The 57,671-nt window shown below is 53.3% G+C and carries 54 protein-coding genes and 2 tRNA genes (2 of these 56 only partly in view); 26 read left to right on the forward strand and 30 right to left on the reverse strand.

The genetic code is table 11. The annotated features are described in order from the left end of the window. From MUG09_RS11760 to MUG09_RS11770, 3 genes are all read right to left on the reverse strand, one after another. Positions 1 to 305, reverse strand: partial view of an oxygen-binding di-iron domain-containing protein gene (locus MUG09_RS11760; RefSeq protein WP_244771621.1) — the start only. The gene continues 883 nt to the left of window position 1, outside the view; only the first 305 of its 1,188 coding nucleotides appear in the window; the start codon lies at positions 303 to 305; its stop codon lies beyond the left edge, outside the window. Positions 306 to 383: 78 nt separating this feature from the next. Then, the gene (locus MUG09_RS11765; RefSeq protein ID WP_244771622.1) at positions 384 to 1,076 is read right to left on the reverse strand and encodes a Crp/Fnr family transcriptional regulator; all 693 of its coding nucleotides are present in this window, start codon (positions 1,074 to 1,076) and stop codon (positions 384 to 386) included. Next, complete coding sequence (locus tag MUG09_RS11770) at positions 1,076 to 1,426, reverse strand: hypothetical protein (RefSeq protein WP_244771623.1); 351 nt, start codon at positions 1,424 to 1,426, stop codon at positions 1,076 to 1,078. Before MUG09_RS11770 ends, MUG09_RS11765 begins: the two co-directional genes overlap by 1 nt. A gap of 254 nt (positions 1,427 to 1,680) precedes the next feature. Between MUG09_RS11770 and MUG09_RS11775 the strand changes: the two genes are divergently transcribed. The 10 genes from MUG09_RS11775 to MUG09_RS11820 all read left to right on the forward strand — a co-directional run bounded on the left by MUG09_RS11775 (position 1,681) and on the right by MUG09_RS11820 (position 12,210). Beyond that, complete coding sequence (locus MUG09_RS11775) at positions 1,681 to 2,550, forward strand: MurR/RpiR family transcriptional regulator (RefSeq protein WP_244771624.1); 870 nt, start codon at positions 1,681 to 1,683, stop codon at positions 2,548 to 2,550. Then, entirely contained in the window at positions 2,547 to 3,368 is an 822-nt protein-coding gene (locus MUG09_RS11780; RefSeq protein ID WP_244771625.1) for a M55 family metallopeptidase, read from the forward strand. The genes MUG09_RS11775 and MUG09_RS11780 overlap by 4 nt, the downstream gene beginning before the upstream one ends. A 30-nt stretch (positions 3,369 to 3,398) precedes the next feature. Next, positions 3,399 to 4,376 (forward strand): ABC transporter permease, encoded by a 978-nt coding sequence (locus tag MUG09_RS11785; RefSeq protein ID WP_244771626.1) that lies wholly within the window; start codon positions 3,399 to 3,401, stop codon positions 4,374 to 4,376. Next, complete coding sequence (locus tag MUG09_RS11790) at positions 4,373 to 5,263, forward strand: ABC transporter permease (protein WP_244771627.1); 891 nt, start codon at positions 4,373 to 4,375, stop codon at positions 5,261 to 5,263. The genes MUG09_RS11785 and MUG09_RS11790 overlap by 4 nt, the downstream gene beginning before the upstream one ends. An 8-nt stretch (positions 5,264 to 5,271) precedes the next feature. Further along, on the forward strand, positions 5,272 to 6,264 hold the full coding sequence (locus MUG09_RS11795) for an ABC transporter ATP-binding protein (protein ID WP_244771628.1): 993 nt from the start codon (positions 5,272 to 5,274) through the stop codon (positions 6,262 to 6,264). Beyond that, the gene (locus MUG09_RS11800; protein ID WP_244771629.1) at positions 6,257 to 7,210 is read left to right on the forward strand and encodes an ABC transporter ATP-binding protein; all 954 of its coding nucleotides are present in this window, start codon (positions 6,257 to 6,259) and stop codon (positions 7,208 to 7,210) included. Before MUG09_RS11795 ends, MUG09_RS11800 begins: the two co-directional genes overlap by 8 nt. A 48-nt stretch (positions 7,211 to 7,258) precedes the next feature. Continuing rightward, complete coding sequence (locus tag MUG09_RS11805) at positions 7,259 to 8,788, forward strand: ABC transporter substrate-binding protein (RefSeq protein ID WP_244771630.1); 1,530 nt, start codon at positions 7,259 to 7,261, stop codon at positions 8,786 to 8,788. Positions 8,789 to 8,906: 118 nt separating this feature from the next. Continuing rightward, positions 8,907 to 9,983 (forward strand): M42 family metallopeptidase, encoded by a 1,077-nt coding sequence (locus MUG09_RS11810; protein WP_244771631.1) that lies wholly within the window; start codon positions 8,907 to 8,909, stop codon positions 9,981 to 9,983. 1 nt (position 9,984) lies between these two features. Beyond that, a complete protein-coding gene (locus MUG09_RS11815) occupies positions 9,985 to 11,043 on the forward strand; it encodes a PLP-dependent aminotransferase family protein (protein ID WP_244771632.1) in 1,059 nt (352 codons plus the stop codon). 48 nt (positions 11,044 to 11,091) lie between these two features. Next, positions 11,092 to 12,210 (forward strand): hypothetical protein, encoded by a 1,119-nt coding sequence (locus MUG09_RS11820; protein ID WP_244771633.1) that lies wholly within the window; start codon positions 11,092 to 11,094, stop codon positions 12,208 to 12,210. A 58-nt stretch (positions 12,211 to 12,268) separates the two neighbouring features. Here MUG09_RS11820 and MUG09_RS11825 read toward each other — a convergent pair. Then, positions 12,269 to 12,341: transfer RNA gene (locus MUG09_RS11825), tRNA-Phe, on the reverse strand. Positions 12,342 to 12,463: 122 nt separating this feature from the next. Here MUG09_RS11825 and MUG09_RS11830 point away from each other — a divergent pair. After that, positions 12,464 to 13,066 carry an HAD-IA family hydrolase gene (locus MUG09_RS11830; RefSeq protein WP_244771634.1) on the forward strand — a complete coding sequence of 201 codons (603 nt, stop codon included), beginning with the start codon at positions 12,464 to 12,466 and terminating at the stop codon, positions 13,064 to 13,066. Here the strand turns inward: MUG09_RS11830 and MUG09_RS11835 are convergent. Further along, complete coding sequence (locus MUG09_RS11835; RefSeq protein WP_244771635.1) at positions 13,063 to 13,617, reverse strand: CatA-like O-acetyltransferase; 555 nt, start codon at positions 13,615 to 13,617, stop codon at positions 13,063 to 13,065. The two genes, MUG09_RS11830 and MUG09_RS11835, sit on opposite strands and share 4 nt — an antisense overlap. A 110-nt stretch (positions 13,618 to 13,727) precedes the next feature. Between MUG09_RS11835 and MUG09_RS11840 the strand changes: the two genes are divergently transcribed. Genes MUG09_RS11840 through MUG09_RS11850 form a run of 3 tightly spaced genes read left to right on the forward strand, consistent with a single transcriptional unit; the run spans position 13,728 to position 15,737 of the window. Further along, entirely contained in the window at positions 13,728 to 14,489 is a 762-nt protein-coding gene (locus MUG09_RS11840; protein WP_244771636.1) for an energy-coupling factor ABC transporter ATP-binding protein, read from the forward strand. Further along, positions 14,474 to 15,181, forward strand: a complete 708-nt coding sequence (locus MUG09_RS11845) for an energy-coupling factor transporter transmembrane component T family protein (RefSeq protein WP_244771637.1) — start codon at positions 14,474 to 14,476, stop codon at positions 15,179 to 15,181. The genes MUG09_RS11840 and MUG09_RS11845 overlap by 16 nt, the downstream gene beginning before the upstream one ends. A 7-nt stretch (positions 15,182 to 15,188) precedes the next feature. Further along, a complete protein-coding gene (locus MUG09_RS11850) occupies positions 15,189 to 15,737 on the forward strand; it encodes a 5-formyltetrahydrofolate cyclo-ligase (protein ID WP_244771638.1) in 549 nt (182 codons plus the stop codon). Here the strand turns inward: MUG09_RS11850 and MUG09_RS11855 are convergent. The 3 genes from MUG09_RS11855 to MUG09_RS11865 all read right to left on the reverse strand — a co-directional run bounded on the left by MUG09_RS11855 (position 15,731) and on the right by MUG09_RS11865 (position 18,639). Next, positions 15,731 to 16,222: a PTS sugar transporter subunit IIA gene (locus MUG09_RS11855; protein WP_244771639.1), complete on the reverse strand. Its 492-nt coding sequence runs from the start codon at positions 16,220 to 16,222 to the stop codon at positions 15,731 to 15,733. The two genes, MUG09_RS11850 and MUG09_RS11855, sit on opposite strands and share 7 nt — an antisense overlap. Positions 16,223 to 16,297: 75 nt before the next feature. Continuing rightward, positions 16,298 to 17,785, reverse strand: a complete 1,488-nt coding sequence (gene gltA / locus MUG09_RS11860) for an NADPH-dependent glutamate synthase (protein ID WP_244771640.1) — start codon at positions 17,783 to 17,785, stop codon at positions 16,298 to 16,300. Between the two features lie 5 nt (positions 17,786 to 17,790). Continuing rightward, a complete protein-coding gene (locus MUG09_RS11865; RefSeq protein WP_244771641.1) occupies positions 17,791 to 18,639 on the reverse strand; it encodes a sulfide/dihydroorotate dehydrogenase-like FAD/NAD-binding protein in 849 nt (282 codons plus the stop codon). A gap of 184 nt (positions 18,640 to 18,823) precedes the next feature. On the opposite strand from MUG09_RS11865, the gene MUG09_RS11870 reads away from it, so the two are divergent. Then, positions 18,824 to 19,168 carry a cupin domain-containing protein gene (locus MUG09_RS11870; protein WP_244771642.1) on the forward strand — a complete coding sequence of 115 codons (345 nt, stop codon included), beginning with the start codon at positions 18,824 to 18,826 and terminating at the stop codon, positions 19,166 to 19,168. Positions 19,169 to 19,230: 62 nt separating this feature from the next. On the opposite strand, the gene MUG09_RS11875 is transcribed toward MUG09_RS11870, so the two are convergent. The 22 genes from MUG09_RS11875 to MUG09_RS11980 form a co-directional block, all read right to left on the reverse strand. Further along, complete coding sequence (locus tag MUG09_RS11875) at positions 19,231 to 19,653, reverse strand: Hsp20/alpha crystallin family protein (RefSeq protein WP_244771643.1); 423 nt, start codon at positions 19,651 to 19,653, stop codon at positions 19,231 to 19,233. Between the two features lie 260 nt (positions 19,654 to 19,913). Further along, on the reverse strand, positions 19,914 to 23,570 hold the full coding sequence (locus tag MUG09_RS11880; protein WP_244771644.1) for a phosphoribosylformylglycinamidine synthase: 3,657 nt from the start codon (positions 23,568 to 23,570) through the stop codon (positions 19,914 to 19,916). Beyond that, a complete protein-coding gene (gene purD, locus MUG09_RS11885) occupies positions 23,521 to 24,843 on the reverse strand; it encodes a phosphoribosylamine--glycine ligase (RefSeq protein ID WP_244771645.1) in 1,323 nt (440 codons plus the stop codon). The genes MUG09_RS11880 and purD overlap by 50 nt, the downstream gene beginning before the upstream one ends. 1 nt (position 24,844) lies before the next feature. Then, a complete protein-coding gene (locus MUG09_RS11890) occupies positions 24,845 to 26,002 on the reverse strand; it encodes a phosphoribosylaminoimidazolecarboxamide formyltransferase (protein ID WP_244771646.1) in 1,158 nt (385 codons plus the stop codon). Then, positions 25,989 to 27,284, reverse strand: a complete 1,296-nt coding sequence (gene purN / locus MUG09_RS11895; RefSeq protein ID WP_244771647.1) for a phosphoribosylglycinamide formyltransferase — start codon at positions 27,282 to 27,284, stop codon at positions 25,989 to 25,991. The genes MUG09_RS11890 and purN overlap by 14 nt, the downstream gene beginning before the upstream one ends. Beyond that, complete coding sequence (gene purM / locus MUG09_RS11900; protein WP_244771648.1) at positions 27,281 to 28,315, reverse strand: phosphoribosylformylglycinamidine cyclo-ligase; 1,035 nt, start codon at positions 28,313 to 28,315, stop codon at positions 27,281 to 27,283. The genes purN and purM overlap by 4 nt, the downstream gene beginning before the upstream one ends. Next, a complete protein-coding gene (purF, locus tag MUG09_RS11905; protein WP_244771649.1) occupies positions 28,305 to 29,708 on the reverse strand; it encodes an amidophosphoribosyltransferase in 1,404 nt (467 codons plus the stop codon). The genes purM and purF overlap by 11 nt, the downstream gene beginning before the upstream one ends. A 2-nt stretch (positions 29,709 to 29,710) precedes the next feature. Beyond that, positions 29,711 to 30,424: a phosphoribosylaminoimidazolesuccinocarboxamide synthase gene (gene purC / locus MUG09_RS11910; RefSeq protein WP_244771650.1), complete on the reverse strand. Its 714-nt coding sequence runs from the start codon at positions 30,422 to 30,424 to the stop codon at positions 29,711 to 29,713. A gap of 35 nt (positions 30,425 to 30,459) precedes the next feature. Further along, on the reverse strand, positions 30,460 to 30,960 hold the full coding sequence (purE, locus tag MUG09_RS11915; RefSeq protein WP_244771651.1) for a 5-(carboxyamino)imidazole ribonucleotide mutase: 501 nt from the start codon (positions 30,958 to 30,960) through the stop codon (positions 30,460 to 30,462). Positions 30,961 to 31,049: 89 nt separating this feature from the next. Continuing rightward, the gene (locus tag MUG09_RS11920; protein ID WP_244771652.1) at positions 31,050 to 31,475 is read right to left on the reverse strand and encodes a C-GCAxxG-C-C family protein; all 426 of its coding nucleotides are present in this window, start codon (positions 31,473 to 31,475) and stop codon (positions 31,050 to 31,052) included. Between the two features lie 12 nt (positions 31,476 to 31,487). Next, the gene (locus tag MUG09_RS11925; protein WP_244771653.1) at positions 31,488 to 33,104 is read right to left on the reverse strand and encodes an ABC-F family ATP-binding cassette domain-containing protein; all 1,617 of its coding nucleotides are present in this window, start codon (positions 33,102 to 33,104) and stop codon (positions 31,488 to 31,490) included. 47 nt (positions 33,105 to 33,151) lie between these two features. Next, positions 33,152 to 34,114, reverse strand: coding sequence for an AmmeMemoRadiSam system radical SAM enzyme (amrS, locus tag MUG09_RS11930; RefSeq protein ID WP_244771654.1), 963 nt, complete (start codon positions 34,112 to 34,114; stop codon positions 33,152 to 33,154). Further along, on the reverse strand, positions 34,098 to 34,658 hold the full coding sequence (gene amrA / locus MUG09_RS11935) for an AmmeMemoRadiSam system protein A (protein ID WP_244771655.1): 561 nt from the start codon (positions 34,656 to 34,658) through the stop codon (positions 34,098 to 34,100). The genes amrS and amrA overlap by 17 nt, the downstream gene beginning before the upstream one ends. A gap of 3 nt (positions 34,659 to 34,661) precedes the next feature. Continuing rightward, on the reverse strand, positions 34,662 to 35,510 hold the full coding sequence (gene amrB, locus MUG09_RS11940; RefSeq protein ID WP_244771656.1) for an AmmeMemoRadiSam system protein B: 849 nt from the start codon (positions 35,508 to 35,510) through the stop codon (positions 34,662 to 34,664). Between the two features lie 156 nt (positions 35,511 to 35,666). Further along, positions 35,667 to 38,024 carry a glycoside hydrolase family 3 N-terminal domain-containing protein gene (locus tag MUG09_RS11945; protein ID WP_244771657.1) on the reverse strand — a complete coding sequence of 786 codons (2,358 nt, stop codon included), beginning with the start codon at positions 38,022 to 38,024 and terminating at the stop codon, positions 35,667 to 35,669. 33 nt (positions 38,025 to 38,057) lie between these two features. Further along, complete coding sequence (locus tag MUG09_RS11950; RefSeq protein WP_244771658.1) at positions 38,058 to 38,903, reverse strand: carbohydrate ABC transporter permease; 846 nt, start codon at positions 38,901 to 38,903, stop codon at positions 38,058 to 38,060. Then, on the reverse strand, positions 38,900 to 39,862 hold the full coding sequence (locus MUG09_RS11955; protein ID WP_244771659.1) for a carbohydrate ABC transporter permease: 963 nt from the start codon (positions 39,860 to 39,862) through the stop codon (positions 38,900 to 38,902). Before MUG09_RS11955 ends, MUG09_RS11950 begins: the two co-directional genes overlap by 4 nt. Positions 39,863 to 39,993: 131 nt before the next feature. Then, a complete protein-coding gene (locus tag MUG09_RS11960; RefSeq protein WP_244771660.1) occupies positions 39,994 to 41,346 on the reverse strand; it encodes an ABC transporter substrate-binding protein in 1,353 nt (450 codons plus the stop codon). 184 nt (positions 41,347 to 41,530) lie between these two features. Further along, on the reverse strand, positions 41,531 to 42,187 hold the full coding sequence (locus MUG09_RS11965) for a response regulator transcription factor (RefSeq protein ID WP_244771661.1): 657 nt from the start codon (positions 42,185 to 42,187) through the stop codon (positions 41,531 to 41,533). Next, the gene (locus tag MUG09_RS11970; RefSeq protein ID WP_244771662.1) at positions 42,184 to 44,502 is read right to left on the reverse strand and encodes a substrate-binding domain-containing protein; all 2,319 of its coding nucleotides are present in this window, start codon (positions 44,500 to 44,502) and stop codon (positions 42,184 to 42,186) included. Before MUG09_RS11970 ends, MUG09_RS11965 begins: the two co-directional genes overlap by 4 nt. 88 nt (positions 44,503 to 44,590) lie before the next feature. Further along, positions 44,591 to 44,947 carry a hypothetical protein gene (locus MUG09_RS11975; RefSeq protein WP_244771663.1) on the reverse strand — a complete coding sequence of 119 codons (357 nt, stop codon included), beginning with the start codon at positions 44,945 to 44,947 and terminating at the stop codon, positions 44,591 to 44,593. Positions 44,948 to 45,134: 187 nt separating this feature from the next. Further along, positions 45,135 to 45,207, reverse strand: a tRNA-Met gene (locus tag MUG09_RS11980). A gap of 381 nt (positions 45,208 to 45,588) precedes the next feature. Here MUG09_RS11980 and MUG09_RS11985 point away from each other — a divergent pair. The 11 genes from MUG09_RS11985 to MUG09_RS12035 form a co-directional block, all read left to right on the forward strand. Continuing rightward, entirely contained in the window at positions 45,589 to 46,782 is a 1,194-nt protein-coding gene (locus tag MUG09_RS11985) for a pyridoxal phosphate-dependent aminotransferase (protein ID WP_244771664.1), read from the forward strand. A gap of 85 nt (positions 46,783 to 46,867) precedes the next feature. Beyond that, positions 46,868 to 48,571, forward strand: a complete 1,704-nt coding sequence (locus MUG09_RS11990; RefSeq protein WP_244771665.1) for an ABC transporter substrate-binding protein — start codon at positions 46,868 to 46,870, stop codon at positions 48,569 to 48,571. A gap of 54 nt (positions 48,572 to 48,625) precedes the next feature. Beyond that, complete coding sequence (locus tag MUG09_RS11995) at positions 48,626 to 49,912, forward strand: M20 family metallopeptidase (RefSeq protein ID WP_244771666.1); 1,287 nt, start codon at positions 48,626 to 48,628, stop codon at positions 49,910 to 49,912. Beyond that, positions 49,905 to 51,074, forward strand: coding sequence for a M24 family metallopeptidase (locus MUG09_RS12000; RefSeq protein WP_244771667.1), 1,170 nt, complete (start codon positions 49,905 to 49,907; stop codon positions 51,072 to 51,074). The genes MUG09_RS11995 and MUG09_RS12000 overlap by 8 nt, the downstream gene beginning before the upstream one ends. A gap of 3 nt (positions 51,075 to 51,077) precedes the next feature. Next, positions 51,078 to 52,313, forward strand: a complete 1,236-nt coding sequence (locus MUG09_RS12005; protein ID WP_244771668.1) for a M20 family metallopeptidase — start codon at positions 51,078 to 51,080, stop codon at positions 52,311 to 52,313. Between the two features lie 2 nt (positions 52,314 to 52,315). Further along, positions 52,316 to 53,494: a M24 family metallopeptidase gene (locus MUG09_RS12010; RefSeq protein ID WP_244771669.1), complete on the forward strand. Its 1,179-nt coding sequence runs from the start codon at positions 52,316 to 52,318 to the stop codon at positions 53,492 to 53,494. Positions 53,495 to 53,508: 14 nt separating this feature from the next. Further along, the gene (locus tag MUG09_RS12015) at positions 53,509 to 54,468 is read left to right on the forward strand and encodes an ABC transporter permease (protein WP_244771670.1); all 960 of its coding nucleotides are present in this window, start codon (positions 53,509 to 53,511) and stop codon (positions 54,466 to 54,468) included. A gap of 11 nt (positions 54,469 to 54,479) precedes the next feature. Next, positions 54,480 to 55,352: an oligopeptide ABC transporter permease gene (gene opp4C, locus MUG09_RS12020; RefSeq protein ID WP_244771671.1), complete on the forward strand. Its 873-nt coding sequence runs from the start codon at positions 54,480 to 54,482 to the stop codon at positions 55,350 to 55,352. A 17-nt stretch (positions 55,353 to 55,369) separates the two neighbouring features. Then, the gene (locus MUG09_RS12025) at positions 55,370 to 56,356 is read left to right on the forward strand and encodes an ABC transporter ATP-binding protein (RefSeq protein ID WP_244771672.1); all 987 of its coding nucleotides are present in this window, start codon (positions 55,370 to 55,372) and stop codon (positions 56,354 to 56,356) included. Then, positions 56,349 to 57,362, forward strand: coding sequence for an ABC transporter ATP-binding protein (locus MUG09_RS12030; protein ID WP_244771673.1), 1,014 nt, complete (start codon positions 56,349 to 56,351; stop codon positions 57,360 to 57,362). Before MUG09_RS12025 ends, MUG09_RS12030 begins: the two co-directional genes overlap by 8 nt. Further along, a protein-coding gene (locus tag MUG09_RS12035) for a Rid family detoxifying hydrolase (protein ID WP_244771674.1) crosses the window boundary here: on the forward strand, positions 57,359 to 57,671 show its 5' portion. The gene runs 68 nt beyond the window's last position; 313 of the gene's 381 nt are visible here — the first part of the coding sequence; its start codon is at positions 57,359 to 57,361; its stop codon lies beyond the right edge, outside the window. The genes MUG09_RS12030 and MUG09_RS12035 overlap by 4 nt, the downstream gene beginning before the upstream one ends.

Consider the following 57,671-nt stretch of genomic DNA (forward strand, 5'->3'; position numbering starts at 1 on the left):
CAATAGATCGGAGTCTCGGGGATTCTTTCCATCAGATACGGCAGAGCCCCGCTATGGTCGACCTCCCCGTGATTGACTACGATGAAGTCGATTTTCTCAAGCTGTATTTCCTTTTCAAGATTGTCCCGGAACTCCTTCTCATACGGTTTCCAGATGGTGTCGATGAGGACAGTCTTCTCCTCCTCGATCAAATAGGCGTTCTGACTTGAGCCGTGATTGATCGAATAGTCATCGCCATGGAAGGTCTTGAGTTCCCAATCAATCCTTCCAACCCAAGATACATTGTTCTTGATCGTCCTTTTCATGCATTCTCTCCTTGTCTTTATCAGAATACACCACCTTCAACTGAACCGCTATGCTGCAGCTCGATGCAGGATCCATATTTAAAAAGCCAGTTCTTTCAGCTTCGCCAAGTCGGCAATGGTGATTTTCTTCTTCCCGGTTATGCGAATAATCTGCTGTTCCTGCAGGACTGCCAGCTTGCGGTTCACCGTCTCCTTCGTCAGGTGGGTGGCATTCCCTATGTCCTCCTGCGACAGGAACAACTCAAGATTTGCGCTGCGAACAGCGCGTTGATGCAGGTACATGCAGATGCGCTTGGTCACATCCTTGGTACAGAGCATCTCAAGCTGCTGGCGGTACTGCTCCAGTTTGGTATTCAAATATGTCATGACTTTCAGCGAGATGGAAGGATCGGCGAGCATCAACTGCTTGAGCTTTTCCCCCTGTATCATGCAAATTCCGCTTCCTTGCTCGGCTATTGCACTCTCCTGCACCGTCCCGGGGGCGAACAAGCCGTCAGATCCGTAGAAGTCCCCGGGAAAGAGGGTGTCCAACAGCAGCTCCTTGCCGTCGACGGAGTAGCGCACCAGCTTCAGTGAGCCCGAGCGGACGATGTACAGGTTTTCCGATGCATCACCCTCGCGGAACAGCACTTCATCGGCCTCCAGCTCCCGCTGGAGAATGAGTCTCTGCACCCGCCCTATCTCGGAGGGGTCCAGATGTTGGAAAATGGGGACATTATGCAGACAAGGAGAGGTACCGTCGGAACAGGCGCTGCAATGCATCATAGCCATCAATCGTCCTCGTAGAGTTCGTTGACCAGAGCCCATGCATCCCCGTCGCTCTTTCTCAGACCGCAGAGCAGCGTGTACTGATTGAGCAAGGTCAAAAGATGTTTTTCCCTCACTTCCTGAGGACTGGAGAGAGCAATAACCGACTTCAGCTCCTCGCTATTGTCGTCCAGGTTTTGCACACGGTCGAACTCTCTGAGCATATCCTCCCTGGTGAACAGGAAGAAGTCCTTCACACCAAGTATCATGACCGGCATGTACTGCCTGCGCTGCAAGGCCTCGGCGGTAAGCTTGATCTGCTCTTGCGACGCATCCGGCTGCAATGCCTCATAGGCTGCTTGTAAATCATCCATACAGAGTGCCTCCTCTCTCTATGATACTCAAGGTCTAGAGAAAAAGCAAAATGAATAGGAGTTGTCATGATTATGCAGAAAATCCAAGAAACTAATGCATATTCCGATAAATATACATTTATCCGGCAATGGATTAGTTCAGACTTGATAAAAAGTACAAATATTTGATGCAAAATTCTGTAATATTTGTTAATATCTATGTAGCAGTTCGGAATTTTTATTACAGGATTGTACCACCGGTGGGGAGAAACAACATGATCAGGGAGAGGATTCGAGAAAATCTTGGCAGCATGTCCCCGTCCTTTCAGGAGATCGGGCGATGGCTGTTGGACAACTACGATGCAATAGGATTCTCCTCGGTTCATGACCTGAGCAAGACCATCGGGGTCAGCAATGCATCCTTGGTCCGATACACGCAGGCCCTCGGCTTCAAAGGCTACAAGCAGTTCAGGGAGGCAGTCCAGGAAGAGGTGAAAACAAAGCTGCATCCCGACTCAGAGGTCACCCTCAACGAACTGGACCTGTTGCCGGTCAAGAAACAGCTGCAGCGTCTCTCGGAGAACGAAATCAACAATCTCAGCAAAACCTTGAAAGACATCAGTGTACAGTCGTTGCTTGAGATGGTTGAAGGAGTGTTTGCCAGCAACCGTATATTCATCAGTGGATTCGGTGTCAGCAAGAACATCATGCAGATTTTTGAATACGCACTGACGTGTTTACAAATCAAGGATGTGCATGGCATCACCGGATCGATCAGTGACTACAGCCCGAAACTGCACACCATCGCAGAAGGAGACAGCCTCTTCATCCTGACCATGCCCCCCTACTCTCCCGAGGCCATCCATGTGGCAAGCCAAGCGAAGATGCAAGGGGCAAAGGTGTTTCTTTTCACCGATTCGGCAAACTGCCCCATCTATCCAGATGCAAAAGCGGTGGTGCGTTGTGCGAATAATTCACTGCTGCTCACCAACTCCTATGTGGGAATGATTGCAGTGATCCAAGTATTCATCAACATGCTTTTGCTCTCCAGCAAAGGCAGCCTCATATCCCATATGAAGGAAATCTACCATACAGAACAAGAGGGCTACGCATTCCTGAAAGCCCAGAAGGAAGGTTTACTGTGAAGATATTCATTTCAACCGACATGGAAGGCATTGAAGGCATCAGTTCGTGGAACGAGATGACCACCAAGGAAGCTTGGTGTGCCGGGCTTCTGAAACAGGAACTCACCTATGTAATCTCGACGCTGCTCGCACATGCCGACATCGAGGAAGTCTGCATCTGTGATTCGCACAGCAGAGGGGAGAACCTGCTCTACGGCTCGTTCTCAGATGAGCGGATCACCCATGTGAAAGGCTACCCACGCCGCAACTATATGATGGAAGGCCTGGATGAAAGCTTCGATGCGGTCTTCCTGCTCGGCTACCATGCAAGCATCGGGTCGCTGAACGGCGGCATGGACCACTCCTACAGCTCGTCGTGCATCTATCGGGTGCGCCTGAACGGCAGGGAGGTGGGGGAAGTCGAGATCAACGCCTACTATGCCGGTATGTTCGGCGTCCCTATCGCCCTCATCAGCGGCGATGACATTCTAGAGGCCCAGATGAAGGACTTTCTGAAGGTTCCTTATGTTCGAACCAAGGAAGGAATGGGCCGCTATGCTGCAAAAATGTACAGCCCCGAACGGGTGAAGCAGACGTTTGAAACGCAGGTGCAGGCCTTCCTTACACAAAAAGAGTTCGAAGTGAAACGATTGGACGGTGAGGTTACGTTGGAAGTAGACCTGGCCACCACGGTCATAGCAGACGCGGTTTCCATCGTCCCGGGCATCAAACGTCTCGATGGAAGAACGGTGCAGTATACCAGCAGCAGGTATGAAGACATCTTTCATATGATCCTGACCATTGCCATGCTTGGTGGCAAATTCGCCCAGTATACATAAGATGAACCCGCGTTTGAGAGAGGAAGAGGTATGGGAAAGTATATAGTACGACGCTTGCTCATGATGATACCGGTGCTCCTTGGAGTCACCTTCATAGTATTTTTCATCATGTCCCTGACGCCCGGCGATCCGGCCGCCATCATTCTGGGAGACCAGGCGAGCGCCGAATCGCTTGCACAAAAACGAATCGAGCTGGGATTGGATAAACCCTTGCTCGTACGGTATGCAAGCTACATGGGAAGCCTCTTTCGCGGAGATCTTGGGGTTAGTTACCGCAACCAGCTCTCGGTGGCCGAGCAGGTGTGGGATAAGTTCCCGAACACCGCGTTATTGGCCATCGCCGGTATTCTGGTTGCGCTGCTCATCGGTATTCCGGTGGGAATCCTCTCTGCAAAGAAACAGTACACATTCATGGACAACTCCTCGATGGTGCTGTCCTTGGTTGGGGTTTCCATGCCCAATTTCTGGTTGGGCCTTTTACTCTCCCTTCTGTTCGCGCTCAAGCTCGGCTGGCTTCCTTCACAAGGAATGGGCAGCGGGTTTTTCGGGTTGCTGCGCTCCTTGGTCCTGCCCGCCATCACCCTGGGAACAGGTGTTGCAGCGACTGTGGTGCGCATGACCCGCTCCTCCATGCTTGAGGTAATCCGCCAGGACTATATCTCCACTGCACGGGCGAAGGGAATTACAGAAAAGCAGATCACCAACAAGCACATGCTCAAGAACGCCCTCATTCCCATCGTCACTGCAGTGGGTCTGCAGTTCGGCCACCTCCTCGGAGGAGCCATGCTTACCGAAACCATCTTCTCCTGGCCGGGGCTGGGACGCCTGATGGTCGATTCGATTACCAGCAAGGATATTCCCATGGTACTGGGAGCTGTAATTTTCATGGCGGTCATGTTCAGCTTCGTCAATCTTCTGGTCGACATCCTCTATGCCTTCCTCGACCCGCGCATAAAGAGCCAATACAAGGGGAGAAAGGCAACCATCAGAAAGGAGGTCACCGCATGAAGACATCGGATGCCAGGAAACAACGCACCCTTGCAGCAGAGACCTGGAGACGTTTCAGGAAAAACAAGCTGGCACTTGCCGGCATGATCGTCCTGATCACCCTGGTGCTTATCGCCCTGAGCACCATAGTAATCGACTTGGTCACCGACAATGCCATTTACAACAACTATGTAATCAAGCAAAACCTTCGACTCAGGCTGCAGGGCCCGAGCAAGGCCCATTTATTCGGCCTCGATGAGTTCGGCCGTGACGTACTCATGCGAATGCTCTGGGCGGTGCGATACTCCCTGTTCATGGGAACCATCGCCATCGCACTGTCGACAGTCGTCGGGGTCGTTCTCGGTTCGATCGCCGGCTACTACGGCAAGGTTACCGACAACATCATCATGCGCTTCATGGATGTGCTGCTCGCCATTCCTTCCATGTTGCTGGCAACCGCCATCGTCGCCGCCTTGGGCACCAGCCTGACCAATGTCCTGATAGCAATCGCCATCAGCTATGTACCCACCTTCGCCCGCACGGTCCGCGCCTCGGTGCTGACCATCAAGGACCAGGAGTTCATCGAGGCAGCACGTGCAATGGGTGCCAGTGATTTCCGCATCATTTTCAAATACATTCTCCCCAACTCGATGGCCCCGCTCATCGTACAGTCAACATTGGGAGTCGCCGGTGCGATTTTATCCATTGCAGGGCTTTCCTTCCTTGGCTTGGGCATACAGCCGCCGACCCCCGAATGGGGTTCGATGCTCTCCTCGGCAAGGTCCTACATCCGGGAAGGCTGGCATATAACCGTAATTCCAGGGTTGGGAATCATGATCACCATCCTCGCACTCAACGTCATGGGTGATGGATTGCGCGACGCCCTCGATCCACGATTGAAGAATTAGGAGAGACCATGAAGACTACTACCGAAGAGCTGATACGCATTGAAAATCTCACCGTTCAGTATGAAACCGATGACGCGGTGGTCCATGCGCTCAACGCCGTCTCGCTTTTCATGAGAAAAGGAGAGACGCTGGGCCTGGTTGGAGAGACCGGAGCCGGCAAGACCACCCTCGCACGAAGCATCCTGCGTCTGATTCCCTCCCCTCCGGGCGTCATTAAATCCGGCAAAATTTTCTTTGACGGCATGGACCTGCTCAGTTTGAGCGAGAACCAGATGCGCGCCATTCGAGGCAACAGCATCTCCATGATTTTCCAAGATCCCATGACCAGTTTGAATCCTGTGATGAGCGTCGGGGACCAGATCATGGAGGTTGTGGAGGCCCACAACAAGGAATTGAGTAAAGCTGAGATGGAAAAGCAGGCACTTTCCATGCTGGAGATGGTCGGTATTCCTTCATCAAGAAGCCATGAATATCCTCATCAGTTCTCAGGGGGAATGAAGCAGCGGGTCATCATCGCCATCGCCCTCGCATGCAATCCCACCCTGCTGATCGCCGACGAGCCGACCACCGCCTTGGATGTAACCATCCAGGCCCAGGTTCTCGATATGATCACAGCCCTCAAGACCCGGCTGAATACTGCAATGCTGCTCATCACCCACGACCTCGGGGTGGTGGCGCAGAATTGCGACCGCGTTGCAATCCTGTATGCCGGGCAGATCATCGAACTGGGTACGCTCAGCGATATTTTCAAACGCCCCACCCACCCCTACACCAAGGGGTTGCTCGGTTCCATTCCCTCTCTGACCAAGGAAGTAAGGCGGCTCAGTCCGATCAAGGGCATGATGCCAGACCCGACCGACCTGCCGCCGGGATGCAAGTTTGCACCCCGCTGCCAATTTGCAACGGACATCTGCAGACAGGCTGTCCCGCCATCCTATCAGATCAGCGACACTCATCAAGTGCGCTGCGTCCTTGCCAATGCGGAGGTGCACAATGGCTGAACCCTTGCTCAAGGTTGAACACCTGAAGAAATACTTTCATACCAATCAAGGCACCCTGCATGCGGTTGACGATGTCTCCTTCACCCTCAACAAGGGCGAGACGCTGGGGGTTGTCGGTGAGTCAGGCTGTGGAAAGTCCACCTTGGGAAGAACCATCCTGCGCCTCCACGAGCCGACGGACGGAAAAGTCTTCTTTGAAGGGAAGGAGATTACCACTCTGGGCAAGCTGGAGATGAAGAACATCAGGCGCGATATGCAAATCATCTTCCAAGATCCATTCGCCTCACTCAATCCGCGCATGACCATCAGCGAGACAATCGGAGAGAGCCTGCTCATCCAAAAGATCTACACCCGCAAGCAAGCCGATCAGTTGAGAAAGCGTGTGCTGGAGCTGATGGATTTCGTCGGACTGTCGCCAAGGCTGGTCAACAGCTATCCGCATGAGCTGGACGGAGGCAGAAGGCAGCGCATCGGAATCGCCCGAACCCTCGCCCTCGATCCGAAGTTCATTGTCTGCGATGAGCCGGTATCTGCGTTGGACGTCTCCATTCAGGCTCAGATTCTCAACCTCATGCAGGATCTGCAGGATGAGTTCGGCCTGACCTACCTCTTCATCACTCATGACCTTTCGGTGGTGAAGCATCTCTCCAATACCATTGCGGTCATGTACTTGGGACAGGTGGTCGAGCATGCACCTTCCTTGCAGCTCTTTGAAAAACCGCTGCACCCCTATACCCAGGCCCTGCTTTCCGCCATTCCCGTTCCCGACCCCGATTACGAGGTCAATCGGGTGCTTCTACAGGGAGAACTGACCAGTCCCGTCGATCCAATCCCCGGTTGTCGATTCGCCAAGCGGTGTCCGTATGCCTGTGATGCATGCAGGAAGGCTGATATTCCTCTCAAGGAAGTGGCCCCCGGTCACTTTGTTGCTTGTACGTTGGTGTAAAACATTGTTCCTGCCAAAGGGCCAATGAAAGAAATAGGAGAAAAGACCATGAAAAAGATGCTGACCGTGCTACTCGTTTTACTCTGCAGCGCAGCCCTCTTCGCTGGCGGGTCCGCAGAATCGTCCACCACAGCCGCAACAGGCTACAAGGATACGATTACTGTCGGACAAGGTGCGGATGTCACCTCATTCGATCCTCACATCGGTAAGGAGACCCCCGCTGTCGCAGTCACCAACCACATCTTTGACACGCTTGTGGACACCAATCCGACTACCGGTGAGGTTGTCCCCCAGATTGCTGAGAAATGGGAGGTAGTATCCCCTACTTCGTACCGGTTCTTTATCCGCAAGGGCCTTACGTTCCACAACGGTGAAGCCCTGGATGCCGACGACGTAAAGTTCTCACTCGATCGCGCCATTGCAAGCGGATCGGTCTCCTACATCGTCGACTTCATCAAGGAAGTAAAGATCGAAGACCAGTACACCGTCCTTGTCACCACCAAGGCTCCGTACGGACCGACGCTGCGCAACCTCGCAGTTCCCTTCGCCGCCATCGTTCCCAAGGACTATGTCTCTGCAAACCAGGACATCCTGAAGACCAAGCCCGTCGGATCAGGTCCCTACAAGTTCGTCTCCTGGACCCAGAACGACAATGCCAAGCTTGAAGCCTATGACCAGTACTACAACGGCGCCCCCAAGACCAAGAACCTGATCATCAAGGTCATTCCTGAAGCATCCCAGAGAACCATAGCCCTAGAGACCGGTGAACTGGATATAGTGTACGATGTGCTGGTATCAGACCTCAAGCGTGTGAAGGAAAACAAGAACCTCGTTCTTTTGGAAGCACCGTCGTTGACCTGTTTCTACATCTCCTTCAACATGCGCAAGCCCCCGTTCGACAACCAGAAGGTCCGTCAGGCCATCAACATGGCGATCGACCGCCAGCTGCTGGTTGACACCGTCAACAGCGGTACCGGAGCCGCAGCCGATGAGATCATCGCCCCGGCCGTATACGGCTACTACTCCACCGGTGTATGGGAATACAATCCCACCAAGGCAAAGCAACTGCTTGCAGAAGCCGGCTACCCCAACGGGTTCAATGCAACATTGTGGGTGAACAACAACCAGAGCCGTGTAGAGATGTGCCAGGCCATTCAGGAGATGCTCAGGGAAATCGGCATCACCGTAAAGGTCGAGGTGATGGAATTCGGCACCTTCATCAGCCGTACCACCGCCGGGGAGCATGACATGGGATATTTCGGCTGGGTAACCTCCACCAAGGATGCCGACTACTCCTACTACTCCTTGCAGCACAGTTCACAGCAGGGAGCTCCCGGAAACCGCTCCTTCATCGCCGATCCCGAAGTCGACCGTCTGGTCATGCTCGGTCGCACCAGTGCCGACACCAAGGTTCGCGATGCCGCATACAAGGATCTAGCCATCAGGCTGAAGGAAATCGCAAACAACGCTCCGATCCTTTATACCGCGATCACCGCCGGTACAAACAAGAAGGTTGAGGGCTTCGTACTCGACCCGATCGGATATCACAGATTGGAGACCGTCAAGGTGTCCAAGTAACAGGCATCAGGTTCCAGGCAGGCGGCATTGCAGCGGACGTACGTACTCTGCTGCACATCCTTGGGTTCCCTTGTGATGCCCCTGCCTGGTTTCATTCCATCCAAAAGGATAAAAGTCCATGAATACGCAAGACCTCATTCAGAGCATCAAACGCATCAGCGATGCCAACGGCATCAGCGGTTTTGAAGATGAAGTGCTTCATGTAATCCGAGCAGAAGGTGCCGGCCTGGGTACCTTCGAGGAAGACCGGATTCGCAACCTCTATCTCTACCGACACGAAAACAAAGCAGGAAGGCCCATCGTACAACTGAACGCCCACACAGATGAGGTTGGTTTCATGGTCAAGGCGATACGCCCTGACGGTATGATTGAGTTCATAGCCATCGGAGGTTGGATCCCGACCAATGTCCCGGCCCACATGGTGCGCATCCTCAACAAGGATGGTGTCTATGTTCCGGCCGTAGTTGCAAGCAAACCTCCTCACTTTATGAGTGAGGCAGAAAAGAAGGCCCCCTTGGAAATCACAAACCTCGTACTCGATGTAGGGGCGAGCAGCAGTGAAGAGGTCATCAAGGAGTATCGAATCGGAATAGCTGCACCTGTGGTGCCCGAAGTAAGCTGCACCTTTGATGAGAAGCACGGCCTTTTCATCGGCAAGGCGTTCGACTGCCGCATCGGCTGTGCAAGCACCCTCGCCACCCTCAAGGAGTTGCAGGGCATGGATCTGAAGGTCAACCTCGTTGGCGACTTCTCCAGCCAGGAGGAAGTGGGAACCCGAGGCTCGATTGTCAGTGCCAATACCATCAAGGCCGACCTGGCCATCGTCTTCGAAGGCTGTCCTGCCGATGATACGGTGGTGCCCTCGTATCAGGCGCAAACGTGTCTAAAAAAGGGCCCGATGCTGCGCCACATCGATTCACGTATGATCACCAACCCCCGCTTCCAGCGGTACGCCCTGAACCTGGCCCAAGAGCTAGGCATCCCGGTACAGGAGGCCGTGCGCAGTGCAGGAGCAACCAACGGCGCTCCCATTCACTTGGCCCATGATGGAATTCCTGCCATTGTCATCGGTGTCCCTGTCCGCTATGCCCACACGCATTATGGGATCAGCGCTCTCTTCGATGTCGAGCAGGCAGTACGCCTAGCCAAGGAAATCCTGCTGCGGATGGACAGCAAGACCATCAGGAGCTTTTGATATGGGAATGCGCATCGGGTCCATGTTTCCTCTTCAGGAGGTCGGGGAGAAACCATCCTCTTACTTTTCGAATAGAGGAGAGGATGTGCAATACTTTCTTTCCGGCCGATGCGCACTCTACGCCTGCCTTCTGGATTGCACTAAAAACAACACACCAAACATTGCCTACGTTCCTGCCTACACATGCGAGACAGTGCTTGCCAGCTATGTGAAGGCAGGTTATACCCTGCGTTTCTACGACGTCGACATAGAAGACCTCAGACCATGCTTCAAGACAGAGGACCTGCAAGGAGTCTCTGCTCTGAACCTCTGTGGCTACTTCGGTTTCAGCAGGTATGACAGCGCCTTTCTCCGTGAATGTAAAAGAAGAAACATTACAATCATCCAAGATACCACCCACAGCATGTTCTCCAAAGATGGACACTACGAGGGAGCTGATTACTATGCAGGTAGTGTCCGAAAATGGCTGGGGATTGCAAGCGGCGGTGTTGCAGTCAAAAGGAACGGTACATTCTCAATACAGCCGATTCCCGCCGACGAAGAGCATCTCAAAGGCCGCTACAAGGCGATGGAGTTTCGAAAGTTCGCAATCAAGACGGACAGTGATTCCTACAACGAGATGGCCTCTTCGGTGTTCTGGGAGACGGAGATGCGCCTCAGACGCATGTTCGATGCCTTTGCAGGCGACCAAAAATCCAAGACAATCCTGGACCATCTCGATCCGACATTCCTGATTGAAAAACGTAGAACGAATTACCAAACGCTTCTCGATGCACTCACTCCCTCGTCGCAATGCCGGCCGATATTCAGCAACCTTGACGAACATACCTGCCCCAGTCACTTCTCCTTCTATGCACAGGACAGGGAGCAAGCGCAGCAGCAATTGGAGAAAAAGGGTATACGGAGCACCGTTTACTGGCCGCTGCCCCCTATGCTGGCCGACAGGGAACGCTATGGGCAGGCATCATACATCTACGATCATGTAATGAGTGTGCAGATGGACCAGCGGTACAGCAAAGAGGATATGGCGTATCTGGGGAAGGAATTAGCGAAATTATAATCGTTGCACTCTTGCACATAAGGTGTATTACTTGTACCCTTGGCTATTATGAAAAGAAGACGCCTCCTGCTTGTCTTCCTGCTCTGTTCTACCTGCTTCGCCCTCCAAGCTACACCAAATTTCACGGCTATCTACCAACCTGAACAGTATCTTGAGTTCAAGAATGGCACAGATCCCTATACAAACTCGCAATTCGTCGCGCTGTTGGGTACCATGACGGTGGAAATCACTTCACCGGTTAGTATGAGACAACCCTCGTTTGTGCAGATGAATTCCAGTGCAGAGTTCTATTTCAGGGGCATGTTCGATTGGAATCCGAATAACATCAACACCACTCATACCATGCAGAACACCCAGTTCTATCTTGACACGGTTACCACTGTACGAAACCCGCAGGAGCATGTGTACAAAATCAGGCAGTCGCGAGGAGATGGGATTGCATTGCTCACTACCGTAGACAATTGGTACAATGTTTCCTTCTTCGAGACGAAAATCTACCTGAGAGCCAATCCAAGCGCCGATAAATACCTTCCGGGGAGCCGGTACGATTTGGTAAGCGGGACCATTGGAACGTTCAACTTTGCCGTCTCGGATGAGAGCGGAAACATCAACCATATGAAGGTGTATGTCTCGGTCAATGGGCAGGTAATCGTCGACAATAATCCCGTGAGTGAACCCATCCCCGTAGTAGGAACGTCAGGACCGACAACAACGCTTCCGTCGGTTCCGTATGTCGACGGGGATCATCCAAATCCCGACAGGGTGCTCTATCTGCTTCAGATTCTCGATGTGCGATCCTTCAATCCTTCAGATGCCTTCAACCCGCATAGAGCACGCGTCGCAACTGCAAAAATTACCTTGCAGAATGCAAAACCCGATGAAGCATATGATGTATATATCAGTTTTGACAGCGAAGTCACTCCCGGGCAGTTCAGACTCTCCCTTGACGGGGATCCATCCCAATATGGATTTTCCTACACGCTTTTCTTCCAAGATGAACCGGTCAATCCCGATGAGCAGGAAAGCTGGCTGGGCCTTACCTTGCAAGGCCCCAACGAGGCATATATCGATGCCAGGATCATTGAGGAATCGAAAGCCGAGAATGCCCCGGCTGGAACCTACAGTGATACCATCAGGGTCAGCATCACTCCGTTCGATACAATTTGAAGCAAGCCCATAAAACAAAACTCCCCTTCCCGTAAGGGAGGAGGAGTCTCTCTGTTTATGCCGCCTCTCAGAATTGAACTGAGGACACAAGGATTTTCAGTCCTTTGCTCTACCAACTGAGCTAAAGCGGCGTCAACGTCCTCTTGTATACCCTAATTGAGGATTTCTTGTCAACACCTTTCTAAAAAAACGCAAAATCTTGCACCTGACACCCGTTGGATATGTGCTATAGTCCTCTGGAAGGGAGGAGCGTATGATCAAGGTATGCATGTTCGATATGGGAGGGGTGCTGGTACGCAATTTTCTGGTGGCTCCCAAGCTTCTCGCCTTTCTTGGCCGTAGTGAAACTTCCTTTTCCGAGCTTCCTGATTCGTTCAGGCAAGCTCTACGAGCTCACAGCAAAGGAGAAATCGAAGAGCTGGAACTATGGGACATCTATGAGAAGACAACAGGTTCCTGTGTCCTAAAGCATGAAGGGAGCCTGCTTGGGAAATTCTTTGAACCGACTGTCGACATACCCACGCAGGACATTCTCTGCGAACTAAAGCAGAAAGGCTATCGAGTAATCTGCGGCACCAATGTCAACGATTCCCACTACACCATCCACCATCAACTGCATCAGTATGACATTTTCGACCACGTCTATGCCTCCCATCTTCTGCATAGCGCGAAACCTGAAGGAGCTTTCTTTCAAAGTATCCTGGAAAGCGAGCAGCTGGAACCCGACCAGCTGTTCTTTACCGATGACATGCCTGCGAATATTGAAAGCGCCCGCACACAAGGCTTGGAAGCCTACCTGTACACCGATGCGATTGCGTTGCAAGCACAACTGGAGAAACTGAAAATTCTTCGCTAGAACGCATCCAGATGCTTCTGTATTGAATCAGCGAGCTTTGCGATATGCAAACCATCCACAAACGAATGATGCGCCTGCACAGAGAAAGGAAGCAGCCATTTGCCATCCTTTACCGTATACTTGCCCCAATCGAATAAAGGAGTGGATGCATCCTTCTTTCCGGAAATAGTATGGGAGATATGGGTGTAAGAGAGCCAAGGCATGGGAGAAAATTGGAAGACATCATTCGCCAAGGGACCGGTAAAGTACTCCTTCTGCGCTTTCACCCGTGCGGCAGCTTCAGCCAGATAGTCGGGAAGGCTATCCTGCATAGGAACATAGACTACCTTGAACAAATCGCTCTGCTCATCCAAATAGGTACAAGCAGTATTGATCTTCTTGTACAAAACAACCCGACCATCGAGAAACCGATACCGAAACTCCTCGATTTCCTGGGCACACGAAGTCACCAGATGCACCATTGAGAACGTAAATGAGCAACCTAAAGACCGAACCCTCCCAAGAAAATGCGTAACGTCGAGTTCAACCGTCACACAATACGAAGGTTCCACACACTCCTTTCTTGTTTCAGATTCTATCACAATCACATAAGCAATGCCCGAGGTTGACAATTCCTTTCAAATCTTGCCCAATGCAGGGTCATCTGCTACAGTCACAGCACATGACTGATGCAAACCATCCCATCCTTTCGGTCCAAAACCTCAGCTTCTTCTTCGAGCAGGACAATCATATCCTCAAGGACCTCAGTTTTTCGATAGCAAAAGGTTCCTTCACCCTCATCACCGGGCCCAACGGGTCAGGCAAGAGTCTTTTGCTGCGTTGCCTGAAAGGGCTCCTGCAGCCAAAGACCGGTTCAATACACATCCTGGATGAAGATTTGACTCATAAGGCCAAGCAACGGATGCAAGCCATCGGACTGGTCTTTCAGGATGCAGAGACGCAGATAGTCGGCCAAACCGTCGAGAAGGACATCCGCTTCGGGATGGAGAATCTTGGATTACCCAAGGAAGTGCAGGAAAACAGACTGGAAGAAGTGCTTGCACTGCTGGATCTGCACAAGCAGAGGAACCAACGTCCACGCACGCTCAGCGGAGGGGAAAAGAGGCGCCTGGCAATCGCCGGGCTGCTGGTCATGGACCCCAGGCTGCTGGTTCTGGACGAACCGTTCGCAAACCTCGACTACCGCTCGGTGGTCAGCGTGCTCTCCACCCTGCTGCGTCTGCAAAAGGCGGGGCATACGATCATCCTGGTAAGCCATGAAGTGGACAAGACACTCGCACACGCAGACCACGTGCTCCTGCTCGATGACGGGCATCTGGTACAAAGCGGCACTGCTGTCGATGTGTATCCGCACCTGGCATCCCATGGCATCTACCTGCCCTCCTCGGCGGGTATTGAGGAACTCTCATGGCTGAAGCGCTGATCTTCCACTACCGGGCGCAGGACACCTTCTTGTGCAAGGCAAATCCGCTCACCAAGGTTGTTGCCGTCATCGCCATTTGTGTACTCATTCTCTCCCTCTCCTTGTCCGGCTTGCTTTTGGTAAGCGCTGCCTTGCTTGTCACAACCTTTGCCCAACACCTGCCCTTGCGCAGCTATAAGCGCGAGCTCAAGTACTTTGCCTTTCTGCTGTTGCTCATCCTTATAACCGAATATATGGCGACACAAAGCCATCAGCAGGCAGCTTCGGCCTTTCTTCGTTTCGTCTGCATAATCCTCTGCGGCCTGCTCATCGCCGACAGCACCTCTCCCGACGACCTGGCTCGATCACTGGGAAGCCTTCTCGATGGAATCCCGTTCATACGGGGTTGGGAGGTTGCCAGCGCCATCGAGCTGACTCTCTCCATTCTTCCCATGATCTTCGATGCAGCCCTGCAGGTCGTCACCGCCAGAAAAGCCCGCCTTGAGAGACGACGCAACCCGTTGGCCTCACTCACCTCCCTGATTTCCGCCATCTTCAGCCTCCTGTTGGACAAGACCGAGGACCTCTCCCTAGCCCTGGAGGCAAGGCTCTTCGACCCGGTTCGTCCACGGCAGAGACTTCCTTACACGATAGCCGACCTGAAGCTCGCAATCCTTCTTCTCATACTGCTTTTGCTTGCTTCCATGCTATAGTTATCCTATGGATGCCAAACAAGCACTACGCACCGAGCTTAGACGCCAGGCAAAGCGCCTTGCTGCCTCTGACTTTTCGCATGAGGACGCAATGAGCTGTGATGCATTGCTGCAATCGAGTGCATACAAGCAGGCGACCATGTTGTTTGCCTATGCTCCCATGGAAGATGAAGTAAACATCACAGCACTCTTGGAGCATGCAATCGCAAACAAGGCTCTTGCCCTGCCGGTATGCAAAGAGGATGGAATCATCACCTTTTTTCGTGTTGAGAATCTTGCTTCATTGACAGCCGGACGGTATGGAATCCTTGAACCGAAACAGGAATTGCAGGTTGAACCAACAATGCATGATCTATTGGTGATTCCCGGTCTCGCATATACCAGAAACGGCAGGAGGCTCGGCCGCGGGAAAGGCTATTACGACCGCTATCTCGCCTCCAACCCCGGCTTCTTCACCATCGGCATATGCCGCAGCCATCAATTATTGGAAGATATCCCCACCGATGCATGGGACAAGTCAGTCAGGACAGTGCTTTGTGCAGGAGTATTTTATTGATTGTCCTTGCAGAACCAGACGAATCGCTGATCGGCCATCATGGAGAAAAACCGCTGGCAGGCCTCGTCGGACTTGCTCTGATGTATGTCCAAGAGGTGCGAGCGCATCTCCTCGGTGCGGACGCTGCGCAAAATTGAACTCAAGGCACCCAAATACTCCATTTGGATGGAAGGAGAGGAGGCGATGACAAAGAGCAGATGCACAGGCATGCCATCGGCGCTTCCGTACTCAAGCCCATCCCTGCTGATGCCCAGGGCGATGTGCACCTCGTTCAGTCCCAGGATCTTGCCATGGGCTATGGCCACCCCGTGACCTATGCCTGTCGTCTGGGCGCGCTCACGACGAAGCACCCCGCGTTTGAAGCGCTCGATATCGGGAAGAGAGGAAAATATGTTGCAGGAATCTATCACTTCCAGGATGGCCTGGGTTTTTTCAGTAGCCTGAAGCTGACAGATCACCGATCGGCAATCGTTACGAATATCCACTACGATACTATACACAAACACGAAATGAGCTTCAAGGCGGTGGACCCGAACGCAATCGGGTCCACCTGCAGTGATCTAAAGGGTTTGCAGATAGTCATTCATTGCCTTTGCCGCCTTACGGCCCTGTCCCATGGCAAGGATGACCGTCGCAGCACCAAGTACGATATCGCCTCCGGCATAGACACCCTTGAGCGTAGTCTCACAGGTCTCTTCATTGACGATGAAGTTTCCCCGTCTATTAACCTCGATCCCGTCGGTGGTTGCCTTGATCAAGGGATTGCTGTCGTTTCCGATGGCGACGATGACGGTGTCATAGTCGTACATCTTCTCACTTCCTGCGATCTCGATGGGACTGCGTCTGCCTGAGGCATCAGGCTCGCCCAGTTCGCACGTGATCAACTCAACCCCGTTCACCCGCCCCTTCTCATTGGCGGTAATCCTAAGTGGGGCGTGAAGGTACAAAAACTGTACACCCTCTTCCTTGGCGTGAGCGACCTCCTCCTTACGGGCAGGCATCTCAACCTCGGTGCGGCGATAGACGATCGTCACCTCTTCGGCACCCAAACGCTTTGCCGTACGGGCCGCATCCATGGCCACGTTGCCGCCGCCGAAGACTGCAACCTTGTGAGAATCAAAGAGAGGAGTCAATGCTTCTCCGACTGCATACGCCTTCATAAGGTTGCTGCGGGTCAGATACTCATTGGCCGAAAATACACCGATGTAGTTCTCGCCTTCGATGTTCATGAACTTCGGAAGGCCGGCACCCGAGCCGACGAACACGGCATCAAAGCCGTCCTTCTCCATCAAATCGGAGATCTTTCGGGTTTTGCCCACCAGATAGTTTCGGCGGATCTCTACACCCATGGCAACCAGATTGTTCAATTCATGCTCGACGATCTTCTTGGGAAGACGGAACTCAGGAATGCCGTACACCAATACCCCACCGGCCTTGTGCAACGCTTCGAACATCACCACCTCGTGGCCGCCTCTTCTGAGGTCTGCAGCGGCTGAGATGCTGGCAGGTCCGGTTCCGACCACAGCGACACGCCTTCCCGTCGGTTCTCCCACCTGGGGAACCTTCTCAAGCTCGTGCTCTCGGGCGTAGTCGGCGACAAACCGTTCGATGCGGCCGATGGATACCGACTGATCGATGTCCTTGTGCATTTTACCTACAGTGCAGTAGAGCTGGCACTGACTCTCCTGCGGACAAACACGTCCGCAAATAGAGGGAAGCAGGCTGCTCTGCTTGATGATTTCAACCGATTCGGCAAACTTTCCCTGGGCAGCCTTGTCGATGAAGGCAGGAATATCGATGGCGACCGGACAGCCGGCGATGCAAGGCTTGTTCTTGCACTGCAGACAGCGCATCGCCTCGATCCTCACTTGGCTTTCGGTGTATCCAATGGCTACTTCCTGCATATTGGCAACCCTGATCTCGGGCGCCTGGGTGGGCATCTCCTGCAGCGGTATCTGGGCCCGATCCCTCGGGGTCAACTTCTTATCGGCATATTGGGCCAGCAATGCCTGCGCCTGTGCGTCCAACTCTTCTCTCGTAGCATGCATAACGCTTATGCCTCCCCTTCCTTGATGTGCATACCAATATGGCAGCGGTGATGAGCTTCCTGTTCCTTGCTCTTGTAGGTGCCCAGACGAAGCAGCATATTGTCCCAATCCACCTGATGTCCATCAAATTCCGGGCCGTCTACACAGACGAACTTGGTTTTTCCCCCGATTGTCACCCGGCAACCGCCGCACATGCCCGTACCGTCGATCATAATGGTGTTCAAGCTGACAATCGTGTGAATCCCATAGGGTTTGGTGGTGAGGGCGGCAAACTTCATCATGATCGGAGGACCGATGATGACGACACAGTCGGGTTTGTATTGCTCACACAGCTCCTTCAGCGGTTCGGTCACCAACGCCTTGCGCCCGTAGGAACCGTCGTCGGTTACGACAATGACTTCATCGGCGGTAGCCTTCATATCCTCTTCCATGATCAAGAGGTCCTTGTTTCTGGCTCCCATGATCACCTTGACCTCATTGCCGGCTCGCTTCATGCCCTGTACGATGGGAAACAGGGGCGCCACACCAATACCTCCGCCGACACAAACAACCTTGCCGTATTTCTTGATGTCGGTGGGTTTTCCCAGCGGACCAAGCAGGTTTTCTATGGTGTCGCCTACCTCAAAAAGAGCCAGGCGATGGGTTGTTTCTCCGACAGCCTGGAAAATCAGGGTGATGGAACCCTTGACAGGGTCTGCATCGGCAATCGTCAACGGAATGCGCTCGCCGAAATCCCCACCCATCTGCAGGATGATGAACTGTCCGGGCTTTCGCGCCTCGGCAATCTCCTTGGCCTCAATCTCCATTCTGAAAACTTCGGCCGAAAGCCGCTGCTTAGAAAGAATCGTATTCATGACTTCTCCTCAACACTTGTCTTGGCGTATGCACAATCCACCACTCTGGCCTAAAGATAGGTCAAACATGCGAATAATAACAGGTGTGCATGGTGTTGTCAGTATTAAATTCTGAGCAAGGAGTGTCAAGTGTATCTTGCCCAAGAAGACGCATGCTGGCAAACTAGGGAAAGGAGGGTCAATCATGATCAAGAAAGAACAGGAGATGAAAAGCGTCGTCAAGCAGAGGATGCGGGAAGGTACCGGGCAGGTGGTGGTCAAATCATTGATGGATGAGGGGACTGTATCGCACAGTCGGTTGTTCGCTGAGTTGGTCATCGAGAAAGGCTGCTCCATCGGCAAGCACGATCACGTAAATGAGACCGAGTACTATTGGATCACCGAAGGGAAAGGCATCGTCACCGAAGCCGACGGCGAGAAGGTCGTGCAGAAAGGCGATTTGGTCATCACCGGCGGCGGAGCCAGTCATGCCATCCGAAACGATGAGGATGAGACCTTGAAACTGATGGCCCTCATCATTTTGGAGTAGAGAATTGAAACAGCCTGCAGGAAACTGCAGGCTGTTGTGTGCAAGAGTATTGGTGATTGATGCTATTTAATCTTCACTTCAATCGTCTTTGGAAGGACTTCCTTCTTCTTGGGCAGGGTAAGGGTCAAGACACCGTCGGAGAACTCGCCCTCGATCTTCTCCTCATCGATATCCTCGGGAAGGCTGAAGGAACGCTCGAACTTCTTGAAGTATCGCTCGCGTACCAGGCTCTTCTTACCGTCGACATCCTTGAGAGACTCCTTGTTGCTGGAAAGCTTGAGAACATGCTTGTCCACATTGACCTGCACCTCATCCTGCTTGTAGCCGGCGAGTTCTGCCTCGATCACATACGACTTCTCAGTCTCATAGATGTCCACCGGGGGAATCTTGGAGCGACTCACACCCCAGTCGGAGAAGAGATCGTTGAACAGGGAATCGAAGTTCGAAAGACCATTATTCTGATTGTAGGTTACGTAATATTTCATGTTGACACCTCCATGTGTTCATTGCTGTGCTTTTTCATTCGTAAAGTACTATGCAACTGGCGTGCCAACTTTTACCTAAATTTATAATATATTTCTATTTTTTTATATTATATCAATTTATAAAATCCTTTACGTACAGAGATTTCCATCACACTCCCTTGCATGATTCCAATGTGGCCCAATCGGGAATCATTGCTTCATAGATAGGGCCAGAATGACACACCCATATCATAAAGACTCGATTTCTGTTCCCATCTGACTCACCGAACGTAGTTTGCAGCCCCTTTGAAGAGTCCAAAGTCGGCCGAAACAGGCGCATTGCGGTAGAGCTCGCTGACGGCTCGCTCGCTATGTGCCATCCGTCCGAAGACCTTCCCATCTACAGAACTCAGGGCCTCCACTGCATACAGCGACCCGTTGGGATTGTCGACCGAGAACGGGGCTGCAACATTGTGCTCATCCACATACTGGCTTGCTATCTGCCCGGCCTCCGCCAACGCGTTCAGGGTATCGGCATCGGCGGTGAAACGGCCTTCGCCGTGACTGATCGGAAGCCGATGAACCTGCCCCACCTCGTACTCGCTGAACCACGGCGAAAGCGTTGAACTGACCCGCGTCCTCACCACCGTCGAGATATGCCTGCCCGCTCGGTTGTAATCGAGCAAAGGATCGTGTTCTCCAATTGTCGTGATACGGCCGTGCGGCAGAAGGCCGAGCTGCACCAACGCCTGAAACCCGTTGCAGATACCGCCGACCAACCCGTCACGCTTCTCAAGCAGGTCGACGATCTCCTTCTGTATAAGAGGATTGCGCAAGAAGGCTGCGATGAACTTGCCCGACCCATCCGGTTCGTCGGCAGCAGAGAACCCTCCGCTGAGAAACAAAATCTGGGCCTGTCGGAGGGCGTCGCGCAGCCGCACGATGCTTCGTCTCACCTCGCTTTCGCTCTGGGTATTGATCACAACCGTTTCGCAGCTGACATTGCAGGCATTCCAGGCACGCTCGGCATCATACTCACAGTTGGTACCGAAAAAAACCGGAAGCAGCACCTTGGGCTTTGCAACCGGGTAACGGGAGCGGATGCGCGCCCGCTTCATATAAGACAAGGTAGGAACGGTCGATTCAGACTCCCACTCCTCCCTGTTGCCGTACACCGAAGAAAGAGGTGCTGCAAGCAGCTGTTGAATGTGCTCAAGCTCCCATGTTCCAAAGGGCACGCAAAGTTCGGCTTTCTCCATGGTATGGCCGATGCAAACACTACCGGGACCAAGTTCGTGATCACTCTCAACCAGGAACGCACCGTAACGCTTGCAGAACAGATCGATGTCGGCAGTAACCTTGCAGCCGATGTCATTACCCAAGGCCATCTTGGAAAGAGCCTCGGCAATCCCACCGTATCCCAATGCCCAGCAGGAGAGAACCTGTTTCTTCCTCACCAACCCACCGACCTGCTCAAACAAGGCGGGAAGCTCTCTTTCCTGCTCTTTCTGCAGCAGATAGAGCTTGGAACCGGCTCTCTTCCATTCGGGACCGATAACATCGTCCTTGGGTGCGACCGAGACGGCAAAGCTCACCAAGGTGGGGGGGACATCCAGTTGCCTAAACGATCCGCTCATTGAATCCTTGCCTCCGATGGCGGCCTTGCCGAAAAGCCTTTGGGCCTTGTAGGCACCCAGAAGCGCCGAGGCAACCACGCCCCAACGAGCCGGGTCATCCCCCGGCCGCCCGAAGTACTCCTGGAAGGTCAAATAGGTCTGGTCCCAATCACCACCGGCGGCCACCACTTTTGCAAGCGAGTGAACAACAGCCAGAAAAGCTCCTTCAAACGGATTTGACTCCATAACATAAGGATCATACCCCCAGGCGGCAAGGCTGGCTGTGGAGCTTTCCACTTCCGGCAGGGCAATCAAGGCCGCCATCGCCTGAATGGGGGAGCGCATCGTCTTCCCGCCGAACGGCAGGAGCAGCGTTCCACAGCCGATGGTGCTGTCGAACATCTGATTCAATGCCTGCTTGCTGGCGACATTCAAATCGGAGAGCATGGCTTCAAAGGCTTGGACGCTTTGTGCTGACGGCCTTTTCTCACTTCTTGGATAGTGTGGAATCTCCACCGTTGCATGCTTCTTCGCTCCGTTGCTATCGAGCAGGGATCGATCGATCTCAACAAGGACTTTACCCTGACAGGTCATCCTCAGAACAGGATCTCCCGTCACTCGTGCTACAACCGTTGCTTCCAGATTCTCCTCGTTTGCATACTGTAGAAAGGCCGATACATCGAGCGGGGCGACCACCATGGCCATTCGCTCCTGACTTTCACTGATTGCCCGCTCGGTGCCGTCCAGCCCTTCATACTTGGTAGGGATGGCATCGAGGTCGATCACCAGGCCGGGGGCGAGCTCGCCGATGGCCACGCTCACCCCGCCGGCTCCAAAGTCGTTGCATCGCTTGATCAGAGACGAAACCTCCGCTCTTCTGAGCAGCCGCTGGATCTTTCGCTCCTCGGGGGCGTTGCCTTTCTGTACCTCGGCGGCGCACGACTCAAGCGAGGAAACATCGTGGCTTTTGGAGGAGCCGGTGGCTCCACCGCAGCCGTCACGGCCTGTCCTTCCCCCGACCAGGATGATCACATCACCTTCCACGGGAGTCTCTCTTCTCACGAAAGCTTGTCGAGCAGAACCGATGACAAAGCCGAGCTCAAGGTGCTTGGCGATAAAGTTCGGGTGATAGATCTCCTCGACAAGACCGGTGGCAAGACCAACCTGGTTTCCATAAGAACTGTAGCCCAAGGCCGAGCGTTGGGCGATGACACGCTGGGGCAGCTTTCCCTGCAGGGTTTCAGAAATGGGGGCACGAGGGTCTGCACTGCCGCTGATACGCATTGCCTGATACACATAAGCACGGGAGGAAAGGGGGTCGCGAATCGCTCCTCCTATACAGGTGGCTGCTCCTCCGAACGGTTCGATCTCGGTTGGATGATTGTGTGTCTCATTCTTGAACAACAACAGGGAGGGAACCACACCCTCATTGGTTTGCACATCGACCTTGACGGAACAGGCATTGATTTCCTCTGAGACTTCCAGCTTGTCAAGCCTTCCCTCCTTCTTCAGCTGCTTTGCAGCAAGGGTGGCGATTTCCATCAAGCAAATCGGTTTATGGGGGGCAAGCAACCTATGAGAGTCCAAGAAGGAGGCAAACACCGAGAGAATCTCGGGGTCCTTGATGAGAACCCGATCGAGTTCGGTCAAGAACGTGGTATGCCGGCAGTGGTCCGACCAGTAGGTGTCTATCACCTTCAACTCCGTCAGAGAGGGGTCGCGGCCCTTGTCGGCAAAATAGCGCTGCACCAACGCTAGGTCGTCACCATCCATGGCCAGGGAGTACTCTTGCAGTATTGCCATGCGGTCGGTCCGGGAGGAGAAACCGACCAAGCATGCGGGAAAAGCGGGAGCGGCAGAGCTCTCTCCTATATGCATGGGTATGCACAATGAGGCTTCCCTCGCTTCCACGGGATTGATGAGATAGGATCGGATACGTGTTTTCTCCTCGTCCGAAACCTCTGATTCGAAGCAATAGAACGTTGCACAGCGAACCGTACAGAGAAGGTGCGGATAGACCAGCTGGATGCACATACGGGTAGAATCAGCACGCTGATCGAACTGACCGCCGAGCATTTCCACCCCCAAGGCCCAAGAACATGCAGGAAGCTCGGAAAGCATGGCATCGCGCTGGACCATACTCAATACGGTACGGGAAACATATGCTGCCTCTTGATCGCTCATCCCCTCGATGTCATACCGGTGGCAGATCGCCAAACGTGCAGGTTCCTTGAGTCCCAGAACGGAGGTCAGAGAAACAGCCAATGCCTCTTCAGCACTGCGAAATCCTTGTTTGCGTCGTACCCAGAATCGATGAACCATCACCTCTCTCCTTGAGCAAGGCTCTCTTTCCGATGTCCTTGCGATAGTGCATTCCTGCAAATGAAATCGAGTCAACGGCACGATAGGCCTGCTCGACGGCCGAATCAAGGGTGTCTGCGCGGGCGATTACATGCAGCACCCTGCCCCCGCTGGTAACCAGATTCCCGCTCTCATCGATGGCAGTGCCGGCATGCAGCACCTCAACGCCGTCAACCAGGCGGCCTATGGTGATCTGCTTTCCCGTCTCATAGGAGAGCGGATACCCGCCGCTTGCCAAGGCGATGCTGCAGGCATAGCCGCTTGAAAAACACACCTCCACCTGATCAAGTGTCTGGTTCGTACAACTGACTAGAATGTCTGCGATGTCGCTTTGAAGAAGGCTGAGCACAGCCTCGGTTTCAGGATCGCCGAAGCGGCAGTTGTACTCGATGACCACCGGCCCTGCCTGGGTGAGCATAAGACCGAAAAAGAGACAGCCGGTAAAGGGAATGCCCTCCTCACGAAGCCCCTGCAAGGTAGGCTCGATGATGGTCTTCTCACACAACGCGGCAATCTCCTCAGTGTACCAAGGGTTTGGCGCGATCGCCCCCATACCGCCGGTATTCGGCCCTGCATCACCGTCATAGGCACGTTTGTGATCCATGGCGCTGACCATTGCCTTGGCATTAACTCCGTCGCTGAAAACCAAAAGAGAGACTTCAGGACCGCTTGCATACGCTTCGATGACCACCGTTTTCCCGCTCGCACCGAATTGGTCGTCGACCATCATCTGTTTCACAGCCTTGAAGGCTGTTTCGCGATCGAATGCAATGACCACCCCCTTGCCCAAGGCAAGGCCGTCTGCCTTCACAACAACCGGTAATTCGCAGTCAACAAGATAGGAATATGCTTGGTCGCAGTCGCTGAACACCCGGTAGGCAGGTGTGGGAATATGGTGGCGTTGCATAAAGGCTTTTGAAAAGGCCTTGCTGCCCTCAATCCTGGCCGCCTCCTTGGAGGGGCCGAAACAAGGGATGCCGTGAGATCTGAATGCATCGGCCAATCCGTTGACCAACGGTTCATCGGGTCCGACGACTGCAAGCTCGATCTGCTGACTCAAGGCGTATGCTGCGATGGCCGCATGGTCGGACATGCTGATATCGGCCATGCTGCACAGGCTCTGCATCCCTGCATTCCTTCCGATTGCAAACAGCTCATGGACGTGCTGCGGCTTGCTCAGTGCCTTCGCCAAGGCGTGTTCACGACCTCCACTGCCGATGATGAGGATACGCATGCTAGTGGTGGAAGAGGCGGATGCCGTTGGCGACCATGACCATGCCGTACTCGTTGCAGGCCTGGATCACTTCCTCGTCCCTAAGAGATCCCCCGCTCTGAGCAATATAGGAAACACCGCTTCGGGCCGCCCGATCGATGTTGTCACGGAAAGGGAAGAAGGCGTCACTGGCCAGGCTCACCCCTGAAACCTGTGCGAGGAAAGATCGCCTCTCATCCTCGGTCATGGCAGAAACATCGGTGGTAAGGAACCGTTTGCATTGCGCTGTCTCGGAGCGCAAAAAAAGCTCAACGGCATTATCCTTGTCGTTGCGGCTCAGGTTCGGCAGGAATGGAAGCGAAAGAACCCTCCCGCTCTGCCTGAGCTGCCACATGTCGGCTTTCTCGCCGGCCAGGCGCGTGCAGTGAATCCTGGACTGTTGTCCCGCCCCCACCCCGATGGTCTGGCCGCGTTTGGCATAACAGACCGAGTTGGACTGGGTGTACTTGAGCGTATTGAGGGCTACCAGCAAATCCAATTCAGCTTCAGGAGGAAGGTTCCGATTCGCGGTTACAATGGGCGTAAGAACCGAAAGGTCCAGGATTTGGGTATTGCGCATCTGCTTGAAAGTAATGCCGAATACCGACCGTGTTTCTTGCAGCGGCGGTTCATAATCCTCATCGATTTGCAGGATGGTATAGGCCCCGCCCTTCTTCTTTTTCAACACCTCCAAGGCTTCCTTGCTGTAGGATGGGGCGATGACTCCGTCGGAGACCTCGCTCTTGATGATCTGGGCGGTTGAGAGGTCGCACTCACAGCTGAGGCTGATGAAATCACCGAAACTGGACATGCGGTCGGCACCCCGGGCCCGCACATAAGCGACGGCCAAGTCACTGAGTTCGGTCTTCTCCCCAATGAAGTACATTTGCCGCTCAGCCTCATCAAGAGGCAGACCAACCGCTGCACCTGCAGGGCTGACATGCTTGAAAGAAGCTGCACTTGCATATCCGGTGGCCTTGGAAAGGGAGCGGACCAGCTGCCAGCCGTTGAGGGCATCCAATAAATTGATGTACCCCGCCCTCCCGTTGAGTACGGTCAGAGGCAGCCTGCCCTCCTCGACACAGATGCTCGCCATCCGTTGATTGGGGTTGCATCCATACTTCAGCTCAATACAATCCATTATCCGCTCCTTGTCTGATTGCAAACACTGCATCAGTGCCTGTCAGATTGATCTCCTTGACACACACGGCCACACGATACTGCCTGTCAAGCATCTCCCATATTCGGTCGGCTATCGAGTCGGCATCACCGGCCAGATCCACCTCCCTCGGCTCTCCTGTGAAACCGGGGAGCGGGTTGCCGTCCCCTTCGTAGGTGTGTATAAGATGGGCTTTTCCCTTTTCCAACTCTGTATAGGAGTAATAAGAACGATCGCAGCTTCCATCGTCTGAACGCCTGAGAATGGACAGTGTGTAGAAAGGATCTTGCCCAAGGCGAAAGAGACCGCTGATGCGGGGGGTGTAGTTGGGCGCATCAGGCTCGAACGTGCGGCTTTCAAGGGAGGCCTGCAGGGTCCTTCCCTGTCTCAAGCCATCCAGAATTGTATCGCTCTGATCGCCGTTTGCCACCACTACATCTTCACCCAGCCTGTCCATTGCACGGTAGATGATCAGCGAGGGATCGACAAGAAGGCTCTCATCGACGGCCTTTGTTCGCACCGTATCGCCTTCGGCCACCAGACAGCGATTCTTGCTGTGACTGCTACGCGCTGTAATGAAGTAGGCGATGATTGCATTTCCTCTCTCATTCAAACCGCATACAATTCCCCTGCCGGGGTACCTGTTTGCAGCCAGGTTCTGTAGTAGACTCATGTTTCTCTCCATGTACAGGCAGTAGGAGGCCACTGTCCTTGGAAGCAGTTTCCACTCCACCTGCTCTAAAATTCGTCGCCCCAGGGATGTGGGGGTGTCGTCGCCGAGTACATCGATCGCCTGTTGGGCGAGGATCGGACCGCCGTCGGCAACTTCATCGACCAGGTGCACGGTTGCCCCGCTGATTTTCACCCCCCGATGGAGGGCTGCTTGATGAACACGCAGTCCATAATACCCTTTTCCGCAGAAACTGGGTATCAGGGAGGGATGAATGTTGATGATGCGTCGCCGATAGCGCTCTGTCACCTCACAGGAGAGGATGCTAAGAAACCCTGCCAGCACAATTAAATCGATGTTGTGCTGTCCCAAACATGCAAGCAACCGGCTCTCAAACGCTTTCCCACCCAGCGTTCGTCTGTCCAATCCGACAGCCTCAATGTCATGCCGTTCGGCCCGCTCGAGGGCGGTGCATCGGCGGTCGCCGATTACAAGAACGATACGTCCATCAGCATTCTCCCCCCGCTTCTGGGCAACCAGCAGAGCCTGGAGATTGCTGCCATCACCGCTTACCAACACCGCTATACGAATCATACCAGCTCACACGCCTTGTCGTTTGCCACCACCTCACCCAGGTGATAGGAGCCTTCAAGCAGGGCCAAGGCGGCTGCGGCATCCTCTTTACCTACGGTAAGGACCATCCCCACCCCCATGTTGAAGGTATTGAACATGTCGTGCTCGCTGACTGAACCGGTACGCTGAAGCAGTTTGAAGATCGACAGTACCCGTACATCGCTTCTCCGTATCCTGGCGCCAAGGCCTTCAGGGAGGGAACGGGGAATATTCTCATAGAACCCGCCGCCTGTGATGTGCGACGCCCCCTTGACGGTAATGTGCCGGGCAAGCTCAAGCACTTCTTTGACATAGATGCGGGTGGGCTCCAGCAAAGCCTGGCCGAGGGTCATCCCCAGTTCCGGGTAGAACACCTTCAGGATTTCAGGTTTGTCGTCCACGTTGAAGATATGCCTGACCAAGGAAAATCCATTGGAGTGCACCCCGCTTGAGGGAAGGGCGATCAAGACATCGCCTTCGGCTATGCCTGCATTGTTGAACACCTTGCTTTTGTCGACCAAAGCGGTACAAAAACCCGCCAAGTCGTACTCCCCTTCCTGATACAAGCCGGGCATTTCAGCGGTCTCACCCCCGATGAGGGCGCACCCTGCCTCTTTGCAACCTTGGGCGACACCTTTGACGATTTGCTCGACTTTTTCAGGTTCCAAGCGACCCAGGGCGATGTAGTCCAGGAAGACTTGAGGCTTGGCGCCGCAGCAGATGACATCGTTGACACACATGGCCACGCAGTCGATGCCGATGGTATCGTGACGGTCAAGAGCGAATGCAAGCTTGAGTTTTGTGCCAACCCCGTCGGTTCCGCACACCAACACCGGATTGGGGGTCTCTTTCACATCCAGCTCAAACAGACCGCCGAAGCCTCCCAGATCGGAGATGACACCACGTGTATAGGTGGATGCAACATGCTTTTTCATCAGTTCAACCGCTTGATAACCGCGCCTGATGTCCACCCCGGCTTCTTCATACCGTGTGCTGTAACTGTCATTGTGCATTGTTGCCTCCTTGGGGTACTGCACCGGGATACACGCCGGTGAAGCATGCACTGCAAAACCCGATGCAGGGATGGTCGCTGAGTTTGACAACCTGCTCGGGAAGCAGGAATCCCAGTGAATCGACGTCAAGAATCGTTTTCATCTGTTGCATGTCATACTTACAGGCAAGCAGATCCTTGCGTGAATTGATGTCCGTGCCGTAATAACAGGGGTGGAGAAAGGGAGGGGCCGAGGAACGAAGGTGAACTTCCTTCGCCCCCGCCTCCCGAAGCAGTCGGACGATGCGCTTGCTGGTGGTCCCCCTGACGATGGAGTCGTCGATGAGCACCACCCGCTTTCCCCTGACCGTGGAGGCGATGGGGTTGAGCTTGATGCGCACCCCGCTCTCCCTGTCCCCCGCCTTCGGCTGGATGAAGGTACGGCCGATGTATTTGTTCTTGATGAAGCCGATACCGTAGGGAATGCCCGACTGACGTGAGTAGCCGATGGCTGCGTCGATGCCGCTGTCGGGAACCCCGATCACCACATCCGCCTGACAGGGGTGTTCCAAGGCCAAAAAAGATCCGCTTCTGATACGCGCCTGATGCACGCTGATCGTATCGATCACGCTGTCGGGGCGGGCGAAATAAATCAACTCAAAGACGCACAGGCTGCTCTTGACCTTGTTCGTATGCACAATCGAACTGGTCAGGCGCTGGTCCGCCCGGTCGACGATGCAAATCTCACCGGGCTGAAGGTCCCGGACAAAGGAGGCTCCCACCGCATCGAGGGCGCAGCTCTCGCTGGCAAACACATACCCATCCTCCAGTTTTCCCAGACACAGCGGCCTGAAACCCCGGGGATCGCGTACTGCAATAAGTTGGGAGGAGGTCATGATCAACAGTGAATAGGCCCCTTCCAATTCAGCCATCGCTTTTTCAATCGCCTCTGCGATGGTGTGTGTAGTCAAACGGTGCTTGTAAATGAGATATGCGATGACTTCGGTGTCGCTGGTGGTGTGAAACAGGCAGCCGTCCCGCTCGAACTGCGAACGCAGCGACTCGTCGTTGGTCAGATTCCCATTGTGGGCGATCGCCATGCTCCCTGCATGGTGGCGGACCAGCAGCGGCTGTACGTTCTCCCGCGACCGCTCCCCGCTCGTCCCGTAGCGGGTATGGACGATGGCCATCCGGGTCTTCTCCTCATCAAAGACCAAGGCTTTGGGAAAGACTTCATTCACCAGACCCAAATCTTTCTGCAACGACAACTCACCGTCGGTGTTCAGTGCAATGCCGCACCCTTCCTGACCACGGTGCTGCAAGGCATACAGACCGTAGTGACAGCCAAGGCCTATGTGCTCCTTGTGTGCCGAACTGATGCCGAACAGTCCGCACTCCTCCTTGAGGCCGCCCACGTTCAGCTTCTCCCCAGAAGGCGTTGCATCACTTCGTGATACGCCTCTTCAACATCCCCCAAATCCCGACGGAATCGATCCTTATCGAGCTTCCTGCCTGTCTTGACATCCCAGAACCGGCAGGTATCAGGGCTGATCTCATCGGCGAGAACCAGCATTCCGTCTTCGGTGACCCCGAACTCCAGCTTGAAGTCGATCAAGGCGATGCCTACCTTTGCAAGGTAGTCGCTGAGGATGTCGTTGACTGCAAGGCTGTAGCGCTTGATGAGTTCAAGCTCCTCTTCGGTGGCAAGACCGAGGGCCTTGATATGACTGGAGTTCACCAAGGGGTCCCCCAGATCGTCACGCTTGTAGCAGAATTCAAGGACGGTACTTGCCAGTCTGGTGCCTTCTTCAAGACCCAGTCGCTGGGACAACGAACCTGCGGCAATAGAACGTACGATTACTTCCAAGGGAATTATGCGTACCGCCTTCACTGCCGTTTCCGTCTCTGAGAGCTGCTGGACGAAATGCGTCGGGATGCCTTCTTTGGCAAGCAGTTGCATCAGATGGTTGGTAATCTGGTTGTTGATAGCTCCTTTTCCAGAAATCGAGCCTCTCTTCTTACCGTTGAACGCAGTAGCATCATCCTTGTATGAAACAATATAGACACCCTTGATGTCGGTTTCATACACCCGTTTCGCCTTTCCTTCGTAAAGCATGGACAGCTTTTGCATCGCTTCCCCCTGTTGCAATAAAAAAAGAGCCTTATCTACATAAAGCTCTTCGCAATTCTCCTATCGGCTTCGCGCACAGCCTCCTGGCCCGCCTTTCTTCGCTCGTCAAGCCGCACAAGCAGCTCGGAGTCGGACAAGGCCAGTATTTGGGCGGCAAGCAGGGCTGCATTGGCCGCCCCGTCGATGGCGACTGTAGCCACTGGATACCCGCTGGGCATCTGAACCGTGGAAAGCAGGGCATCCAAGCCACCCAGGGAGGCGGAAAGAGGAAGCCCGATGACCGGCAGCAGGGTTCTACTCGCCAGCGTGCCTGCCAGGTGGGCGGCTTTTCCCGCTGCAGCTATCAAAACACCAAACCCTTCACTTCGGGCGTCAGAGGCAAATTGACAGGCTTCGTCACCGAGTCGGTGGGCTGAGAGTATCCGTACAGAGTAGGGAATTTCCAATTCTGCAAGGGCCTTGATGGCCGGCTGTACCAGGCTTAGGTCGTTCTCACTTCCAAGAAGGAGGGCAACTCGTTGTTTGGCTGTCTGCATAGGCGTACGATAGACAAAATTGCATACTTATACAAGTAGTTTTGCAACAAAATCTACACGTATTGGACAATTATGTTGTAGTAATGCAGTTAGTTGTTTTCACTAATCGCTTTTTGCAACATTTTATGCACCAAACGTACAGCATCTTCAACGCAACCATCGCAACTACGCAACACAATACCAGTCTCATCTCCAAGCAGGTCCTTACAGACCAGGCTGCCGTTCTTCTGGGAAAACTCCGATAGTATTGCAGACGACCGGCTATAGGAAAGGCTCTTCGTCCCACCCTCTACACTGCCCTTGCTGGTCAACAACCCTACAATGGCCACCGCCCCGCTTACCGCTCCGCAGGTTCCCTGATGAGATCCCATCCCGCCTCCAAACCCTTCCATCAGCGAAAAGAGTGTTTGTTCAGGCAAGCCGACTTCATTACAAAAGGTGCAGGCCACCGCTTGGGCGCAGTTGTAGCCTTTGCTGCGCAACAGCATCGCTTTATCCACATAGTCTTGTTCCATGGCTTTTCCTTTCTACTCCCTGCCCGACTTGTGCAGGTAATAGGCATAGTCTCCTTCATAGATATTGAGCACACCCTTGTCCAACTCGAACACACGGTTGGCAAGATGCTTGAGGAAATACCGATCGTGGCTGACGATCATCAGCGTTCCTTCAAAGCGTGAGAGAGCATCCAACAACACCTCGCGGCTTTGGATGTCCAAGTGGTTGGTCGGTTCGTCCAGTACCAGGAAGTTGACCGGAACCGATAACATGCAGGCCAGCATCACCCGGCTCTTCTCTCCCCCGCTCAGCGTCCCGATCTTCTTGTCCACATCGTCACCGCTGAACAGGAAGGAGCCGAGCATCGAGCGTATGGAGGGGATGGTGGACATGGGAACCCTATCGAAGACCTCTTCGAAGATTGTTTTATTGGGGTCCAGTACGTCGGATGAGTACTGACTGAAGTATCCCATGTTCACACTTGCGCCAAGCGTGGCTTCACCGCTGGAAGCCTCGGTAAGTCCGACGATGACTTTCAGAAGAGTGGACTTGCCCGCTCCGTTGATACCGGTCAAGGCAATCTTGTTGGTCCGCATGACAACTCCGCTGATATTCTCAAAGACGGTATGCTCACCGCCTTGGGCCTTGGGCCAGCGCTTGGTCAGGTCCTTGAGGACCACCACCTGGTCCCCGCTTCGCTGACAGGGAGCAAACTGGACCTGCATGATCTTTGATTCAGCAGGAAGTGTAATGCGTTCAATCTTTTCCAGCGCCTTGATGCGTGATTGCACCAAGGATGCATGGCTTGCCCGGGCGGCAAATTTGGCGATGAACTCCTCGTCCTTTGCGAACCTGGCCTGCTGCCGGTTGTAGGTGGCGATGAGTTGCTCCCGCCTGATTTCGCGTTCACGGATGTAGAAATCGTAGTCGCCGCTGTAGCTGGTGACCTGACCGTTTGCCACCTCGACGGTTCGGGTGCAGATCCGGGTCATGAACTGGCGGTCGTGACTGGTCATCACCACATCACCCTTGAAGCTTGCAAGCCAGGATTCAAGATAGATGATCGATTCGAGATCCAAATGGTTGGTGGGTTCATCCATCAACAGTACATCAGGATTCAAGGCAAGGATCTTGGCAAGGGCGATGCGCATCTTCCAACCGCCGCTGAAGTGCTCCACTGGCTCATGATAGCGGTCCGGCCCAATACCCAGACCGGTGAGAATCTCTTCGCTTCGCTGGGTCAGGTCATACCCGTCGCGGGCAAGGAACTCGGTCTGAAGTTGCCCGTAACGCTCCATGTCGGCATCACTGAACACTTGACTTGCATCGCCCATACGGTGCTCAAGCGCCTCGAGCTCCAAACCGATCTCATAGACCGATCCCGAGCCGGCAATGACTTCCATCAGGGCGCTTCGGCCCTGCATCTCACCGACATTCTGGCTGAAATAGCCGATCACGGTATTATTGTCGATGAGCACCTGGCCGCTGTCGGCTTGTTCCTCGCCTGCCAGCACACGCAACAAGGTCGTCTTGCCGGCGCCGTTCGGACCTACAAGCCCGATTCTATCACCGCTTTTTATTAAAAAATCCGCATCCTTGAGAATGAAACGATCCCCGTAGGCTACAGTTATACCACTCAGTTTTACCACCTGTCACTCCTCGAAAGGTCGAGTGTAGCAGAAAATGGTCGTGTATGTCAGGATGTCCAACGCCCGTAGATTTGTCGGTTGCACCTGCTGCACCTGCCTCCGACGAATGCTTTTTCGGGGTGCACAGGAACGTATCGTCTGTCCGATATCAAGAGCGAATTGCAATAAGGACAACAGGTGGCCTGCTTCTGCTCGGAATTCCCTGCATAGACATACTCGATGGGCGAAGATGAGACTGCATCAAGCAACTGCTTCATATACGTTTCTGAGGTTGCCTTTTCTGTTGCGAGGTAGCGGGGAAAGTATCGACTCAGGTGCCACACCTGCACTCCCCGCACGGCAAGCTGGTTTGCGAGGGTGAGGATGTGGGCCGTGTCATGCTCGCTTTCCATGACCATGGTGGTGACTTCGACATGGGCTTTCCTGTGAACAAGGTATTCAATGGCGTCCAACACAGGTTTTGCACTGCCTTTGCATACGCGCCGGTAGAATTGTTCATCCCCCTTGAGGTCGATGTTGTAGGCATCGATGAGGGGGAAAATCCGATTCAGGGCCTCCTCGCTGAATGTGCCGTTGGTCACCATGATGGTTGCAAGCCCTTTGGCCTTGGCAAGAGAGGCAACTTCGAGCATATAATCCTGCCACACCAGCGGCTCGCTGTAGGTGAAGCTGATCGAAGGGCATTTGCGTTCCATGGCGAGAGAGACAAGCGCCGGTCCGTCGACAGGCTCGGCTGCCGGGTTCTGCATGAAGGAGGGTTGGCTGATGGTGTAGTTCTGACAGAAATTGCAGTGCAGGTTGCAGCCGTACATCGCCAGCGACAGTGTTTTGCTTCCCGGAAGGAAGTGGTACAACGGCTTCTTCTCCACCGGATCGACTGCAAGGGCTACAAGCTGACCATACGCTTGAGTCACTAGTTCGCCCTGACGAACCATCCTCACCGAACAGAGGCCGCTTTGGCCTTCCTCAAGGGTGCAACGGTGGTAGCAAAAGTCACAGCTGATCTTCACCAAAGACCTCCGCCTGGAATACTTCAAAGCTGCAGGCTGCATCCAGGTATGCCTGAGGATAGAGCCCTGCCTTCATGGAAAGATGGGATAACATCGTCGGCAGGTCCCACCCCTGTTCTACGGCAACCTGCGGTAGAAAAACCGCCCGATGGTAGCCGTGCGTGAGCAGAACACCGTCGATGCCGAGGCGAATGTCAGACCAATTTTCGATGCTCCGCATGCTGCTCAAGAGGGATATCTCAATGATGAGGTGAGGCAGCTCTTCTTCGGTAACCGGATGAAAGCGCGGGTCGCTGAAGGCCGATTGGCGCGCAAGCGCCGGTATTTCCTGATAAAGGGGACCCCTGCCCCACAGATTGCCGATGCATCCCCTCAAATCACCCTTGTCTGTTTTGAGGGTGACAAAGCAGCCCATCTCAAGGCTGAAAGGCAGACTGTTTTCCGCCTTCAGCCTTTCGCAGAGCGGTGTTGGATTATGGGTCAATGTACCTGCAATAGCCTCGCGGGCGAGTGACAGCAATTGCTTGTGTACCATACGGTCCATACGTTACCTCCACAGGATGGTAGAATAGGCGACAAAGTTGGCGTCCGTCGATGAGCTGATGTCCAAGGACGTGTAGTAATCGGCTACCCATCCTCTGCTTTGCATGCGGCCGGCTATGTGGCTGACCACCATGGCTGGAGCGTAGCCGCATACCGTACTCTTTTTTGATGAACAAAAAGCGAAAGCCTCCTCGATCCGTCCCTCGCAGAGCAGGTGGGAGAGAGCCAGGTCATCCTCCCTGACTCTCAGGGGGGCTCCGCTCTGATACGGGGTGTAGCCGAAACGCGGGCCGTAATGGGTGAAATCGCTGCTGGCGATCAAGGCTGTCCTGCCCTCCTTGATCTCATCCTGTCCGAGCTCTGAGACCAACGCATCAGCAATGGCTGCAACCGCTTGAGGCTGGGAAAAATGACTGATGAGGGCCAGGGTGACCTTCGGCCGATGAGAAAGACTTGCAATGTAGGGAAGTACCATCTCCAAGGCGTGTTCACTTTGTATTGCAGAGAAGTACTTGGCTTTGGCACTCGCAAGGTTTTGGCTTTCCAGCATTCCCAACGGGGTTTCCATCCCATCAAGGGGAGAGCTGGCCAAGGTGTCCATGCCCAGGTTTGCATAGTGGCTCGGAGCAAGCACGACAAGACGCCGGACGTTGGAGAGGTCGGCGGCGAAGAACGGTGCAATACCCGTTTTGGAATAGAACAATCCTGCATGGGGAAGGACTGCAAACCGGTAAGGACAGTGCTGATACGTGGTATTCTTCAGCACCGTCTCGATCGATTCGCTGATCAAGAGCCTGAGTGCCTGTTCATCGGCGGGATACCAGGATCCAGCAAAAAGTGCTTTGCGTATCATCGTGTTCTAGTCCTCCGTACCTGTCTTCATGATATTCCACCTACTCCAAAATGCAAGGTGGCGGGTACTTTATTGATAAAAGAGGCAACTTGCCTGATTGCGTGACCTATCAGACAAGTTGCCAAACGTGGAGGTAAAAAAGAAACCAAAGGAGAATCAGGACACAGAGACAATCGAAACAGAGGAGAGACAGCGCCACGATTTGGGAAGTACTTTATGTTCTCCAAGGATGGAGAGCTCACTTGCAAATACAATATCATCACTGCTTTTACCGACCAACAGGTCGAAGCTTCCACTTTCAAGCACCCGTTCCATCCGTTCCCCGATGAAGGAGAACAGGTCTGCAGGGAGGGTGAAGAGCACCTTTTTCTTTTCTCCGGGTTCAAGGCTCACACGGGCGAATGCTTTCAACTCCTTCACCGGGCGGACGATCGAGGCCACCTTGTCGTGAATGTACAGCTCAATCACCTCGTCTCCGCCGACCTTCCCGCTGTTCTCAACCTGCAGACTCACTTTGAATTCTCCGTTATTGGGAATCTGATTCTGCTCGACCTGGAAGTCCGACCAGGCAAAGCTGGTGTAGGACAGACCATGTCCGAAGGGAAACAAGGACCCGAACTGCTTCTGGGTCGGCAGGCCGCCGGCTTTCTTGTGATGATTGTATACGTACGGCATCGCACCGACCGATTTCGGGAACGAGAGAGGAGAGCGCCCACTCGGATTGTTCAACCCGACCAACGTCCTGGCAATCGCCTCACCCCCGCCTTCTCCGGGTAGCCAGGCAGAGAGAATGGCACGTGCATCAGTGACTGCTGCATGCATGGTATAGGGTCTGCCGCTTACAAGCACTACAACCACCGGTTTACCTGTCTTCAGGACTTCGTCCATCAACTGTTCCTGCACACCGGGGAGATTGAGGCTGGAGGCATCCAAACCTTCACCGACCGTACCTTGTCCAAACAGACCGGCAAGGTCCCCGACGACCAGAATGGTTGCATCGGCCTTGCTGCTTGCTTCGCAGGCACGTTTGATCCCGCTCGTATCCTTGCTCAACTCATGCGCTGTCCCGCCACCCTGTTCATTGACGTCGCCGGGGAAGAATACGGCGCGTTCCATCTTGCTCTCATAGAGCATGCAACCAGGTTCAAACAGCACCTGTTCTTTTCCCATCACGTCTTCCAGGGCCGTCCGTATGGTCTTAGCCAATGCAGGGACGGTTTCCTTCGGACCATGGGAACCTTGCAGATGCACCGGAGGAGCATACCCGCCGAACATTGCATACGGGTGGTCTGCAAGAGCTCCGATGAGTGCGACCTTCATTCCCTTCTTCAAGGGCAGCGTACCATCATTTTTCAACAGCACCAACGACTTTTCCGCCACTTCCCTGGCAAGCGCATGATTCTTCGCCGACCCGATGTCGATTGCATCCTCCTGGATGTAAGGATGCTCGAACACACCTTGGCGCAGTTTCTCCTCAAGAATCCTGAGAACCGACCGGTCCAGCGCCTCATCGGTCACCAGACCCCTATACAGGGCTTCGATGAGTCCCTCCTTGAAGACGGTGAAACCGGGAAGTTCGATATCCATGCCGGCATTGAACGCCAAAGCAGCCGCCTCGGCCATATCATCGGCGACATGGTGGTCGTTGACCAGCTGCACGATAGCTTCATAGTCGGCTACGATCAAGCCGTCAAAGCCCCATTGCTTCTTCAGCAGGTCGGTTACCAGGCTGTAATTGCTGGTGCAGGGAATGCCGTCGATATCATGGTAGGCAGGCATCACCGAACCCGGATTTGCATTGCGTACAACCATTTCAAAGGGAAGGGCGAAGGTGTTGCGGAGCTCGCGCATCCCGCAGTGTACCGGAGCATGGTTGCGAGCCCCCTCGCTGAACGAGTGGCCGACAAAGTGCTTCAACGTTGCCAAGGGAGAACGGCCGGGCCCTTGCAGGCCTTTCACATAGCTGATACCCATCAGCCCGCACAGATACGGGTCCTCTCCGAAGGTCTCTTCCAGACGGCCCCAACGGGCATCACGGGCGACATCCAGAACCGGGGCGAGCCCTTGATGGATGCCCAGGCTTCTCAGTTCATCACCGATGGCCGAAGCTGCGCGGCCGATCAAATCAGGATCCCAGGTCGCCCCATAGTTCAGGGCTGAAGGGAAAACCGTCGCCCCTTTGATCATCGCACCGGTCAAACACTCCTCATGGAGCATGGCTGGAATTTTCAAGCGGGTCTGCGTCACCAGGTAGTGCTGGAGTTTGTTGATGGCTTTCGCCTGCTTTCGGGGGTCGTTGGCCATGGTTCCGAACGGCCGGGTGAGCTGGCCGATGCCCTTGCCCAACACCTCTTGGTATACATCGCCGGTACGCTGCTCCTTCTGTCCGTATTCACGAACATTGAAGGTTCCATCCTCCCGTATTTCAAGCCAGGCAGATACTAGTTGGGCCACCTTTTCCTCGATGGTCATACTGTGCAAGAGCTGCTGAGCCCGTTCCCTATTCTGCTGCATACATCCAAACTCCTTGTACCAATTAAGAGGTTCCTACTCCTTCAGTGCACCGAGTGCAACGCCTGCAATTATGTATTTGCTGAGCAGGAAGTAGACGATAAACAGCGGCAATACCGTAAGGGCCAAGCCCAGGTAGACCGAACCATACTCGGTTTTATAAATATCACCGCGCAGAAGGCTCACCATGATCGGCATCGTATACTTCTCCCTGCGCGTTAAAATGATTGTGGGGATAAACAAATTGTTCCAGTTGATGACGAACGTAAAAATCGCTTGGGTTGCCATCGCCGGCTTCATAATCGGCAAAATGATGCGGTTGAAGGTGTAAAACTCCCCCGCCCCGTCGATCCTGGCTGAGTTCACGATATCCAACGACAAGGTGGCCATAAGATACTGGCGCATGAAGAACACCATGGCAGGGGCTGCAATGGAGGGGAGAATCAAGGGCCAGAGGCTGTTGACCCATCCTATTCGGTACATCATCTGATAAAAACCGATGCCGGTGACCTGGGCCGGGATCATCATGATGGCCAGAATGAAGGAAAAGAAGGGCTGACGAAGCTTCCAGGTATAGGCAACCAAGGCGTATGCGGTAAGCGAGGAGAAGTAGACTGCACAAAGCGTAGCCCCGCTGCTTACCAGCATGGAGTTCATAAATCCGACTGCTGCGTTGAAGCTCTTGCCATTGAGAATCTTCCAGTTGCTGAGCAAAAATGTGGAAGGAAACAAGGCAACCGAGTTCTGCTGTATCTGGAACGTACTTCTGGTTGCATTCACAAACATGAGCCAGAACGGGAAGATGCTCAAAATCGAGAGGAAAATACAGACGACATAGATAATCGTCTTGGTGATATTCGTAGATGCCTTCAAGCTCTTCATACCGATGCCTCCTGCTTCAGTGCACGCAAGCGTGCCCGTTCCTGCCTTCTGAGTTTTTGCTCGCCCCTGTCACGCATCAGATAGAACATGGCAATGGAGAGGACGACGATGATCAGGAACATGAGCATGCTCGCCGCAGCGGCACGATTGTAGAGATAGCTGCCGCTGAAGGCCTGGTTGTGGATGAAGACGTTTGCGGTAAGGGTGGCGTTGTCCGGCCCTCCCCACAGATAGAGCTTGGGAATATCGTACATCTGAAGGCCTCCGACCATGCTGGTGATCAGGACGTACAGCAGAATGGTTTTCAGTCTGGGAAGCGTAATCTTGAAGAATATCTGCGTCGGGGTGGCTCCATCCACCTCGGCAGCCTCAAAGAGGGTCGGGTTGATCCCAAGCACCCCTGCAATAAGCACGATCATGGAGTTTCCATACCACATCCAGAACTGGATGAAGGCAACGACTCCCTTTGAAGTCCATATCTGCATATGGAAGTTGGCAGGGGCATCGAGGAGCCCCAAGCTGATGAACAGGTCGTTTACAGGACCCTTGGGGTAGCCGAAAAGCGAGTTGAATAAAATGGCGATGGTAGCGGCGGTGATGATGTTGGGCATGTAAATCAGTACCTTGAAAGCCCCCTGGCCTTTAACCTTGAACCGACGGTTGGTGAACCAGGCGGTAAGCAACAAGGCCAACAGTATCTGGGGAATGAAGTTCATGATCCAGATGACCGCAGTATTGACCACTGATTTCTTGAAGGTGTCATTGGCTAAAATCGATTTGAAGTTCTCAAAGGGATCGGAAAGGAAGGTAAACGAGGTCCGTCCGAGGCCCCTGAGGTCGGTGAAGCCGATAATTACCGTATAAATGGTGGGATAGAGAGAGAAAATCAGATAGGCAAGCACGAAAGGAATGGAAAAGTAATACCCGTACTTTGCATAGTTGATGCCTTTCTTATGCATGGCGTGTTCCTCCAGTAAGTTTCACTGTGCATCGAAGCGTGCAGGAATAGCAAATCTCCATCCTTGCGATGCTGTTTGGCAGAAGAATCCAGGTGCAGGTTGCAAACCCGCACCTGGAAGTCAACATTCCCTTACAGGGCGCTGATTGCGAGGTTGTCGGCAACCTGCTTCTTGAACTCTGCGAGAGCAGCGGAGCGGGACTTGTTTCCTGCGCTGTAGGAACGAACCTGATCACGCCAGTACATGTTGATGGTCTCATCATACTGGGTCTTGTTCTTACCGGTGGCGAAAGCGCCGGCGGGTACGAATACGTCAAACATATCCTGTCCACCGAGGAACGGCAGGGTGCCGTCGCTCTTCTTCATGACCGTACCGGAAGCAACAGTGTCCTTGGTTCCGCCGGGACCATTGAGGGTGCCGTTGGCCCAGAAGTACTGCAGACCGGTCTCGGAGCTGTCCAGGGTGATCCATTCGATAATCTTGCCCACTGCGTCCTTGACGGGGCTGTTGTTGTTTGCAATAACCCACGTACCGCCCCAGAAGAATCCTACCGGAGGTTCGCACACTGCCCAGTCACCATAGGTGCCTTCACCGGGCTTGGTTCCACCGCTGTTGCCGGCCATGACGTAATTGATCAGCCATGCGGGACCGAAGAAACCAAATACCTTCTTGGCACCGGCGTCTTTCATGTCGGCAAACCAAGCATCGGTCCAGTCGCGGGTGTCGTTGTGATACCCCTTATCGAGCATGGTCTTGGCAATGTCAAGGAAATCTTCACGGGTCTTGTCGACATAGAGCTTTCCGTCTACGATCCATCCCTTCGGGGAAGAGCCTTCGATGGCGTGCCAGATGTCTCCGTCACCGCTGATGATGGCGTAGTTTTTCTTGCGAAGGTCTTCTGCAGCCTGGAAGAATTTCTCCCAACCCGGACCGACCTTGGATCCGACTACTGCTGGATCGTCGGTGCCCCAGACGTCTTTTGCAATAGAGCGGCGATAGATGAAAGCTCCACCGGTTGCCTGATAGCCCAAACCTACCAGCTCACCCTTGCTGTTGCTTCCGATGTCAACAGTATAAGGAGCGATATCGGATTCCTTAAGCTTCTTGTCTACATCGATGCCCAAGGATTTGTAGGGAGCTGCGAAATGTGCAGCATCACCCTGGGTATACTTCAGGACGAATGCAGACTCTGCACAGTAGAGGTCGGGAGCATTGTCTCCACCCGAAGCAAGGGCCTGGTCAAGTGCCGGCTGATAAGCTCCGTCAGTGGTGGCGATGATGGTTGTGTTGATCTCATAGTCGAAATCGGGATTAAGTGCTTTGTACTTTTCGAGCATCTTGGGCACTTCATCGGTGAAGCTCCAAAGATTGATGACCTTTCTCGCAGGGGCCTTGGCGGCTTCAGTCTGGCCGGCGGCGAACAGCGAGAGACTCATGCAGACGACCAGCAGCAAACTGACGACGATGCGCATGTTCCGTTTCATACAGATTCCTCCTTACATTGTATATGTCCAAGACATATGAACGATTACCACGCAGGCTACTTTGCTTTCGTACAACGCTTGTACTGAACAGAGGTTCCCACAACCATCATACTAGAAGAGGCTGAGCGAGAATGACACTAGGTGTTTGTCTTGACTTTGGATAGGACATTTGTCCTAGGTTTCATCAACGTTCGTTGCTTTTCACCCATTGGATCGCAAACCTGCGCAGAGAGCCTGCGTCGTTTATCGACAGCTTGTGACGGATGTTATCCCTATAGACATTGATGGTCTTGACCGAGAGGTTGAGGTTCTGTGCTATCTCGGAGACACCGAACCCTTGACCCAGGAGGCGCAGGACCTCCATCTCCCTGATGCTCAGCAGCTTTACCGGATCGATTTCCTCCCGACTGTCCCCAAGCAGCATCGTGTCCAGCATCCGTTCGCGCATATCCTTGGACAAGTAGATTTTTCCCTTGAGCACCAACTCGATGGCATCGAGCAGCGAGGAGGCTGCTTCCTGTTTCATCACATATCCCTTTGCCCCCGCCTTCAAGGCACTGGAAGCGTAGATGATTTCATCGTACATCGATACAACGATGCAGGAAATCCTGGGATGGGTGGTTTTCAACGTCTTGACCAGCTCAAGACCGTTCTCCTGCTGCAACGAGATGTCCACCAGAGCCACATCAACCTCGATCGAATCGAGCAATGAGAGAGCCTGGGTGATGGTGGTCGCCTCAGCGGTTACCTTGTAACGCCGGACATTTTCTATGACACTGGCCAGGCCCTGCCTGAACAGGGGGTGGTCATCCACCAAGAGGAATCGAACGGTATGATTCATGCATGCTTCTCCTTCAGTAGTACGCTCACCGTCGTACCCTCCTCGTTGCTCTGGATGGTAAGCTCGGCATCAGCCATGGCTGCACGATTGCGCATGATTCTCAGTCCCAGCCCGCGCTTTTGCAGCTTCTTGGGTAGTCCCGTCCCATCATCGCTTACGGTGAGGCACAGGGTGGTTTCACCTTCCTCTCCATCAATTCTGCTGGATGAGATCTCTATATGGCTTGCATGTGAGTGCTTGATGGCATTGGTCAGTGCTTCCTGCACGATACGGAACAAGTTGAGCTCCCGGGTGGGGTCCTTTATATGAAACAAGGGATCGACATTCACATCAATCTCCACCTGGGCATACCGCAGGCTGTCCGCCACCAACGCCTCCAGTCGCTTCTGGAAACTCGAGTGTTCGAGGTCAAGCGGCATCAGGCCGCGACTGATCGTCTTGATTTTGCTTATCGCCTCATTCAAATGCCTGCTGATGGACTCAAGCTCATCGGCAATGATGCCTTCTTTGTTTCCCAATCGTTGCTTGGCAGAGGAAGCCAACAAGGAGATGCCAAGCAGGTATTGGCACAAATCGTCGTGGAGGTCCTGCCCGATCCGTTCCATGGTCTTGGTTGAAATCTCCATGACCTCCTGTTCCAGCTCCGTCCGCCGCTTGATCTCAGAAAGCAGGTCCTGTGTTCTCACTCTCACCTGCTCCTCAAGATTCTTTTCGTGCTTTCGAATCTGAGAGAGAAGCAACGAACCTTTGAAAGTGCTGGACACCTGCTCCTGCAGCACATCATAGAGAGCGGGCAGCACCATGCCGAAGGGGACCAGGAAGTAACCAAGCGGCTCATCCATATAGACAAGCGGAAGCAGGACCCAACGACGCTGTTTCCACGTTTTCCCCAACACAGGGGGAAGAATCTCCTGTGCCGGGAACGTAGAGGAGAAGGCCTGCTCGTCCTCGAGATCCTGAATGGTCATCAGCAACTGAACCTGGTCCGAACGGTTGAGAAACTTGACCAAATACCCTTCATGTATGCCGAAGAGGTGCAAGCTTTGTTTGAGATTGATCATCAACTGCTCAAGCTCGAAGGTTCCGCTGAGCATGGCGCTTACTTTGCGAAGCGAGTCGAACGAACACTCCACAGCCACACGCTTTGCTGCCTGGAAGCGGCCGATCTTGTCTCCGATGAGCGCTCTTGCAGCTCCGGTGAGCATCGCCTGTGTCTTGCTGCTGAGATCGCTTTCCACGCTTGTCTTATACTCGATCACCGAAAGATACTCGTTCCAACGATGCATCGAACCGCTTTCGCTTGCAGTGGCATCAAGGGCACGGTTGAGCCGGAAAATCATTTGATGGTAGTCACCAAGGCGCATCAGACGCAGCAGGTCCTGAACGGCCAGTCTCTCCGCCGGGGTTGCATAGCTTGGCAGCTCGTGCAAACCCGGAGTATAGCTGACATGGGGATTGCAACCGCATGACTCCCTGATCACCGCCGTGCAAGGCAGTGTGATATGCTCCTCCTCCCCTCCCGCCATGATCCGGTCAAGGACATCGATGGCAAGAACGCCCATCTCATACAGCGGCTGGACGACGGTGGTCAGGGGGGGAAGCGTATAGCGGGAGGGGTCCAGTCCATCGAATCCGATGACCGACACATCGTCGGGAACCCGAAGACCCGATGCGGCAAGCTCTTCCAAGGCTCCCTGGGCCATCCAGTCGTTGAGACAGACGAGGCAGTCGAACGTCAGGTGATTGTCGAGTAGATACCGGACAGCCTCCCTTCCCGCCACATCGGTGAAGGTACCGGGCATGATCAGGGCGGGATCGACTTCGATGCCGTGAGCCTGAAGCTCTTGGATGCAGGCACTCAGTCTTCGTATCGACTCCTCATGGGTTTCAGGGCCTTTGAGGATGGCAAACCGACGACGGTGGTGCACTTCAATCAGGTGCTGCACCAGTGAAGCGATGCCCTCATCGCCTTCCACTGTTATATCGCTCATCCCCTGCATTCGCATGCCGATGGAAACCCTGGGCAATGAAGACCAAGGAGAGAAGAACTTGTTCAAATCAACGGTTGTAAAAAAGGTGGCCAACGAAGAAGCGATGATTATCAGCCCGTCTATGTTCTGTTCACTGGCAAGATGGTAAGCGAGGTTGGAGGAGGCTTCACTGGCGATCGGCGATCCAAGACGGGAGCCGATGAAGGAAATCGTGCCGATATTGCGCTTCTTGGCTTCCTGTTCCATGGCATGCCAGAGGGCCGATTGATACTCATCATCCAGACTGGCAGTAAATATTCCGATACAACGATGCTTGGACTGCAAAACACGCTCCTTACGCGACGGCTTTCTCTCATCATACCGTATGGAACAAGGATTGCAATGATAGGGTTGTCGCTGGAACAAAGCTTGGTTATTGGTACTTCTTCCCGGTGAGCATGTCGTAGGGCAGAGAAAGGGAGACCTGCTCTTCACCCTTTTGCAGTATGAGGCGGGAACCTTCCAGTCTGCAGCAGCGAATCAACATTTTTCCATTGACTCCCTTCAGAGAGATGCCCTGCATCAAGGACTGGACATCCTGGATGTCCGTCCCTACCCTCCTGCCGGTAAATGGGCAGTAGACGGGCCGGATATGGACGGAGGAGAACACCGAATCGTCGTTTTCAATCGAGACGGTCAGGCGCATATCCATGTGGTAGGAGTAGGCATATACAGCAAGTGAATGCTTGGCATCCACTGCAAGTGCAAGAGCAGGTGTGTTTTCGTCCATATTTTTTTATTATATAGAAATAGTTCAACCTTGTCAAAAGAGTGACAGGGCCGATATAAAAAGGAAGGCAACCCGCCGTGCGACCATTGTCACCTCAACAAGTTGCCCAAAAGCTTGGTAGAATCAGGAATCACCGTCCTGCTGTGTACCTTTGTACATTCAACAGTCCATTCATCAGCCAACTATTTAGCAGGGGTAGGACTCGGACCTACGACCTTCGGGTTATGAGCCCGACGAGCTGCCAACTGCTCCACCCTGCGCCGAATTTCCTACCAACTATAGGGGAAATGGAAAATCTTGTCAACTAGAACTATAAATATTCCTTGAAATCTTCAGCTCTCATATCTCATATCTCTATATTATATACTTTTACTTCCGTTCCCATTCATCAGCAACCAGGGAACGAGTCTTCACGCCGTGTGCCGACCAGCGTTGAACTTCAGCTGTACACATCAATGCATGCCATCGTCCATGAGCGAGGTACCTGTACACGTGGCAACACCGTGGAGTGTAAAAAACCAGATGCTTATAGTTGATAATTTTTTCTCATATTTCGGTACTTTTAATAATTTATTGACACTGAGTGATACTTCGTTGTATATTTATGCACAACATTGAATATAATTTTCAAAAGAGGTTTTATGCAAAAGGACGCTGCAGCACTATTCAGTCATGAATCAATCAATCTCACTGCGCTGAAGGCCAAGGCATTCAATTTCCGATGGGCGGAAGTTGACGAGGGAGTCATCCCGATGACAGCCGCCGACCCCGACTTTCCCGTAGCCCCTGAAATTGTGCAGTCCATCCAGGATTACATCAAGGACGGGTATTTCTCCTATACTCCGCACACAGGGTTCCCTCGGTTCAAGCAATCAATGGCCCGATATGTCAATGAGAAGAAAGCGGAGGGAATCGAGGCTGATTTGGTTCTTCCCATAGACAGTGCCGCACGCGGGATGTACATCATTGCCGAAACAGTCCTTGCACCTGGAGACGAAGTCATTGTGTTCGATCCGGTTGACTATCTCTTCAGGGAATCCACCCTGGCCGCTGGAGGAAAGGTGGTCCTGTTCCCCGCCAAGGTCACCGAGGACGAGCGGATCGACTTGAGCAATCTTGAATCATATGTTACTCCGAAAACTAAAATGATCTGCCTGTGCAATCCGCATAACCCTCTGGGTTTGGTGTATTCCAAGGAAGACCTTGAGCACATCCTGGCAATAGCGAACAAGTATGACTTGTGGATCATGAACGATGAGATCTGGTCCGATATCGTCTATTCCGAACGTCCGTTTACAAGCATCCTTTCTCTCGGAAAAGCCTTGAACAAGAAAACCCTCAGCGTCTTTGGCTTCTCCAAAAGTTTCGGCATTGCATCCCTGCGTGCCGGAGCCCTGTATGCAACCCAACCGGAGATTTTCCAGGAATTGGTTAAGAAATCCGGGGTCTTGACCACAGCCGGAGGCATAACGGCAATCTCGCAGATAGCTGCGATCACTTGTCTGGACTCGTGCGGTTATTGGCTGGATGCGTTTCTCAAGCATCTTCAGGCAAACCGCGACCATGCCGTACAGCGCCTGAGGGCGATGCCCTATGTTTCGGTGCGTAAACCCCAGGCAACCTATCTGCTGTTCATCGACATCTCGGCAACAGGCCTCTCTTCAGAAACTTTTGCAGCCAGGCTCCGTACGGAAGGCCGTCTTGCCCTCGTTCCTGGCACGGCACGCTTCTTCGGACCAGGAGCCGAGGGGTATGTGCGCCTCTGCTTTGCAACTTCGCGCCAGCTGCTTGATGAAGGGCTGGACCGTCTCGAGGCGTTTTTGAACAGCCTGTAAATGCAAGGAAACTTACTGTTGTGCGTTTCAGAAACACCTGAAGCAAACACATTGAGGATACGTTACATCATGGAGGAAAAGGTACATGAAAAAATCCACAGTGCTTCTGCTACTCGCGATTGTGTTGCTCATCGTCCCCGGTTTCGTCTTTGCCGGAGGAGCAGCTGAGAAACCCGCCGCCGCACCTGTTGCAAAGGGCCCGATCATCATCGGCAGCAATAGTGCCCCCAGAACATTGAACCCCCTCTACTTCCCCAGTAGACAGGATTCAATCGTCACCAATCTGATCTTCGACAATTTCGTGCAACCTGACAAGGAAGGCAGGATAGTCGGAGGCCTGGCCGAGTCATTCTCCGTCGCCGCCGATGGCGTCACCTATACGTTCAACCTTGCCAAGAACGTAGTGTGGCATGACGGCGAAAAGTTTGACGGGGACGACGTCGTCGCCACACTGAACATGCTCGCTCACCCCGACTATGCAGGCGGTGTCGACCGCGTCAACCAGATTGTCGGTGTCGAGGAATTCAAGGCCAATCCGACTTCCACAATCTCCGGTGTCAGCCTGAGTGCGGACAAAATGACGGTGACCATCAAAATAAAGAAACCGTCGGCAACCTTCCTCCCCGGCCTGTATTTCCAGATTCTTCCCGAGCACCACATCAAGAACATCAACCTTGCAGAGCTCGAGAAGGCAGCCTTCAATACCAATCCCGTCGGTACCGGCCCCTTCAAATTCAAGGAATGGAAGGTAGGCAACTCAATTACCGTCGAGAAGAACAGTGCATACTGGCAGGGAGAACCGAAGGTGGACTCCATCATCGTGAAATTCGGTGAATTGGTAGCCTTGACCACCCAGTTGCAATCAGGTGAAATCGACATGCTCGAAGTCGAGGAAGAAGGTTACAACACCTTCAAGAATAACAAGAACTTCAACATTTACACCTACCCGATGCTCAGTGTCGACTATGTTGGATTCCTTACCGGACCCGGCAGGGCAGCCGACACCCGTGATGACCGTCCCGTCTTCAACAAGAACATCCGTCAGGCTCTCGCATATGCAACCAACAAAGAGGCTCTGGTCAATGGTGCCTACGGCGTGATGGGCTATGCACATGATTCGATTTTCCCGAAGAACTCACTAGGCGACAGTCCCAACGACAATCCGTACACCTTCAACCTTGCAAAGGCAAAAGCCATGATCGAGGCAGAAGGATATGTGATGAACAACACCACAAAGTTCTACGAGAAGAACGGCAAGAGCCTGCGCATCGAGATGTACTATGCTGAATCCAGCGCACCTCAAGCTGCAATTTTCAAGGAACAGTGGAAGGCCGCAGGCGTAGACTTGAATCTCAAGCTTGTTGACTTCGGCGCCCTCATCGGAGTACTGCTCAGAAAGAGCGACGCAAACGGCAAATTGGCAAATGAAGTCGGTTACGACCAAACCACTGCCGCCACCGACTCCAACTTTGACACCTACCTGCTTGGGTTCGCCCAGGAATCAGATCCTCAGGAGTATGCCCAGTACTTCGTCGACGATCCTTTCTGGAACTTCTATCACTACGACAATGCCAATGTACGCACGTGGTTTGCAGAGCAGGAAGTCACCACCGACCAGGCCAAGCGTTCAGCAATTCTTCACCAGATTTCCGAGCAGATCACCGAGGACCTTCCTTGGTTCACCTATGCAGGAAAGAACGAGACAATTATTGCCGGCAAGAACATTGGAGGTCTGAATCCCGATACCCGTGGATACACCCTCGATACTCACCTTTGGTTCCTTCAGTAACCATACAAACTCCACTGTGGCAGCGTTTGCTGCCACAGTTCTTTGGAACAAGGCATGGATCACATACCGTCAACCCTTGAACTGCTGCAAGACCTTCTACACATCGATTCGCAGAACCCTCCCGGAAACGAGCAGGGCATGGTCGACTATATCGCTGAGTATTGCAGAAAGCTCGGCATACCATACACCACCTACACCTACGCTGAGAATCGCTCAAACCTATTTATTACATTCGGAACGGGAAGCCAAAGGCCCCTGACGCTTCTGGGCCATCTCGACACCGTACGCTTCGACAGCGCAGCGTGGACCTACCCTCCGCTCGGAGGCGAAATTCATGACAACTACCTCTACGGCAGGGGAGCTTTGGACATGAAATACTTTGTTGCAGCTGCTATGACCATTGTAGGTCGGTTGCATGCAATGCAAGACCGTTTCAACGGCCCCATCAATGTACTCTTTACCGCCGATGAGGAGACCGGAAGCTCCCAGGGTATACGCAAGGTTCTCCAAGAGAACAAGGTCCGTGATGCCCTAGCCGGATCACTCGTATTGAATGAAGGCGGCGGCTTTGCCACCCGTCACGGCCAAACACTGACGTACCTGTTTGAAACAGGACAGAAATCAGTAGCACGGCTTCGGGTGAGCATACCAGAGCTGCCTGATACCAATCCCTACTTCCCCACCCTCTCTCATGAAAAAATTCTCGTGCAGGTCATCAGACGACTCGACGCCTTGAAGCTGGACACAGCCCTGCCTCGTTCGGTCGAGGACTTGAAGCGCGTTTTCTTTGCGGAAAACACCGATTTTTCAGCATCTGATCGTCGGCTCTTCGAAACCATGAGTCAGTCGATGATTACCCCGACCATCATACACGGCGGCTCCAGAAACAAGCAGTTGCCTGCTGGATTGAAAGCAGCCATCGACTTCGATTGCCGCCTCCTTCCCAATCTGGGTAGACAGGAATTCCTTGACGCCATCGAAAAAGCCATCGGCGACCTTCCGGTCACATTTGAGCTCACTTCCTTCTCACAAGGCTATGAAGCGACAGTGGGACCGGATCTTGTATATCTGCTGGAGACGGCACTACAGAAGCATGATAGCGAGATTGAATCGCTGGTGCCGTTCATCACCCCAGGTTCGAATGACGGTAAATACCTCAAACCGCTCGGCTGCGATGTCCTGGGGTTTGCTCCGCTCTCCAGCGAGCAACCCTTCAGCTCCATCATGCCCCTGATACATGGTGTGGATGAGCGAATTTCCCTTGCCTCGCTTACTTTTTGTGAACAGGTGCTCCAAGACGTTTGTCTGACGTACCTGACAGGAGACACCATACGTGAGTAACGTCGAAAAGATCACCCAACTGATCCAGGAACTTCGCAATCAAGACATTGACACCCTGCTCATCCTCTCTCGAGAGGATTCCGATAAGGTTCTTCCTCTCCTGCTGCCCGTCCACGTGGTTGCGCAAACAGCTTTCTTCATCAACAAAACCGGCAAGCCCATCGTGCTGACCGGCAGTACCGATGCAAATATGTACAAGGACTTTGGCATTTTCGAAATTGTCGAAGTGAAGGAGGATTTCGAAACCGACTTCCTTCGCTTGTTCAATCGCATCAATCCGAAAAAACTCGCGCTGAACATCAGCGAGCTTGACTACCTCGCCGATGGACTTACCGTCGGTCAGTACATGCTTTTGGAGAAGATTATCGGTCCAAAGCGTTTGGCCGGGTGTGAAACGAGCAGTGAACAGATTGTAAGAAAGCTGCGCAGCATCAAGAGCGAGTACGAAATACAGTGCATCAGGCATGCTGTGGAAGTGACCTGCAGCATCTATGAGGAAGTAGCCTCATGTATCTCGATCGGTATGAGTGAGACGCAAATCGGAGACCTCTTTGTCGAAGGCATGAAACGCCATCAGGTGGTCAATGCGTTTGGAGAGCCCTACAGTTACCCTTTGGTCTGCATAAACCGCTGCGGTCTTGCACACCGTGAGCCGAACGCAAAAAACATCCTTGAACAAGGAGATATCCTGATTTGCGACTTCAGCGTCTCCTACAAAGGGTATTGCTCTGATATCGCACGAAGTTTTTATGCCCTGGCCGAGGGAGAGCAAGAAGCCCTGCAGGAGGTGTTGAGGGCATTTCAGACCACCGTCGATGCGGTGTCTGCAGTCATTGAAGCCATCAAGCCAGGCCTGATGGGATATGAAGCCGACCGCATTGGTCGTTCCATCATAGAGAACGCAGGCTATCCGACCATTCGCCACTCAACAGGCCACCAGCTCGGCATGCGTGTGCACGATGGGGGAACCTCCCTCAGCCCCGAATCCAATCCCAACAGCCATTTCCCCATCCAGAAGGGAGAAGTCTATGCAATCGAACCCACGGTAATCCAGGATGGCGGGGCGCCCTCCTTCATTGTTGAAGAAGATGTGGTTGTGACCGAAAGCACAGTGCAAATTCTCAGCAGACGCCAGAGGGAACTCTGGTATATTGCGAGGTAGGCCATGGATATCGTTGAGCTTTTCAAGCAGATGGTACGTCTGGATACCACCAATCCCCCGGGCAATGAGTACCTGATGACCGATCTCATCAGTGCCGTTCTTGCCAAGGAAGGCATTTGGCATGAAGTCCAGACTACAGCCGAAGGAAGGACCAATCTGATCGCCCGCATCGGGGTCGAATCAGAATTGCCTCCGATAATCCTCATCAGTCACACCGATGTAGTGGGTTGCGAGAACCAAGCTTGGAAACATCCGCCCTTTGAAGCCGTAGAGGAGGACCAGATCATCTACGGAAGAGGGACGGTGGACACCAAGCACCTGACGGCAATGCAAATTGGTGCTTTGCTTGCCTTGAAGGACCAACCCCTCAATCGTGCCGTCTATCTGCTTGCCACATCGGATGAGGAACAGGGGAGCAGCCTGGGCATGCCCAGGCTTGTCCAACAGTATGGTGATCTCTTCAAGCGCGGCTTGGTGATCAATGAAGGGGGAGGATTTTGCATCACCCATCAGGGAAACCCCTACTGGTTGTGCACCGTCGGGGAGAAAGGACGAATCGAGGTGAAGGTCACCATCGAGGGGGCCAGTGGACCCGCTTCCTTTAAAAGTGAGAACAAGGCAATCGATACCTTTATTGGGTTGCTGGACCACCTTGGCTCCTATCAGTTCCCGGCCGTCGACACCGCTGTCCACCATCTTTTCAGCGAGGTTGTCGGAACAGATATAACCCACCCGTTTCTGAAACACTTCAGTTGGTACAACAGCCACGATGCAATCATTTTACAACGCTACGATATCGGCACCCAGGTGAACGTGCTGCCCTATCGGATCGAGTTCGAGTTCTCGTTGCAGTTATTGCCTGGAAGAAGTGAACAAGAAGCCCGAGCTCTGCTCGCAGCACTCTTTGCCGGCACCACCGTTTCATACGAAGTCCTTCGTTTCGATGCGGGTTTTGAGAGTGACTGCACCAATCACTTCTACAAAAGCATGGAGACCTTGGCGCAGAAGCACTACGGTGCACACAGGCTCATTCCCGTGTATGCACTGGGAAGAACCGACGGGAGATTTCTCGGACCACTGCCATCAGATGTCTACGGGTTCTCCCCGGTGACCGATGCCATACCGTTCGAAACCATCTTGAAGCTGGTACATCAGGTCGATGAGAGAATCGACCGGGATTCGATTGTGAAGGGAACTCGGTTTCTGACCGACCTGATACAAACCATGGGGAACTGTTGAATATGGAAGATGCATACGCACTGAATAGAGAAAAGATCGCCCAAGCCAAACTCATTCTGGCTCAATCCGGCATCGATTGTTGGATTGTGAAGACAAAGGAAGGCAGTGATCCCTGCATGCCGTTGATGTTCGGCCTGACCATCAGCGGTGATGCCGCCCTGATCGTAACGCCGAAGACCACCATCGCCATCACCAGCTCCATAGATGCCCATGATGTCGTCTCGAGCGGGCTCTTCGAGCAGGTAATAACCTACACCCGTACCGGCTTTGGAGAACAGCTGCGTAGGTTGATAGAGCGTCTCGATCCGAAACGAATAGCCGTCAACTACAGCATGGAGAACCATCTCAGCGACGGCTTGACCGTTGGATCGTACCGGGCATTGAAGAACATGCTGGGGAGCACCTATGCGACTCGCCTTGAGTCGAGCGAGCAGTTTTTGCAAAAGCTGAGAAGCATCAAGAGCCCAAAAGAGGTCGAGTACATCCAAAAGGCAATTGACATAACCTTGGAAATCTACGACGAGGTTTTTGCTCAGGTGCGCAAGGGGATGACCGAGATCGAGATTGGACAGCTCTTTGTCGATGGCATGATCAAGCGCGGGGTGGTCAACGGCATCACCCGCAAACTCACCCCTCCGATCGTCATGAACCATAATATCGCCCATCGCGGGCCGGGCAACTCGGTATTGAAGGAAGGCGACTACTTGATCTTTGATTTTTCAGTAGACTACAAGGGATATTGCTCCGATATCGCACGCACCTGCTATGTACTGAGAGAGGGAGAGACTTCTGCCTCGCCACAGATGCAGAGGGCTTTTGAGACCATCTACGAGGCGATCAACCGGGCTTTGGCTGCACTCAGACCAGGGGCCGTAGGCACCGATGTCGACCGCTGTGCCCGCCAGCACATCCTCGATTGCGGGTATCAGGACATCTTCCATGCCGTCGGGCATCAGGTCGGTCGTGATGTGCATGACGGAGGAACGTTGCTCGGTCCGATCAAGAAACGGTATAAGAATGCCTCGCTTGGCGTTGTTGAGGAAGGCATGGTCTTTGCAATCGAACCAACCATCCTCTACGAGCAAGGCCCTGCGATCATCAGCGAAGAAAATGCATTGGTTACCGCCGACGGTGCGGTCCTGTTGAGTAAACGACAAGAATCACTTGTACTGATTCACTGAGGGAGTAAGAGCATATGCTGAAGTACATTTCCAAACGGTTGTTGATTTCCATTCCTGTCATCATCGGTATTACCATCCTTTCCTTCATCATCATGAAACTTTCGCCGGGCGATCCCCTGGCAAATTTCATCAACCCCTCCATCGACATGGCGGACCTTGAGAAGTCACGCCAGGCCCTCGGGCTCAACGATCCTCTCTATGTCCAGTATTTCAAGTGGATCGGACAGGTTGCCAAGGGTAATTTCGGCTATACATACAGCGGAAACCACTCGATCAGCGGCTTGATTTTGGAGAGGTTGCCCAATACCGTCATTCTCACACTCAGTGCATTCGTGATGAGCTTTGTCGTCGGAATCCCCCTGGGTGTTATCGGTGCGGTGAAAAAGAACACCAGAACCGACTATGGCATTACCTTGATGAGCCTGGTAGGGGTGGCCATCCCCTCGTTCTTCTTCGGCTTGCTGGTAATCTACGTGTTCGCGTTGATGCTCGGAATCTTCCCCTCGGGGGGGATGGTCAACATCAGGGCGGGCTACACAGGGTTTGCATACTACACCGATATTCTGCACCATCTGGTGCTTCCCGCCGTGGTGCTGAGCCTTGGCAATATCGCCAGCGTCTCGCGCTTCACCCGTTCCAACATGCTGGACATCCTGAAGGAGGACTATATCAGGACGGCAAAGGCGAAAGGGCTGCGCAACAAGGCGGTCATCTATCGCCATGCGCTTCGAAATGCACTCATTCCTGTAGTGACCATCTTCGGGCTCTCCATCCCGTTCCTCTTCAGTGGAGCCTACATCACCGAAAGTATTTTCAACTGGCCTGGAATGGGTCAACTCGGCATTCGGGCCATCCAAGATCGTGAGTATGGCATCATCATGGCACTGAACCTCATCACCGCAACGCTGGTGCTGACGGGAAATCTCATCAGTGACATTCTGTATGCAATCGTCGATCCAAGAATCAGGCACTAAGGGTGAACAACATGCTCATTAAAAAAAACAGCTTCTATGACTATGCGTATCGCCGCTTCAGGCGCAACAAGCTTGCAGTAATCGGAACGTACATCACCTTGGCTTTCATTGTGGTGGCCCTCCTCGCTCCGATCCTCTCCCCCTATGAACCAAGTGAATTCTTCTTCATGGAGGGTCAGAATCTCTACAATAAGTATGATACGCCCTCCCTGCAGCACTTGCTGGGAACCGACTCACTGGGACGGGATGTGTTCTCAAGACTTCTCTACGGGGCGAGAGTAACCATGATGGTAGCCCTTTCTGCTGTCAGCATCTCGACGATAATCGGCACCATCATTGGACTGGTCACTGGATATTTCGGCAGGTTCATCGATGCATTTTTCATGCGCATCGTCGATATTGTCATCTCTTTTCCGGTTCTGTTTCTGTTGATTTCCATCTCCACCATCATGGACCCTTCCATCTGGATCGTTATCCTGGCCATCGGGTTGGTGAGCTGGACCAGTACGGCACGCCTGGTTCGCGGCGAGGTGCTCAGGGTCAAGGAACTCGATTACATAGTTGCCGCCAACGCGTGCGGCTCATCCTCCCTGAAGATCATCATCAAGCATATCCTGCCGAACATCCTTGCACCCATCATGGTGCAGGTGACCATCGGTACGGCACAGGCGATTCTCATGGAGGCTTCGTTGAGCTTCCTTGGAGTCGGTGTGCAACAGCCCACCCCGAGCTGGGGCAACATGCTGATGGACGCCCAGAAGCTCCTTGTGCTGCGTGATATGCCCTGGATCTGGATTCCCCCGGGAGTGGTGACGCTTTTGCTCGTTCTGGCCATCTATTTTGTCGGTGATGGACTGCGCGATGCTTTCGACCCGAAACAATGAGAACCAGGAGTACGATGATGAAGACCATATTGGAAGTAAAGGACTTGAGCGTCCAGTTTCGCACCGAGGAGGGATCTTTTCATGCAATCGAGCATGTCAGCTTCTCAGTCGAGGAACAAAAGACGCTGGCCATAGTCGGTGAGTCAGGCAGCGGAAAGAGCGTTACCAGTCTTGCTATCATGCAACTGATTGCAGAGAATGGGAAAATAACCGATGGGGAGATTTTCATCGAGGGACAGGACATCCTGAAACTCACGAGAAAGGAGGTTCAGCAATCCATCCTGGGAAAGAAGATTTCCATGATTTTCCAAGAGCCGATGACAGCCCTCAATCCCGTCATTAAAATCGGGGATCAGATCACCGAAAGCATTCTCGAACACCAACAGGTGAGCAAGAAGGAAGCCAGGCAGATAGCCCTCGATACACTCAAGCAGGTGGGCATCCCCTCACCGGAAGAGAGAATCAAGCAGTATCCCCACCAACTCAGCGGCGGCATGCGTCAACGGGTCATGATTGCAATGGGCTTGGTCACAAGACCAAAAATCATGATTGCAGACGAGCCTACGACTGCTTTGGACGTCACCATCGAGGCACAAATCCTGAATCTTCTTGAGGAACTGAAAAAGAAGTTCAAGACATCAATCCTCTTTGTGACCCATGACTTGAACATCGTCGCCGATATCGCCGATGACGTTCTGGTCATGTATTGTGGAGAAGTCATCGAGAAGGGTCCTGTCGCCGACATTTTCGAATCACCCAAACACCCGTACACCAAGGGACTCCTGGCTACCATGCCATCCTTGGACCAGACAAAGAGCGTACTACCCACAATCAAAGGTTCGGTGCCGAATATCTCCAAGCGTCCTTCAGGATGCCACTTTCATCCACGGTGCGAGTATGCAACCGAGCGATGCCGAAAGGAAAAACCCAAGACATACGTTGAGGGTGCACACCATGTACAATGCTTCCTGTATGCACCGAAGGAGGGAACAAAGCATGCCTGATACCCCATTACTGGTTGTAGAAAACCTGAACAAGCACTTTCTTCTTCACAAGTCGATGAAAAAAGAACATGCAGTCTATGTGAAAGCAGTAAACAATGTTTCGTTTACCGTCAATGAAGGTGAGACATTGGGCATCGTTGGAGAGTCCGGATGCGGAAAAAGCACCTTGGGCAGAACACTGCTCAGACTTCTGGAGCCTACCGGCGGCGAGGTGTATTTTGAAGGCAAGCGAATCAGCGACTATACTACTAATGAGATGCGAAGCCTTCGTGAACGGATGCAGTATATTTTCCAAGACCCGTACAGTTCCATGAACCCCAAAATGACGATTCGCGATATTGTCAGCGAACCGCTGGAGAATTTCCGGAAGGACATGAGTTCAGAGCAGCGCGAAGAGCGGGTTGCAGAGCTCTTGGAGTTGGTCGGGCTCTCCCGGGAGGCGATGACTCGCTATCCGCATGAGTTCAGCGGAGGCCAACGTCAACGAATCGTGATAGCCCGAGGAATCGCCCTCAATCCCCGCTTGCTCATCTGTGATGAGTCGGTAAGTGCACTCGATGTCTCAGTGCAGGCGCAAATCATCAATTTGCTCCAGGAATTGAAGCAGAAACTCTCGTTGACCTATCTGTTCATCAGTCATGACCTGCGGGTTGTGAAGTTCATCAGCGACCGAATCATGGTTCTGTATCTGGGGGAGGTGATGGAGATCGCACCCTCCTCCACCCTTTTTGCAGATCCCAAACATCCCTATACCCGGAGCTTGATCGGCTCCATAAGCAAGGGCGATCCCCGTCATCGTGATGAACGAAAGATTTTGGAGGGAGAAATTCCCAATCCGATGAACGCTCCGAAGGGCTGTCCCTTCTCTTCACGCTGCCCGGTTGCGATCGAACGCTGCCATATTGAAAAACCAACACTGAGGACGGTGGGAAAAGACCATGTGGCCGCGTGCCTCCTCCTCTCGCAACCTATGCAATCAGATACAAAAACAGGAGAGAACGAATGAAGAAAACCATCGCAACAACAGCTGCTCCGGCAGCAGTCGGGCCCTATGCACAAGCCTACCAAGTCAATGACACCCTTTTTGTTTCAGGGCAGATCCCCTTCGTCCCCGAGACGATGCAGCTCGTCAGCGAGGATGTTTCCAAGCAGGCGCTTCAGTCGCTGAACAATATCAAGGCAATCGTCGAGGCTGCCGGTTTCAGCATCACCGATATCGTCAAATGCCAGGTATTCCTCAAGAGCATGAACGACTTTGCCGCTGTCAACGCAGTATATGCAGATTTTTTCCAGGGGCACACCCCGGCAAGGGTTG

The sequence above is a fragment of the Sphaerochaeta associata genome (genome assembly GCF_022869165.1).
In the GTDB taxonomy this organism is placed as follows: Bacteria; Spirochaetota; Spirochaetia; order Sphaerochaetales; family Sphaerochaetaceae; genus Sphaerochaeta; species Sphaerochaeta associata.

Bases quoted from the DNA above. Each gene is read 5' to 3' on its own strand.
- MUG09_RS11995 (WP_244771666.1), top strand. From the start codon at position 48,626: ATGGATCACATACCGTCAACCCTTGAACTGCTGCAAGACCTTCTACAC.
- MUG09_RS11765 (WP_244771622.1), bottom strand. From the start codon at position 1,076: ATGGCTATGATGCATTGCAGCGCCTGTTCCGACGGTACCTCTCCTTGT.
- MUG09_RS11830 (WP_244771634.1), top strand. From the start codon at position 12,464: ATGATCAAGGTATGCATGTTCGATATGGGAGGGGTGCTGGTACGCAAT.
- purE (WP_244771651.1), bottom strand. From the start codon at position 30,960: ATGCAGACAGCCAAACAACGAGTTGCCCTCCTTCTTGGAAGTGAGAAC.
- MUG09_RS11950 (WP_244771658.1), bottom strand. From the start codon at position 38,903: ATGAAGAGCTTGAAGGCATCTACGAATATCACCAAGACGATTATCTAT.
- MUG09_RS11965 (WP_244771661.1), bottom strand. From the start codon at position 42,187: ATGAATCATACCGTTCGATTCCTCTTGGTGGATGACCACCCCCTGTTC.
- MUG09_RS11945 (WP_244771657.1), bottom strand. From the start codon at position 38,024: ATGCAGCAGAATAGGGAACGGGCTCAGCAGCTCTTGCACAGTATGACC.
- MUG09_RS11785 (WP_244771626.1), top strand. From the start codon at position 3,399: ATGGGAAAGTATATAGTACGACGCTTGCTCATGATGATACCGGTGCTC.
- opp4C (WP_244771671.1), top strand. From the start codon at position 54,480: ATGCTCATTAAAAAAAACAGCTTCTATGACTATGCGTATCGCCGCTTC.
- purN (WP_244771647.1), bottom strand. From the start codon at position 27,284: ATGATTCGTATAGCGGTGTTGGTAAGCGGTGATGGCAGCAATCTCCAG.
- MUG09_RS11850 (WP_244771638.1), top strand. From the start codon at position 15,189: ATGGATGCCAAACAAGCACTACGCACCGAGCTTAGACGCCAGGCAAAG.
- purD (WP_244771645.1), bottom strand. From the start codon at position 24,843: ATGCGTATCCTCATCATCGGCAGTGGAGGTCGTGAACACGCCTTGGCG.
- MUG09_RS12010 (WP_244771669.1), top strand. From the start codon at position 52,316: ATGGAAGATGCATACGCACTGAATAGAGAAAAGATCGCCCAAGCCAAA.
- MUG09_RS11800 (WP_244771629.1), top strand. From the start codon at position 6,257: ATGGCTGAACCCTTGCTCAAGGTTGAACACCTGAAGAAATACTTTCAT.
- MUG09_RS12015 (WP_244771670.1), top strand. From the start codon at position 53,509: ATGCTGAAGTACATTTCCAAACGGTTGTTGATTTCCATTCCTGTCATC.
- MUG09_RS11880 (WP_244771644.1), bottom strand. From the start codon at position 23,570: ATGGTTCATCGATTCTGGGTACGACGCAAACAAGGATTTCGCAGTGCT.
- MUG09_RS11790 (WP_244771627.1), top strand. From the start codon at position 4,373: ATGAAGACATCGGATGCCAGGAAACAACGCACCCTTGCAGCAGAGACC.
- MUG09_RS11845 (WP_244771637.1), top strand. From the start codon at position 14,474: ATGGCTGAAGCGCTGATCTTCCACTACCGGGCGCAGGACACCTTCTTG.
- MUG09_RS11815 (WP_244771632.1), top strand. From the start codon at position 9,985: ATGGGAATGCGCATCGGGTCCATGTTTCCTCTTCAGGAGGTCGGGGAG.
- MUG09_RS11975 (WP_244771663.1), bottom strand. From the start codon at position 44,947: ATGGACGAAAACACACCTGCTCTTGCACTTGCAGTGGATGCCAAGCAT.
- MUG09_RS11820 (WP_244771633.1), top strand. From the start codon at position 11,092: ATGAAAAGAAGACGCCTCCTGCTTGTCTTCCTGCTCTGTTCTACCTGC.
- MUG09_RS11875 (WP_244771643.1), bottom strand. From the start codon at position 19,653: ATGAAATATTACGTAACCTACAATCAGAATAATGGTCTTTCGAACTTC.
- MUG09_RS11810 (WP_244771631.1), top strand. From the start codon at position 8,907: ATGAATACGCAAGACCTCATTCAGAGCATCAAACGCATCAGCGATGCC.
- gltA (WP_244771640.1), bottom strand. From the start codon at position 17,785: ATGCATGCTACGAGAGAAGAGTTGGACGCACAGGCGCAGGCATTGCTG.
- MUG09_RS11955 (WP_244771659.1), bottom strand. From the start codon at position 39,862: ATGCATAAGAAAGGCATCAACTATGCAAAGTACGGGTATTACTTTTCC.
- MUG09_RS11770 (WP_244771623.1), bottom strand. From the start codon at position 1,426: ATGGATGATTTACAAGCAGCCTATGAGGCATTGCAGCCGGATGCGTCG.
- MUG09_RS11890 (WP_244771646.1), bottom strand. From the start codon at position 26,002: ATGGATTGTATTGAGCTGAAGTATGGATGCAACCCCAATCAACGGATG.
- MUG09_RS11960 (WP_244771660.1), bottom strand. From the start codon at position 41,346: ATGAAACGGAACATGCGCATCGTCGTCAGTTTGCTGCTGGTCGTCTGC.
- MUG09_RS11920 (WP_244771652.1), bottom strand. From the start codon at position 31,475: ATGGAACAAGACTATGTGGATAAAGCGATGCTGTTGCGCAGCAAAGGC.
- MUG09_RS11985 (WP_244771664.1), top strand. From the start codon at position 45,589: ATGCAAAAGGACGCTGCAGCACTATTCAGTCATGAATCAATCAATCTC.
- MUG09_RS11990 (WP_244771665.1), top strand. From the start codon at position 46,868: ATGAAAAAATCCACAGTGCTTCTGCTACTCGCGATTGTGTTGCTCATC.
- MUG09_RS12030 (WP_244771673.1), top strand. From the start codon at position 56,349: ATGCCTGATACCCCATTACTGGTTGTAGAAAACCTGAACAAGCACTTT.
- amrB (WP_244771656.1), bottom strand. From the start codon at position 35,510: ATGATACGCAAAGCACTTTTTGCTGGATCCTGGTATCCCGCCGATGAA.
- MUG09_RS12005 (WP_244771668.1), top strand. From the start codon at position 51,078: ATGGATATCGTTGAGCTTTTCAAGCAGATGGTACGTCTGGATACCACC.
- amrA (WP_244771655.1), bottom strand. From the start codon at position 34,658: ATGGACCGTATGGTACACAAGCAATTGCTGTCACTCGCCCGCGAGGCT.
- MUG09_RS11795 (WP_244771628.1), top strand. From the start codon at position 5,272: ATGAAGACTACTACCGAAGAGCTGATACGCATTGAAAATCTCACCGTT.
- MUG09_RS11840 (WP_244771636.1), top strand. From the start codon at position 13,728: ATGACTGATGCAAACCATCCCATCCTTTCGGTCCAAAACCTCAGCTTC.
- purM (WP_244771648.1), bottom strand. From the start codon at position 28,315: ATGCACAATGACAGTTACAGCACACGGTATGAAGAAGCCGGGGTGGAC.
- purC (WP_244771650.1), bottom strand. From the start codon at position 30,424: ATGCAAAAGCTGTCCATGCTTTACGAAGGAAAGGCGAAACGGGTGTAT.
- MUG09_RS12025 (WP_244771672.1), top strand. From the start codon at position 55,370: ATGAAGACCATATTGGAAGTAAAGGACTTGAGCGTCCAGTTTCGCACC.
- MUG09_RS11870 (WP_244771642.1), top strand. From the start codon at position 18,824: ATGATCAAGAAAGAACAGGAGATGAAAAGCGTCGTCAAGCAGAGGATG.
- MUG09_RS11865 (WP_244771641.1), bottom strand. From the start codon at position 18,639: ATGAATACGATTCTTTCTAAGCAGCGGCTTTCGGCCGAAGTTTTCAGA.
- MUG09_RS11805 (WP_244771630.1), top strand. From the start codon at position 7,259: ATGAAAAAGATGCTGACCGTGCTACTCGTTTTACTCTGCAGCGCAGCC.
- MUG09_RS11775 (WP_244771624.1), top strand. From the start codon at position 1,681: ATGATCAGGGAGAGGATTCGAGAAAATCTTGGCAGCATGTCCCCGTCC.